The sequence below is a fragment of the Pantoea sp. SYBGC1 genome, from assembly GCF_057197005.1.
In genome coordinates this window covers 1-57671 of record NZ_JBXUNM010000003.1, presented here as the reverse complement: position 1 = coordinate 57671, position 57671 = coordinate 1, and the positions used below count along the sequence as shown (strand labels likewise).

The window sequence follows — 57671 nt, the reverse complement described above, 5'->3', positions numbered from 1 at the left end:
TGCGGTGGGTGAGGCGCAGGGCATGGCGCATGAAGCGTCCAGCCGCAGCGAACTGGCGATTCCGGCCAGCCAGCAGAAATTACTGGCGGCTCTGAAAGCCACCGGCAAGCCGCTGGTGATTGTGCTGATGAATGGCCGGCCGCTGACGCTGGTGAATGAAGACCGCATGGCGGATGCGATGCTGGAAACCTGGTTCAGCGGCACCGAAGGCGGCAATGCTATCGCGGACGTGCTGTTTGGCGATTACAACCCTTCCGGCAAGCTGCCGGTCACCTTCCCGCGTTCAGTGGGACAGATCCCGCTGTACTATAATCATCTGCCAACCGGGCGGCCTTATAATCCGGAAAAACCCAATAAATATACTTCTCACTACTACGACACCATCAACGGCCCGCTCTATCCGTTTGGTTACGGCCTGAGCTATACCCGCTTTACCGTTTCACCGGTGACGCTCTCCGCCCGCACGATGCCGCGCAGCGGCAGCATTGAAGCGAGCGTAACGGTGACCAACAGCGGTAAACGTGACGGGGCAACGGTGGTACAGATGTATCTCAACGATCCGGTGGCGAGTATCAGCCGTCCGGTTCAGGAGCTGCGCGGCTTCCGGCGCATTATGCTGAAAGCTGGTGAGTCACAAACCGTGCGCTTTACGATTGATGCTGACGCGCTGAAATTCTGGAACCAGCAGATGCAGCACGTGGCGGAACCTGGCAAATTTAACGTTATGATTGGCCTGGATTCCGTACGCACTCAGGATGCGCAGTTCGACTATCTTTAATGGATAACCGCGTCTCCCGGTCGCCAGGCCGGGAGCGCTATCCCTGACGCCTTTTTATCCGACACCACGCCACCATGACGCTTCGCAATCGCATTGAACAGCAGATCTTTCGCCTTAACGGGCTGGCACTCAACGAGTTTGACCTCTCGCAGCCGCCTGGCGATCCCGGCCTGTTTGGCCCCGACTCCACTATCTGGCGCATCCACGGAGATTTTCCGGCGATGCTCTGCGGCGGTATCAGCGCCCTGATGCTGCAGATGCTGCATCCGGCGGCGCTGGCCGGGGTCTGGGATCACTCCAGCTTCCGTCAGGATATGCTCGGCCGGCTGCGCCGCACCAGCCAGTTCATCGCCGTAACGACCTTCGGCAATAGTGCTGATGCCCGGACGCTGATTGATCGGGTGAAGCGGATCCATCTGCAGGTTAGCGGCACCGACAGCAACGGTAATCCTTACGCTGCCAGCGATCCGCATCTGCTGACCTGGGTGCACGTGGCGGAAACCAGCCGTTTTCTGGCAGCCCATCTGCGCTATAAAAACCCGACGCTCAGCCGGGCTGAGCAGGATCGCTACTATCAGGAGGCGGCGCAGGTGGCGATTGCGCTGGGCGCAGAGCAGGTGCCGTGCAGCGTGACCGACGTCGCGCACTATCTGGAGGCGATACGTCCGGAACTCTGTTTTGATGCGCGCACGCAGGAGGTGATGGCGCTGCTGATGAATGCGCCGGCACCCGGCTGGCAGGCGCGACCGGCAATGCGCACGATGCTGCAGGCGGGCATCGGTCTGCTGCCGGCGTGGGCACAGCAGCAGCTGCAGCGCCCGGTCAGCCCGCTGACGCAGTGGCGTACCGATCGGCAGATGCTGCTGCTGGCGCGCCTGCTGCGCTGGTCGATACAGCGCGGCGCCTGGTCACGGGCGATGCAGCGTATGGGGCGTGACGCCCGCTACCGCTGAAGCAAAGCCAGGCGCTCAGCGCGAGCGCAGCCGCACTTTGAGAGTTTTACCCTTGTCTCACATGGCGCGAGTGCCGATCCTGCTCTATTCTCGGGGAAAATGGATCCCTCCAGGCATTGTCGAGGCGTTATGACCAGTTACCCTCTGATTGCTGAGGTGCCGAATCAGCAACATACTTTAACCGCGATCGTCGAACAGGATGCGCGCACCGCCTATTTTTATATCTGGCCCAACGACCTGTTTCGCAGCCAGTACGCTGTTCGCGGCTGCTGGCTGCGCAACCTTCTGCCGGCACCGGCAGAGGAAGATCGTGAAGCGATGGAGCAGGGGATCGCGCCGCTGCTGAGCGCAGAGTATTGCCGCACGCTGGAGGCGGAGCCGATGCTCGATCCCGCAGGCCTGCAGGTACTGTGGGAGCCGGATGATACCGGGGCTGCCCTGTGGTACTACGGTCAGTTGCTGGCGGTGATCCCCGGCTGGAGTCTCTATCAGAGCAAACAGGTCAGCTTCTCAGCCGGCTGTATCAGGAAAAACCGCCTGACGGCGCCGCTGGGTTCCGCCTCAACCAATGAATACTATGCGCGTGCTGAGCAGCAGCGTCACTTCTGGCGCGACTGGCACGACGACCAGCAGTGGGAAAAAATCCAGCATGAAATGCTGCAGGTCTACCAGGCGCGGTGGGGTGAGTCGGTCAAATATTATGCTATCGATCAGGGCAGCTGGCCGCCGATGGCGCTTTCTCAGCACTGGCACAACGGCGTCTGGTATTTTGTCACGCTGGGAATGAGCATTCGTCCGATGCCGCAGGTCGATTATCTGTTTGAAGAGCTGGCCCCCCAGTACCGGCGGGTTGAGCTGGCGCTGGCGGTAGATGGCGAGGTGATGACCGAGGCCAACGCGGTGCAGATGGCGAGCGCGCTGGCTGAGTTTGCCCATCTGCCGTGGGCGCGGCTGACGTGGATTGGCGAAGGGCATACGCTGGCATCTGAAGTGGCACCGGTCGGCTTTGAAAGCTTTCTGCTGGCTAACGCGCTGGCACCGGAGGCGGCGTCGCTGCGATTGCCGAAGCGCGACGGCGATCGGCCGGAACTGCTCTGGGCGACGCCGATCACCGAAGCGGAACGCCACTTTGCGCAGTCGGATGAACAGGGCGGACAGCAGCTGCTTCAGCGGCTGCTGGCCGAGGGCAACAGCCATATCTTCCGCCCGCGTCAGGAGGTGGTGGCGCCGCCTCAGTAAACGCCCGCCCTTCTTCTGTGAAGAGGGGCGCGCTGTCTCCAGGCAGGCAATTCTCTGCTCTGCTGACCGCCGGTTATTCTTAACCTATAAAAATAGTCACCCGATTCAACTATTTGCTTTTTTTGTGATCCCGCGCCTCTCAAGTTCCCCATTAACACGCCGTTAACCTCGATCAGGCAACTCGCCAACCAGGGTAAGGGCATCCGAATGTTTAAAACGACACAATCCCGTTTTACCGCGACGCTGGTCGCATTTTTTGTTGTGCTGATGCTGGTCACTGTACTGGTGATCAATCAGTTTATCGCACCGCAGCTGAGTCAGAATGAGAGCCGCCTGGTGCGCTATGAAGTTGATGGTCTGGCCGGACGCATTGTTGAACAGATGAACCGGGTTCAGGCGCAGCAGCGGGCGATAACGGAAGCAGCGGGCGTGATGGAGAGCGCAACGATAGAGACGCTGCTGCCGGCGCTGGTAAACCAGTACCAGGATAGCAACGTATTTGGCGGCGGGATCTGGCCGCTGCCGAACCGGCGCGATCCGGCAAAAGAGAAAGACAGCACTTTCTTTGCGCGCAATGCCAGCAATCAGCTGCAGGTCAATACCTACTGGAACTCCGATGCGGCCGATAAGTACTGGGAGCAGCCGTGGTACAAAGCGGGTATGGCCGCAGCAAAAGGGCAGTGCGCCTGGGCTAAAGCCTATCAGGATGCGGCCAGCCCGCAACCGCGTACCAACTGTGCGATGGCTATCTATCGCGACGGCAGCGTCTGGGGCGTCGCCACAATTGACGTCACGCTGGGCTTTTTTAATCAGCTGGCGAAGCAGATGGGTGACGCCATTAAAGGCCGCGTGCTGATTGTTGAAGCGGATGGCAAAGTGGTCGGGAACGCGGCGCTACTGGACGGTGCGCCAAAGCTGGAAAACCTGAGCGATACCCGGCTGCCGATGGCCGCTGCGCTGAAGTCGCTGCTGACGCAGACGGGGAGTGAGCCGGCGCAGACCACGTTTAGCGGTGAGGATGGTGAGCATACGCTGTTCCTGCAGGCGATCCCCGGCAGCCCGTGGTATCTCGCCAGCGACGTGCCCTCCAGCCTGCTGGATGCGCAGACGCACAGTATGCTGACGCGGCTGGGGGTGGTGCAGATCCCGCTGGCTATTATTCTGCTGCTGGTATCGCTGGGCTTTGTCCGCGCAATGATGAAGCGTCTGGGCGTGCTGCATAAAAATATTGAAGCACTCTCAACCGGCGGCGCCGACCTTACACAGCGCCTGCCTGCCAGCAATAGCCCGGAATTTAACGCCGTGGCTGAGAGCTTTAACCAGTTCATCAGCTACCTGCAGGGGCTGATGCGTCAGGTGGGCGACAGCGCGCTGGCGATCACGGCGGCCTCGCGCGAAATTGCCAGCGGCAACGCCGATCTCTCGGCGCGCACCGAATCGCAGGCCAGCTCCATTGTCGAGACGGCAGCCTCAATGGAAGAGCTGACCGGCACCGTGCGCCAAAACGCTGATAACGCCACCCATGCTAATCAGCTGGCTGACGGTGCGGCCACCGTGGCGGCACGCGGCAGTGAAGTCGTGCGTCAGGTCGTGACCACCATGGGGGAGATCCACCACTCATCGCGTAAAGTCGTCGACATCATCAGCGTCATCGACAGCATCGCGTTTCAGACCAATATTCTGGCTCTGAACGCGGCGGTTGAAGCGGCGCGCGCCGGAGAGCAGGGGCGCGGTTTTGCGGTGGTAGCCTCAGAAGTACGCAACCTCGCGCAGCGCTCAGCTAACTCAGCGCGGGAGATTAAAAAGCTGATTGAAGAGTCAGTGGCAAATATTGATACCGGCAGCCAGCTGGTTGAACAGGCGGGACAGACCATGGATGAGCTGATGCAGGGCGTCAGCAGCGTCACCACCCTGATGAGCGAAATTATGTCCGCCAGCCGTGAGCAGAGCATGGGTATCGATCAGGTTAACGTCGCGATCACGCAGCTGGATGGCAGCACGCAGCAGAACGCCGCGCTGGTAGAGCAGGTCTCTTCAGCCGCGCGTGCGATGGAGGAGCAGAGCGTGCAGCTGGAACAGGTGGTGCAGAGCTTCAGACTATAACCGCACTCATCACCATTGCGGCGGCTTACATGCTGCCGCAATCTCATCATGCTTTACCTCTGCATACCTTCTTCTTCGCCGATTCAGATTATGCCTGCTAAGCTTATTTTTTACCGCGCCAGCGCACGAAACGTGCGCGTTTTTCTCCGCTGCTGCCACGGCGATTGTGTACAATAGCAGGGATTTTTCTGAAGGAGCCCTCATGCCTGCCATAGAAGTTATTCTTGTTGACCACCTCGATCGTCCCACCGGCAAGATGGAAAAGCTGGAAGTGCATGAAAAAGGCTTACTGCATCGCGCAGTAACGGTTTACGTGTTTAATTCGCGTCATGAGCTGCTGCTGCAGCGGCGTGCCAGCAGTAAATATCACTGTGGCGGACTCTGGAGTAATACCTGCTGCAGCCATCCGTTTCCGCAGGAGCCAACGCTCGATGCCGCTGAGCGCCGTCTGCGTGAAGAGATGGGACTGAACCTGGCGCTGACGCCGGTATTTGAGCTGAGCTACAACCTGCCGCTCAGCAACGGTTTGATTGAACATGAGTATGGCCACGTCTTTTTTGCCATCAGTGATGAAGAGCCGGTGCTGAACCCGGAAGAGGCGGACGCCTGGTGCTACCGTTCAGTCGGGCAGATTCAGCAGCAGATGGAGACCGAGCCGGAGCAGTTTACGCCGTGGTTTCTGCATACCTTCCCGCGCATCCCGCATACGCTGGGTGACTTTCGCCTGACCGCCTGACACGCCTATCTTCGGACACACCTCGCACCTTCTGTGCGGGGCAATTTTTGCCCGGCTTAACAAAACAGACGTAAACTCTGCGCTTTTTTCCCGTCGCCTGCTGCGCCAGGCTACGCTTGTTTATCACCAGGTGCTAAACAGGGCATAAGGAAAACATCATGATTAAACAGGGGTTACTGGGGCTGATTGCCCTGTCGCTGAGCATGGGCGCGGTGCACGCCGCCGGTGCGGTCAAGGTCGGGTCGAAGATCGATACAGAAGGTTCGCTGCTGGGCAATATTATTCTGCAGGTGCTCAATAAGCACGGGGTCAAAACCGTCAACAAAATTCAGCTCGGCAATACGCAGGTTGTTCGCGGTGCCATCATTGCGGGCGAGCTGGATATCTATCCGGAATATACCGGCAACGGCGCTTTCTTTTTTAACGATGAAAAAGCGAGCGCGTGGAAAAATGCGCAGCAGGGCTATGAGAAAGTCAGACAGCTCGATGCAGAGAAGAATCATCTTATCTGGCTGACGCCGGCACCCGCCAATAACACCTGGACCATCGCCGTGCGTGGCGACGTGGCGCAGCAGCATAAGCTGAACTCGCTTGACGATCTCAGCGCATATCTGAAACAGGGCGGCACGTTCAAACTGGCTGCCTCTGCGGAGTTTATTGAACGCGGGGATGCCCTGCCGGCGTTTGAAAAAGCGTATAACTTCAAACTCAGTCAGTCACAGCTGCTTTCGCTGGCAGGCGGCGATACGGCGGTCACTATCAAAGCCGCGGCGCAGCAAACCTCAGGCGTCAATGCGGCGATGGCGTATGGAACGGACGGCCCGGTCGCGGCGCTGGGACTGCAGACGCTGAGCGATCCAAAAGGCGTACAGCCAATCTATGCGCCGGCGCCGGTCGTGCGTGAAGCGGTACTCAAGCAGTATCCGCAGATGGCAGAGTGGCTGCAGCCGGTGTTCAGCAAGCTGGATGAAAAAACGCTGCAGCAGCTTAATGCGCAGATTGCGGTAGAAGGGCAGGACGCCAGCCAGGTCGCAACCGCGTGGCTGCAGCAGAACAAGTTGCTGTAAAAGGTGCGACAGCTGCTGTTGCGCCCCGGCCGTCAGCCGGTCACGCTGCTGCTGACAGCGCTTATCACGTTAACGCTGCTGACGCTGCCGTTTCTGCGCTTTGCGGCTAACCGGCTGGTATCGGGCGAGCCGCTGATGGTGTGGCAGGTTGCGCACGCCGGCTGGCTGGCGCTGCCGGTCGCACTGCTCTGGCTGAGCCTGTTCGGACCGCCGGACCGGCGTACGGCTCTGCTAACCCTGCTGGGCGCGCAGGGACTGTTTGCACTGCTTATTGGCCTCGGCGGCAGCGGTGCCAGCGAGCTGGCGCACAGCAGTTCACCGCTGGCGCGCACGGCGTTTGGCAGCGGTTTATGGTGTGCGGCCGGATTAACCCTGCTGCTGGCAGCAGAAGCGATCAGGGCAATAAGCCGGCAGGCTGTCTGGCGTATTCTGCTGAATCTGCAGACCGGCGTGCTGCCGCTGCTGCTTTTACTGACCGGCTGGCTGGATCAGCTTGCGCTGCTGAAAGAGTATGCCAGCCGCAGCACCACGTTTCATGCGGCCTTTAGCCAGCATCTGCTGCTGGTCTGCGGTACGCTGGTGCCGGTGCTGCTGGCGGGAGTGCCGCTGGGGCTGGCCATAGCGCGACGTCCTGGCTGGCAGCGGCCGGTATTCAGCCTGCTGAATCTTATCCAGACCATTCCCTCTGTGGCGCTTTTCGGGCTGCTTATCGCGCCGCTGGCCGGACTGGCTGCGCATTTTCCCCTGCTTGGCCGTTTTGGCATCAGCGGTATCGGTATGGCGCCGGCGCTGATTGCGCTGGTGCTCTATGCGCTACTGCCGCTGGTACGCAGCGTGGTCGCCGGGCTGGAGCAGGTGCCGCCTGAAGTACGCGAAACCGCACGCGCCATGGGCATGAGTTCCGGACAGCAGTTCTGGCAGGCAGAGCTGCCGCTGGCGCTGCCGGTCTGGCTTGCCGGTTTGCGGGTGGTAGTGGTGCAAACCGTGGGTCTGGCAGTCGTCGCGGCGCTGATTGGTGCGGGCGGCTTTGGGGCTATCGTCTTTCAGGGATTGCTGAGCAGCGCGCTGGATCTGGTTCTGCTGGGGGTGATCCCGGTAGTGGCGCTGGCGGTACTCTGTGATGCGCTGCTGCGGCTGCTGTCCGCGCTGCTGGAGAGAAAAGATGATTGAATTTCACAACGTGAGCAAACAATTTGCCGGTAAAACGGCGATTTCCGATCTCTCTTTGCAGATCGGGCAGGGGAGTTTTACGGTCCTGATCGGCACCTCCGGCTCCGGCAAATCGACCCTGCTGAAGATGATCAACCGGCTGGTGGAGCATGACAGCGGCGAGATCCGCTTTGCGGGGGAGCCTATCGGCCAGATGAACGTCCGCGCACTGCGCCGGCGCATCGGCTACGCCATTCAGTCAATCGGCTTATTCCCGCACTGGAGCGTGGCGAAAAACATCGCCACCGTGCCATCGCTGCTGGGCTGGCCCGCGCAGAAAATTGCGGCCCGGGTGGCAGAGCTGCTGGCGCTGCTGAATCTTGATCCCCGGCTGGCGACCCGCTATCCGCATCAGCTCTCCGGCGGGCAGCAGCAGCGGGTGGGGGTAGCGCGCGCGCTGGCTGCCGATCCGGAACTGCTGCTGATGGATGAGCCTTTCGGGGCGCTCGATCCGGTAAACCGTCAGGCGCTGCAGCAGGAGATGCTGCGCATTCAGCGGCTCACTGGCCGCACCATTGTGCTGGTGACGCACGACATTGATGAGGCGCTGATGCTGGCTGACCAGCTGGTATTGATGGATAACGGTAAGATTGTGCAGCAGGGCGCGCCGGTTACGCTGCTGACGCAGCCCGCCAGCGACTTTGTCCGCAACTTTTTTGGCCGCAGCGAGCTGGGCGTGCGGCTGCTGGCGCTGGGGCAGGCGGGCAGCATGGCGCGCCGCGGCGAATGGGTTGATGCCGAGCCCATTACTGCTACGCTGTCGCTGCGTGAAGCGCTGTCGCAGTTTATTGCGCGCGGGACCGATACCTTACCGGTGGTGGATCAGCAGCAGCAGCGGGTGGGTGTGCTGCATTTCAGCGATCTGCTGCGCCCGCGGGAGGCGCAATGAAGCGCCTGTTACGCGAGCCGCTTAGCTGGCTGATTACGCTGTTTTTACTGCTGCTGTGGGGATTACCGCACAGTGAAGCGCTGTTTGCCTGGTGGTTTCCCCGGCTGGAGCGTCCGCTCTATCAGCAGGAGAGCTTCTGGCGTCTGACGCTGGCCCATCTCTGGCTGGTAGCCAGCGGCACCCTGCTGGCAACGATTGTGGGCGTGGGCGGGGCAATTTTCGCCACGCGCCGCGCTGGCGAGGCGTTCCGGCCAACGCTGGAGACGCTGGCTGCGGCAGGACAGACCATTCCGCCGGTTGCGGTGTTAGCGATTGCCGTGCCGGTGATGGGATTTGGCGCAACGCCTGCGATCGTAGCGCTGTTTCTGTATGGTGTGCTGCCGGTATTGCAGGGGACGCTGGCGGGTATTGAGAGCGTGCCGGCCAGTAACCGGGAGATCGCAACCGGACTTGGCATGGGACCGTGGCGGCGCCTCTGGCAGATTGAACTGGCGCTGGCTGCGCCGGTGATGATGGCGGGTATACGCACATCGGTGATGATCAATATCGGGACTGCAGCTATCGCGTCAACGGTAGGCGCGGCCAGCCTGGGCTCGCCCGTGATTATTGGTCTGAGCGGCTTTAACACCGCCTATGTCATTCAGGGAGCCATACTGGTTGCGCTGCTGGCACTGATTTGCGACCGGCTGCTGGAGCGGGTGCAGCGCTGGTTTACCGGGTATGCAGAATAAGGCTGTAACCTACCAGCATCATGCCACCCATACCGCCTATCGCCATGATTGCGAACAGCGTGCCGATAAATATTTTATTCCAGTTCATTGCAGTACCTGATTAATGCTGTGAGTCAGGCATAATAACGCGCGCCCGGCAGAGGAAAAAGGCCTGACGTGCGGTTTTACATTAAGCCGGTTCATGCATCTGTATGGAAAAACCCTGCGCCTGCCAGTGCTCAAACTGCTCCTGCTGACGCCGCGTTGGCCGTTTTCCGGTCCAGATAAACAGATGCTGGCCCGGAAAGAGTTCAGGACGCGGCATATCCAGCGGTTCAGCCAGCACATCCATACGCCAGCCGTGCTGCGCCAGACGCCAGGCTTCCAGCCAGATGCGGGTGCGATCTTCCACTGCCCAGCCGATAATCAGCGCATCTTTACCTGGTTTTTTGCGGGCACCTGCCAGACAAAACGCGACGTAATCGATGATAGCGCCGTCCAGCAGGCTGCACATGGTGCGGGCGGTGTTTTGATCGAGGCCCAGACGCTGGCGCACCGGAACAAAAACGTGATCGATCAGTGCATCAATCGGATGCTCACGACCGATGGTGGCAATCTTGGTGCGCAGCTTTGACGCGCGAACGTGGCGCAGCACGCTCATCAGCTCTTCCTGCAGCGCCGTCCAGCCGTCGTGCACGTTGACCGTTTCACCCTCAAGCAGCGCTTTTACTTTACCAACGGGCACGCCGCTCTCTATCCAGCGTTTAATCTCTTCAATACGCTGAACATCTTCATCATCAAATTGTCGATGACCACCTTCGGTGCGCTGGGGCTTTAACAGACCGTAACGTCGCTGCCAGGCGCGAAGTGTTACCGGGTTTATTCCACAGCGCTCGGCAACATCGCCGATACTGTATAAGGCCATAATGTCCTCAAATATTGCGACCTGCATAAAAACACCTTAACCGTCGGGGCTGCCTTGTACAATCTTTATTTTATTGTACAACTTGAGTTTTTTCCCGATTTTCGGTTAATTCTCAAATAAGAGAGTAATTTCTCATATCTGAGAGGGCACTATGTCAGTAACTGAAACGGATAACCGGCTGGCGCTGCGGCTCGCTGAGCTTCGTGAACAGCAGGGCTGGTCGCTGGATGAACTCGCTCAGGCTACGGGCATCAGCCGGGCCTCATTGTCGCGCATTGAACGCGCTGAGACCAGTCCTACCGCCGCATTACTTAACCGGTTATGTCATGCCTATGGCGTGACAATGTCACGTTTGCTGCAGGAGGTCGAAGATGAGACGCTGCTGCTGATAAAAGCTGACCAGCAAACCCGCTGGCGCGATCCCGATAGCGGCTTTCAGCGTCGCACCCTTTCTCCTCCTGCAAGGCAGTTTAAAACAGAATTGATTGAAGGGGTACTCCCGCCAGGCGCACATATTTATTATGACACGCCTCCTCTTCAGGGGCTTGAGCAGCATATCTGGCTGCAGAGCGGCGGCTTAACGATCGTGATGGAGCAGCAGCGCTGGACGCTGGCTGCCGGCGATTGCCTGCGTTTTCACCTGACGGGACGCTCCGCCTTCAGCGCCGATGCGCAAGCGGGCGCCCGCTATATTCTGGCGGTATGCAAACCATGATCGCGTTTTCTCAGCTTACGGCTGCCAGCGCAGCACACGCTATCGCTCCGCTGAGCGATCTGCTGCAGGCCTGTGTTGCAGACGGTGCCAGCGTGGGGTTTACCGACGCCGGCGATCGGGAGGTTATAGAGCGCTTCTGGCAGGCGAGAGCCGCTGCGCTGGCAGATGGAAGCCATATTTTGCTGGTGGCCTGGCAGGATCAGATTCCGGTGGCGACCGTAACGCTGAGCGGCAGTCCGATGCCTAACGGTTATCACCGCGCAGAAATCAGCAAGCTGCTGGTGCACCCGCAGCAGCGACGGCAGGGCATTGCGCGTCAGCTAATGCTGCAGGCGGAAGAGCTGGCCCGGGCGCAGAAAAAAACGCTGCTGGTGCTGGATACCCGCAGCGGAGACGCGGCCAGCCGGCTCTATCTCTCTCTGGGCTGGCAGGTTGCCGGAGAGATACCGCACTATGCCTGCTCAACGGAAGGGCTCATGGAGGCGACCACCCTGATGTACAAACTGTTGTAACAGTCAGCGGGAGCGAAAAAAGATGCGCTGAGGCTGACGCTGCCAGATTACTGTGTAAAAATACAGGCCGGATTAACTCAACAGTAATAATTATGGCTCTGACAGCAGCGATTAAAAGCCAGATTGCGCAATGGTATAAGGCGCTGCAGCAGCAGGTTCCTGACTTTATCCCGCGCGCGCCGCAGCGCCAGATGATCGCCGAAGTGGCAAAAAGTCTGGCGGGCGATGAGGGGCGCCATCTGGCTATTGAAGCCCCTACCGGCGTGGGTAAAACGCTCTCTTATCTGATCCCCGGCATTGCGGTAAGCCGTGCCGATGAAAAACGGCTGGTGATCAGCACAGCTAACGTGGCGCTGCAGGATCAGATTTTTACCAAAGATCTCCCGCTGCTGAAAAAGATCATCCCCGATCTCACCTTTACGGCAGCCTTCGGCCGCGGGCGCTATGTCTGCCCGCGTAATCTGGCCGCGCTGGCCGCCAGCGACGATCAGCAGGGCGACCTGCTGTTCTATCTGGATGAAGAGGCGGTGACCGGCTCAAAAGAGGAGCAGAAAATCTGTTCCGGGCTGGAGAAAGATCTCAGCCGCCATACATGGGATGGCCTGCGCGATCACGCGGAGAAGGCGATCGATGACAGCCTGTGGCGGCGCCTCTCGACCGATAAAGCCAACTGTCTGGCTCACCACTGCCGCTGGTATCGTGAATGTCCCTTTTTTGTCGCCCGGCGCGAGATTGAGCAGGCTGACGTCGTCGTCGCTAACCATGCGCTGGTGATGGCAGCCATGGAGAATGAGTCGGTGCTGCCGCCGGCAAAGCATCTGATGCTGGTACTGGATGAGGGCCACCATCTGCCGGAAGTGGCGCGTGACGCGCTGGAGATGAGCGCCGAGATTACGCCAGGCTGGAGCGGGCTGCAGCTCGATCTCTTCATACGGCTGGTGGAGACGATCATGGCACAGTTCCGGCCCAAATCGCCCCCGCCGCTGGCCAATCCTGAACGGCTTAAACAGCACTGTGAAGAGATGCGTGAGCTACTGCAAACGCTGAGTCAGGCGCTCAATCCGCTGCTGCCGCCCGATAATCAGCCGGGTGAGTTTCGTTTTGTGCTGGGAGAGCTGCCGGAAACGCTGCTCACGCTCTGCGCGCGGCTGTTTAAGCTCAGCGACGCGCTGCGCGGTCTGAGTGAAGGGCTGCTGAATGAGCTGGGCGAGCAGACCGGTAAGGCGGATATTATGCGCCTGCATAAAGCGATTCTGCAGCTCAACCGGCACTTTGGCTGGTTTGAAGCCATCAGCAAACTCTGGCGGCTGGCCGCGATGGAAAAAGCCTCAAACGCGCCGGTCTCTAAATGGGTAACGCGTGAGCTGCGCGAGGGGCAGGCGCACCTGCTGTTTCACTGTGCCGGGATCCGCGTCAGTGACCAGCTGGAAAAGCTGCTGTGGCGTAAAATTCCGCATGTGGTCGTGACATCAGCCACGCTGCGTTCGCTCAGCAGCTTCAGCCGCCTGCAGGAGATGTCGGGACTGAGTGAGAAAGCGGGCGATCGTTTCGTGGCGCTGGACTCCCCGTTTAATCATGTCGACCAGGGCAAGCTGGTGATCCCGCAGATGCGCTATGAGCCGCTGCTGGCAAATGAAGCTGAGCACATCACCGAAATGGCGCGCTTTTTCCGCCAGCAGATGGCGGAAGGGGAACATAAAGGCGTGCTGGTGCTATTTGCCAGCGGACGGGCGATGCAGCAGTTTGTTGCGCAGCTGCCGGAGCTGCGTCTCGCAATGCTGGTGCAGGGCGATCAGCCGCGCTCCCGGCTGGTGACGCTGCATCGCGAACGGGTGGCCGCAGGAAACAGCAGCATTCTGGTAGGCCTGCAGTCGTTTGCTGAAGGGCTCGATCTTAAAGGCGATCTGCTGTCACAGGTGCATATTCACAAAATCGCTTTTCCGCCGGTAGACAGTCCGGTAATTTTGACCGAAGGCGAGTGGCTGAAAAGCCTGCGCCGCTATCCGTTTGAAGTCCAGAGCCTGCCCAGCGCCTCGTTTACGCTGATACAGCAGGTCGGGCGACTGATCCGCAGCCATCACTGTTTTGGTGAGATTGTGATTTACGATCGCCGTCTGCTCAGTAAAAGCTACGGCAGCCGGCTGCTGGCGGCGCTGCCGGTGTTTCCGATCGAGCAGCCTGCGGTGCCGGAAGAGAAAAAAAGCGCCAGGCGCAAACGAAAAGCCTGAGTAGCCGCGCTGAGCGGCTACTCGTTCCGGCCGTCGTATTACGGCGCGCCCAGAGAGCAGGAAGCGAATTTATGGAACTGAATAAAATTATTAAAGAGATTGGGCGCGGTAAAAATCATGCGCGCGATATCGATTTCGACAGTGCGGTGGCGCTTTACAGCGCCATGCTGGCAGAGGAAGTGCCGGAGCTGGAGCTGGGCGCGATCCTGATTGCGCTGCGGATTAAAGGCGAAGGCGAAGCGGAGATGCGCGGTTTCTACCACGCCATGCAGCAGCGTATGCTGCGGCTGCAGGCACCGGCTGGCCGGCCCATGCCGATTGTGATCCCCAGCTATAACGGCGCGCGCCGGCAGGGTAATCTGACGCCGCTGCTGGCGCGGCTGCTGGTAAAGCTGGGCTTTCCGGTGCTGCTGCACGGCGTCAGCGAAGACGCCACGCGTGTAACCAGTGAAGCGGTGCTTGCCGCGTCAGGCATCGCGGCGGTAACGACCGCCGCACAGGCGCAGGCGGCGCTGGATAACGGCGAGCTGGCGTTTATCACCATTGATAACCTCTGCCCGCCTGTGGCCAGACAGCTGGCGCTGCGCTGGCGGATGGGCGTGCGCAACAGTGCGCATACGCTGGCAAAGCTGGCCACCCCGTTTGCCGAACGCGCCGCGCTGCGTCTTGCCAGCGTGTCGCATCCTGAATATGTGCCGCGCGTCGGCGCATTTTTCCAGGCGATAGATGCGCCCGCTATTCTGCTCAACGGCACGGAAGGTGAGGTGTATGCCAGTCCGCTGCGCTGCCCGGCGATCAACTATATTGCTGGCGCGGCGGCTGAGGCGCAGATCTGGGTTGAGCGGCAGCCGGAACGTGTGGAAGCGCTGCCGGAAAACAAACAGGCTGAAACCACCGCGCGCTGGAGTGATGAGGTGCTGAACGGCACGCGTGCCGTGCCGCAGTCGCTGCGGCTGCAGCTCGCCTGCTGCCTGGTGGCAACGGGTGAAGCGGCAAATTTATCTGCTGCTGAGATCAGGCTGCAGCAGGCGGGCATGTAAGCGCGGTGCGCAGGGCGTGCTGCGCACCCGGTTTACCGGACGGTAGCCGCTCAGCGTTTCGCCAGTACGCTCTCCACCAGCTTCTGCCAGAAAGCGATCCCCACCGGCAGCAGCGCATCATTAAAGTCGTAGCTGGCGTTGTGCAGCGGCGCAGAAGGCACCTCGCCGTCGGCGCCCAGCCAGAAGTAGGCGCCCGGGCAGGCTTCCAGCATACAGGCGAAATCTTCTGACGCCATCGACGGGCTGCACGCCCATTTTACCTGCGCGTCACCCAGCATCTGCTCCGCCACCTCGCGCACCTGTTGTGCCGGGGCAGGGTGATTCGCGGTCACCGGATAGCCGGGATACCAGTGAATGTCACCGCTGACGCCAAACGGCCGCGGCAGTGCGGTCACAAACTCTTCAATCAGACCGCGCACCCGCTCGCGCACCTCCGGCTGCAGGCAGCGTACCGTGCCGCGCAGCGTGATCTGCTCCGGGATGACGTTAATCGCCTCGCCGCCGTGGATCTGCGTCACGCTCACCACGGCGGACGCCAGCGGTGAAAGGCGGCGTGAAGGGATGGTCTGCAGCGCCAGCACCAGCTCAGCCGCCACGACCATCGGATCGGCACCGCTTTCCGGCATGGCTGCATGACAGCTGCGGCCGGAAAGGGTGATCTCAAAGGAGTCGAGCGACGCCATCATCGCTCCCGGATTCACCGCCAGCGTGCCGAGCGGCAATCCGGGCCAGTTGTGCATCGCATAGACGGCATCCATAGGGAAGCGCGAGAAAAGACCTTCTTCTGTCATGCGGCGTGCGCCGCCGAGGTTCTCTTCGGCGGGCTGAAACAGAAAGTGGACGGTACCGCTGAAATCGCGCGTGGCAGCGAGCTGGCAGGCAGCGGCCAGCAGAATGGCGGTATGGCCGTCGTGACCGCAGGCGTGCATGACGCCGGGCCGGGTCGATTTCCACGCCGCGCTGCCTTTCTCCGTAATCGGCAGCGCATCCATATCAGCGCGCAGCCCAATCACCGGTCCCGGACCGTTCTCCAGCGTACCAATGACGCCGGTGCCCGCTATGCCGCGGAATACCTGAAGCCCTGCCTGCTCCAGTACGCGGGCGACCAGCTCGCTGGTCTGCTGTTCCTGATAGCCCAGCTCAGGCAGTTGATGTAACTGATGACGCCAGTTAAGGGCATTTTCCAGCAGGAGAGCAGGCAGACTCATAGCAGAGGGCTCCGTTTGCAACGCGCGCCAGCGCAGGGGATAAGTCATCACTGTAGTGATATGTCGCCGGAGCGTCTATCGCTAAAAGGAATAATTTGGCTATAGATTATATCCTTGTGGAATATAAAACCCCGACCGGCAGCGGCTACGCTTCCCTGCGTAACCGGCCGTTACGTCAGCATCGGCAGGTTCAGCCCGTGCCGCACGGCGCACGCCTGCGCCTGCTCGTAGCCGGCATCGGCATGGCGCATAACTCCGGTGGCGGGGTCATTCCACAAGACGCGCGCCAGGCGTGCATCCGCTTCAGGCGTACCGTCACAGACAATCACGACGCCGGCGTGCTGGGAAAAACCCATACCGACACCGCCGCCATGATGCAGGCTGACCCAGGTGGCGCCGCCAGCCGTATTCAGCAGCGCGTTAAGCAGCGGCCAGTCAGAGACCGCGTCCGAGCCATCGCGCATCGCTTCCGTTTCGCGGTTAGGCGATGCCACCGAACCGCAGTCGAGATGATCGCGGCCAATCACCACCGGCGCTCTCAGCTCGCCGCTGCGTACCATCTCGTTGAATGCCAGCGCGGCCAGATGGCGCTCGCCCAGTCCGAGCCAGCAGATACGGGCGGGCAGGCCCTGAAAAGCGATACGCGCCTGCGCCATATCGAGCCAGCGATGCAGATTGAGGTTATCCGGAAACAGCGACTTCAATTTTGCGTCCGTTTTATAAATGTCTTCCGGATCGCCCGAGAGCGCTACCCAGCGGAACGGACCTTTACCCTCGCAGAACAGCGGTCGTATATAGGCGGGAACAAAGCCTGGGAAGTCAAAAGCGTTGCTGACCCCCTCGTCCAGCGCCACCTGCCGGATATTATTGCCGTAGTCCACGGTCGGCACGCCCATATGGTGAAAATCGAGCATGGCCCGGACGTGCACTGCCATGGAGGCGCGCGCTGCCTGTTCAACGCCTTTGGGATTGCGCTGGCGCTCCGCCTGCCAGCGTGCCACCTCCCAGCCCTGCGGCAGATAGCCGTTGACTGGATCGTGCGCAGAAGTCTGATCGGTCACGATATCGGGGCGTATGCCGCCGGCGCGGGCGCGCTTTACCAGCTCCGGCAGGATCTCCGCCGCATTACCCAGCAGGCCGACAGAGATCGCCTCTTTTGCCGCCGTGGCCTGTTCAATCAGCGCCAGCGCCTCATCCAGCGTGCGCGCTTTGTGATCGAGATAGCGGGTGCGCAGGCGAAAATCGATGCGCGACTCCTGACACTCAATCGCTAATACGCAGGCACCCGCCAGCACCCCGGCCAGCGGCTGTGCGCCGCCCATGCCGCCGAGGCCCGCGGTGAGGATCCAGCGGCCGGCAAGATCGCCGTTATAGTGCTGCCGGCCCGCTTCGGCGAAGGTCTCAAACGTTCCCTGCACAATGCCCTGGGCGCCAATGTAGATCCATGAGCCGGCGGTCATCTGGCCATACATCATCAGGCCGGCGCGATCGAGCTCATGAAAGTGATCCCAGCTGGCCCAGTGCGGTACCAGGTTAGAGTTAGCCAGCAGCACGCGCGGTGCATCGGCATGGGTGCGAAACACGCCCACCGGTTTACCGGACTGGATCAGCAGCGTCTCATCCGGCTGCAGCAGGCGCAGCGAGCGCAGGATCTGCTCAAAACAGGACCAGTTACGTGCGGCTTTACCGATGCCGCCGTAGACCACCAGATCGTCCGGGCGCTCGGCGACATCGGGATCGAGGTTATTCTGGATCATGCGCCAGGCCGCTTCGATAAGCCAGTTAGCGCAGTGCAGTTCACTGCCATGCGGGGCACGGATTTCGCGGGCCACGGCCTGCGTCAGGGTTTCGCTCATGATTCACTCCTCAGTGCTGGTTCTGGCGCTGGCTCGGCAGCAACGTTATTAGCGCGTCGGGCCACTGCGTACCCGCAGCCCACAGACGCATCGCTTCAATATCGGGTGCCAGCAGGCGGTCGCTGGCAAGAAACGCCACCCTGCTGCGGATGCGCTGCATCTCCTGTTCAAGGGTGGCCGAACTCTGCAGCGGCCGGTGAAACTCAATGCCCTGGGCGGCGGCCATCGCTTCAATGCCGACCACCGCAGCGGTGTTAAAACACATCTCTCCGAGACGGCGTGCTGCATAGGTGGCCATAGAGACGTGATCTTCCTGATTCGCTGACGTAGGCAGGCTGTCTACGCTGGCAGGGTGCGCCAGCGATTTGTTTTCTGATGCCAGCGCGGCAGCGGTCACCTGGGCAATCATAAAGCCGGAGTTGACGCCGCCATCCTGCACCAGGAAAGGCGGCAGGCCGGAGAGAGTGCTGTCGAGCAGCAGCGCCAGACGGCGCTCGGAGATAGCGCCTGTTTCGGCTACGGCGAGTGCGATAATATCAGCCGCAAACGCCACCGGCTCGGCGTGGAAGTTGCCCCCGGAGATCACTTCACCGCTGTCGCTGAAAACCAGCGGGTTATCCGAGGCGGCATTGGCCTCAATCTGCAGGACGCGCGCGGCGTGGCTGAGATTATCAAGGCAGGCGCCCATGACCTGCGGCACACAGCGAACAGAGTAGGGATCCTGAACCCGTCCGCAGTGAGTGTGCGACTGCAGGATCCCGCTGCCGCTGAGCAGCGAGCTGACGGCGGCGGCGACAGCGATCTGGCCAGGCTGGCCGCGCGCCTGATGAATGCGCGCATCATAGGGTTTAACCGAGCCTTTAATCGCCTCCAGCGAGAGCGCGCCCGCCATCAGTGCGGCGGCAAAGAGATTTTCCGCTTCAAACAGGCCGCGCAGCGCCAGAGCAGTTGAGACCTGGGTCCCGTTCAGCAGCGCCAGCCCCTCTTTTGGCCCGAGCAGAACCGGCGTCAGCCCGGCGCGCGCCAGGCCTTCCGTTGCCGGCAGTCGTTCACCGGCAATGCGCACCTCGCCTTCACCCAGCAGCATCAGCGACAGGTGTGCCAGCGGAGCCAGATCGCCCGATGCGCCCACGGAGCCTTTAGCGGGGATACAGGGCATAACGCCGACGTTAAACAGCGCCAGCAGGGCGTCTACCAGCTCAATACGGACGCCGGAATGACCGCGCGCCAGACTGATAATCTTGCTGGCGACCACCAGACGCGTGACGTTATCCGGCAGCAGATCGCCGAGACCAACGCTGTGCGACAGCACCAGGTTACGCTGCAGCTCAGCCAGGCGGGCAGCGGGGATTTGCGTTTGTGCCAGCTTGCCAAAGCCGGTATTGATGCCATACACCACGCTGCCGGACGCAACGATATCGTCGACGGTCGCATGGGCGCGGTGAATAGCACTGCGCGCCGCTGGCGTCAGCTGTAACGTCACCGGCTGCTGATAGATAGTGCGCAGGGTCGCGAGATCTACCTCACCGGGTTCCAGGCAGATTTCCTGCAGTGCATGCGACATGATCTACTCCTGTATATACAAGTAAGTGGCGGGGGAACGTCATGCTTCTTGACGTCATACGTCAGGTTACTTCGCCCGCGGTAAACCGAGTGAAGCACAGGTTTGTTATTCCTGTCTATACAAGTAGCAAGCGCTATGCCAGTTTCACTGTGATTTGTGAAACATGCCGCACTGCGGGCAGGCAGGCTTATCAGCCAGTCTTTTGCACACTAAAGCAGCAGCTACTGCACCTGCAGCTGCTGCGCTGCACCACTGCATGTCTATACATCTGCCGGGCGGAACAGTAAACTTTCCTTCTCAGAGCAGAAAGGAACAGCAGATGACCGAGCAAACGGCACTGGCGCAGTTAGCCGCCGCCATGGGCGATGAACCGGCACCGATTTACCAGCGTGTTAAACAGGCGATTATCAGTCAGATCCGCGCGGGAGAGTGGAAAGCCAGGCAGCGCGTGCCCTCTGAAAGCGAGCTGGTCAGCGAGCTGGGCGTGAGCCGGATGACCATCAACCGCGCGCTGCGTGAACTCACCGCCGAGGGCTACCTGCTGCGTATGCAGGGAGTGGGCACCTTTGTCGCGGAGATGAAAGGCTACACGGCGATGCTGGAAGTGCATAATATTGCGGATGAGATTGCGCAGCGCGGTCATCAGCACCGCTGCCAGATCCTGACCCTGACGCAGGGGCGGGCGGATCCGGAGCAGGCGGCGCTGCTGGGCATGCGCACCGGTCAGCCGTTATTTCATTCGCTGATGGTGCATTACGAAAACGATCTGCCGGTACAGCTGGAAGATCGCCTGGTGAACCCGCAGATGGCGCCGGACTACCTTAAGCAGGATTATCACAGCGTTACCCCTTATACCTATCTGATGCGGGTCGCGCCGCTGACCGCCGGCGAGCATATTGTTGAGGCGGTACTGCCCGATTTGCGCCAGCGCAGGCATCTCGCGCTGGAGGAGCATGAACCCTGTTTATTGATTCGGCGGCAGACGTGGAGCGACAGTAAGATTGTGACCTATGCGCGGCTGCTCTATCCTGGCTCGCGCTATAAGCTGCTGGGTCGTTTTAAAGGACATGGCTGAGCCGGCACCAGAGCAGCCGGGCATCGCGGCTTTGCGGCGTCAGCGTCAGCGCCTCATCCAGCCACCAGATGCCCTGCGACTGGATCAGGATCTCACCGGAGGCGTACTGCCACGCACCGGCTAACACATACGCCACGCCGTGCCGGCTCTGCTGCGGTGCCTGCTGCAGGATGCTGACCTCCGCCCGCCAGCTGTCGCGGCGGGTCATGATATTGAAATCGCTGCAGCGGCCGTGCACCGTCGCCTGCACCGGAGCTTCTCCGGCAAAGCGCCACGGCTGACAGGGCTGCAGCCGGTGCGACAGCCCGCCGCTCTGCAGCAGCGGGCTGTCGCCCTGCAGCAGGGTAATCACCCGATCTACGCCAGGAAACAGCGAAAAAGGGCCGCTGGCGTCAAGCGTGGCGATGCTGGCGCGCCAGGCGAAGTCCGCCGCGCCGGGGGGAAAGCTGACGATTTCGCGCGTCTCGCCGCCGCCGTTGCGCCAGCGGCTGACCGGCAGCGCGTCGTAGCAAAAGCGGCGGATCACTGCAGCGCCCGCAGCGCGTCGGCCACGCGGATGGCCGCCTGCGCCTCTTCGGCATGCCGGCCGTCAGCGATCACCTGCCGGCCGGCGACAAACGTATCGCGGATCCCGCTGCGCGCGCCGGCAAACAGCCAGCGATTGAGCAGCGCATCGGAAGGGGTTGCGCTGAGCAGCGGGTCGTCGCGCAGTACCAGCCAGTCGGCGCGCAGGCCGGGTGCCAGTACGCCGCTGCGGATGCCGCACGCCTGAGCACCCCCGGCCGCGGCCTGCTGCCACAGCAGATCGCCCACCGACGGCTGCTGAGGCAGCGCAAGACGGTTACGCCGCCTGTCGCGCAGCCGCTGCCCGTACTCCAGCCAGCGCAGCTCCTCACGGGCGCTGACCGAGACGTGGCTGTCAGAGCCGATCCCCCAGCGTCCGCCCCGGGCAATATAGGCACTCGCCGGAAAAATACCGTCGCCGAGGTTAGCTTCAGTCGTCGGGCATAATCCCGCAACGGCACCGCTCGCGGCGAGCTGCTGCAGCTCGCTCTCATCCGGATGGGTGGCGTGGATCAGGCACCAGCGTGCATCAACGTTAAAGCGGCGCATCAGCCAGGCGATGGGACGCTCACCGCTCCACGCCAGGCTGTCGCTGACCTCTTTTTCCTGCTCGGCAATGTGGATATGGACCGGCAGATCGTCTGGCGCGGCGGTCAGCACGTCGTGCATCTGCGCTTCGCTGACCGCACGCAGCGAATGAAAGCAGACGCCGTAGTTCAGCAGCGGTTTATCTGCGCAGGCCGCGGCCACGCGCTGCAGCTGCTGCAGATAAGCGCCGGTCTGCTGGATAAAACGACGCTGTCCGGCGCTGGCGGGCTGTGCGCCAAAACCGCTGTAGCTGTAAAGCACCGGCAGCAGCGTCTGGCCGATGCCGGTGCGCTCAGCGGCCAGCATCAGCTGCTGCAGCATGGCATCATCGGGATAGGGCTGGCCCTGCGGATCGTGATGCAGATAGTGAAACTCAGCAACCTGACTGTAGCCCCCTTTCAGCAGCTCAATGTAGAGCCAGGTCGCGATGTCGCCTACCTGCTGTGGCGTCAGCCGCGCCACCATGCGATACATCAGCTCGCGCCAGGTCCAGAAGCTCTCCTGCGGATCGCCCGCCACTTCGGCCAGTCCTGCCATCGCGCGCTGAAAGGCGTGCGAGTGCAGGTTGGTCATGGCGGGAATAACAGCCCCCGCCAGCGGTATGGCAGCGCCCGGCGCGCTCTCTGGCGTAACGCGGGTGATAAAACCGGCGTCGCTGACCTCCAGCGTAACGTGGCTGTGCCAGCCATCTGCCAGCTGAGCGCACGGGGCAAAATAGGTGGTCATGGTTGATCCTTCAGGCTGGAAAGTTGTATATACATATACATACTTTAACCGGGCGTGTAAATCGCCCGCACGCAGGGAACAGGGCATGAGAGACGCGAAGCAGATCGACAGCCTGTGGCTGGGCGCAGATATCGTTACGCTGCGCGACGGGCGCTACAACATCATCACCGATGGCGCGCTGGCCGTGGATAACGGCGTGCTGATATGGGTCGGGGCGCGCAGTGAACTGCCGGCGTTTGCGCCGCGTCAGCGTCATCGGTTCAGCGGCGGCATCATTACGCCGGGGCTGGTGGATTGCCATACGCATCTGCTGTTCGCCGGCGATCGCAGTGCGGAATTTGAGCAGCGCCTGAACGGTGCCAGTTATGCAGAAATTGCTGCGCAGGGCGGCGGCATTTTCGCCACGGTACGCGCCACGCGGTCCGCCTCACAGGAGGCGCTGGTGGCGTCAGCGCGCGGGCGGCTGGCGCATCTGCTGGCAGAGGGCGTCACCACGGTAGAAATCAAATCGGGTTACGGGCTGGATGAAGAGAGCGAGCTGAAAATGCTGCGTGCCATACGCCAGCTGGCAGCCGGCGTGCCGGCTGATGTCATCGCAACCTGCCTGGCCGCACATGCGATCCCGCCGGCGTTTCAGGACAATCCGTCAGGCTGGATCGATATTATCTGCCAGCGGCTGCTGCCGCGGGTAAAAGAGGAGGGACTGGCGGATGCGGTGGATGCGTTCTGTGAACATCTGGCGCTGTCGCCTGCGCAGGTCAGCGCGGTGTTTGATGCGGCGCGCGCGCTGGATCTGCCGGTCAAACTGCACGCTGAGCAGCTCTCGGCGCAGGGCGGGGCGGCGCTGGCCGCACGCTATGGCGCGCTCTCCGCTGACCATCTGGAGTACGCCAGCGAGGAGGATGTCCGCGCGATGGCAGAGCATGGCACCGTTGCTGTGCTGTTGCCGGGCGCGTTCTACCTGCTGCGCGAAACGCAGCGGCCACCGGTCGCCCTGTTCCGCCGCTACGGCGTCCCGATGGCGCTCGCCAGCGACGCCAATCCAGGGACATCACCCGCGCTTTCACTGCGGCTGATGATGAATATGGGCTGTACGCTGTTTGGCATGACGCCGGAGGAGGCGCTGGCGGGGGTGACGCTGTGGGGCGCGAAGGCGCTGGGTCTGCAGCAGACGCACGGCTCACTGGAGGCGGGTAAAGTCGCCAGCTTTGTTCACTGGCCGCTGACGCGTCCGGGCGAGCTGGCTTACTGGCTGGGCGGCGAACTGCCGTGCCGGGTTATCTATCGTGGAGAAGCACAATGAGCTTTGATTTTACACCGGGCAGGCTGCCGCTGCTGATCTCAATACCGCATGCCGGTACGCAGCTTACGCCGGAGGTTGAGGCGGGGCTGAGCGACGCAGCGCGCCCGCTGCCAGACACCGACTGGCATCTGCCGCAGCTGTACGATTTTGCGCAGGATATCGGCGCCAGCGTGCTGACCGGGCACTATTCCCGTTTCGTTATCGATCTCAACCGGCCGCCTGACGACCGGCCGCTCTATACCACTGCCACTACCGGACTCTGGCCAGATACGCTGTTTGACGGCACGCCGGTGTTTAAACCGGGCATGACGCCGGATCGGGCGACGCGTCAGCGCTATCTGCAGACCCTCTGGCAGCCCTATCACCAGCAGCTGCAGCAGGAGCTGGCGCGCCTGAAAGCGCAATATGGCTATGCGCTGCTGTTTGATGCGCACTCTATCGCTTCACGGGTGCCCCGGCTGTTCAGCGGCGTGCTGCCCGATCTGAACCTGGGAACCAGCGATGGCGCCAGCTGCTCAGCGGCGGTGAGCGACGCGCTGGGGCAGGTGTGCAGCGCTCAGCAGCGCTATAGCTGGGTACTGAATGGCCGTTTTAAAGGCGGTTATATTACGCGCGCCTATGGTCAGCCGGCGCAGGGCGTCGAGGCGGTACAGCTGGAGCTGGCGCAGCACAACTATATGGATGAGTCGCTGCCTTTTGCCTGGCAGCCAGCGCGCGCCTCACAGCTGCAGCCGGTGCTGCAGCAGCTGATCGGCGCGCTGCTGGCGGCAGGAAAGCGTTAAACGCTTACCGCTTACGCGCGTCCGGGCGAACCAGATCAAAACGCTGCGCCTCACTGATGCCGTAATAGGCAGAAGGCCCGCCGGCGCGCAGAATCGGCTGCGCTCTGGCGGTCTGGTAAATGCCATCCTCCAGCAGGGCCTCATCAATATGAATGGCAACCGCTTCACCCAGCACCAGCCAGCTCTCCAGCTCTCCGCCCTGCGCATCCTGCAGCCGGATGAGCTGCGTCAGGCGACACTCAAAGTTAACCGGGCTCTCTGCCACCATGTTGCAGTCGATATGGGAAGCGGCAACCGGCGTCAGGCCCGCGAGCGCGAACTCATCACTGCTGACCGAAGCGGAGCTTTCGTTCATCGCTTCCGCCAGCGGACGCGTGGCCAGATTCCAGACAAACACCTTGTTTTCGCTGATGTTCTGCACGCTATCTTTCCAGCCGCTGCTGGCAAAGCCGATGATCGGAGGCTGGTAATTAAAGCAGTTAAAAAAGCTGTATGGCGCAAGATTGTCCTGACCGCTGCGGCTCCGGGAGCTGATCCAGCCAATCGGGCGCGGACCGATAATGGCGTTCAGCGGATCGTGGGGCAGGCCGTGTCCGGTCCGGGGCTGGTAGCTGTAGCGATGGCGCGTCATAAAAACTCCTGAGTCAGGGTGAAGGCACGTCGCGGCAGGCGGCGTGCGTTGCAGGAAAAAGGGTTCGCAGAGAGTCTGGTGTAAACGTAAAATTGCGGTAAGCGGATTGTGCGCTGGCGGCAGCCGGAGTATCTTACGCCCGCCTTACTTTCCGGAGAGACTATGAATAAGCCAGCCGCCAGTGCGCCCTTTCATCCGCGTAATCGCCATCAGGGGCGTTACGATTTTCCTGCGCTGATTGCCGCGCATCCGCCGCTCGCGCCGAAGGTTCGTCCTAACGGACACGGCGAGCAGTCGATCGATTTCGCCGATCCGCAGGCGGTAATGCTGCTTAATCAGGCGCTGCTGAAGCGCTTTTATAACCTTAACTGGCAGCTGCCGGAAGGGTATCTGACGCCGCCGGTACCAGGGCGTGCTGATTACGTTCATGCGCTGGCCGATCTGCTGGCGGGTGATAACGGCGGCGCGATCCCGCGCGATCTGGACATCATGGATATTGGCTGCGGTGCCAACTGCATTTATCCCCTGATTGGTCACGCCGAATATGGCTGGCGTTTTACCGGAACGGATACCAGCGCTGAGGCGATTACCGCCGCCAGCCAGATTGTGGCGGCTAACCCCGGCCTGCAGCGTGCGGTACGCCTGCGCCGCCAGAAGCAGCCGCAGGCGATTTTCAGCGGCGTGATCCATAAAAATGAGCGCTACCATGCCGTCATGTGTAATCCGCCGTTTCACGCATCGGCAGCTGATGCCGCAGCCGGCAGCCAGCGCAAAGTACGCAACCTGGGACTGAAGCAGAACGCGCCGCTCAATTTTGGCGGTCAGCAGAATGAGCTGTGGTGTGAAGGGGGCGAGCTGGCGTTTATCGGCAGTATGATCGATGAGAGCGTCGCGCAGGGCAGCAGCATTGTCTGGTTTACGTCGCTGGTTTCGCGAAAAGAGAACTTACCGGCGCTGCGCGATCGGCTTGCGGCGGAAGCCTGTGAGGTGCGCATCGTCAATATGGCGCAGGGTCAGAAACAGAGCCGCTTCCTTGCCTGGAGCTTTATGACGCCCGCCACCCGCGCGCAGCGGATGAAGCGCTAAGCGTATTATCTGATAAAAAAGGCCGCCCGGTTACCCGGTGCGGCCTTTTTCAGCGCGCGCAGCGCGTCAGGAAACGTGCTGCAGAAACTCGCGCAGGCGTTCGCTTGGCGGCGTGGTGATCAGGGTATCCGGATCGCCATCTTCTGCAATCGTACCTTTATCAATGAAGATCAGACGCGACGCGACTTTCTGTGCAAAACCCACTTCATGCGTGACGATCACCATTGTCATGCCTTCCTCGGCCAGATCCTGCATCACTTTCAGGACTTCATGACGCAGCTCCGGATCGAGCGCTGACGTCGGCTCATCAAACAGCATCATTTTTGGCTTCACGGCCAGCGCCCGCGCAATGGCCACGCGCTGCTGCTGACCGCCGGAGAGCTCAGCCGGAAAATGATGCGCCCGTTCCGCCAGGCCCACTTTGCCCAGCAGCTCGCGCGCCAGCCTGTGGGCCTCCTCTTTTTTCGCGCCGCGGACGCGAATCGGACCAAAGGCAACGTTGTCCAGCGCGCTCATCTGCGGAAACAGATGAAACTGCTGAAACACCATGCCCGCTTCCTGACGGATCAGCCGCTCATCCACTTTCGGATCGTTGACTTTCATGCCGTCCACAATCAGTTCGCCGCTGGTGATCTCTTCCAGTTTGTTGATACAGCGCAGCAGCGTTGATTTACCGGAGCCGGAAGGACCGATAATTACTACCACTTCGCCCTGATTAATTTTCAGATTGATGTCGTGCAGAACCTGCGTCTGACCGAAATTTTTAGAGACGTTTTTAAATTCAATCACAGGATTTTCACCCTTTTCTCAATACGGCGCAGCACAAAGCTCAACACCAGCGTAATAATCAGATAGATAATGGCAACCGCGCTCCAGATCTCCAGCGCACGGAAGTTACCGGCAATAATCTCCTGACCCTGTCGCGTCAGTTCCGCCACGCCGATAACAATAAACAGCGAGGTATCTTTAATACTGACAATCCACTGGTTGCCCAGCGGCGGCAGCATACGGCGCAGCGCCAGCGGCATAATCACATAGCGCAGGGTCTCGCGGCGTGACAGGCCTAACGCCAGTCCCGCTTCACGAAACCCTTTGTTGATAGAGAGTACGGCGCCGCGCGTAATCTCAGCAATATAGGCGCCTGAGTTGATCATGATGGTCACGACTGCCGCCGTGAAAGGATCGATGCGCAGATCGGGAAAAGCCATTGGCAGCGCAAAGTAGATAAACATGACCTGTACAACAATGGGCGTGCCGCGGATCAGCTCAATAAATACCAGCGCGACGTTATTGGTGATCCAGCCACCGTAGGCGCGGGCAAAGCCAGCTACCAGGCCGATAATCAGGCCGCCTATCAGACCAAGAACGGAAATCAGCAGGGTCATTTTGGCGCCTTCGATCAGAATCGGCAGGGCTGGCCAGATGACGCTCCAGTCAAACTCCATGGTGTTACTCCGGAATATGTTGCAATGGAAAAGGTAAAAGCAGGGCGCAAAGGGCGCCCTGCTGCATAAGCCCGCTTATGCAGGCATTATTTTGGCTCAGTACCGAACCATTTTTTATAGATTGTGTTGTACGTACCGTTGTCGCGCAGCGTTTTCAGCGCGCCGTTGATTTTGTCACGCAGTTCATCACTGCCTTTTGGCAGCGCCACACCATACTGCTGAGCTTCAATTGACTCGCCAACCGCTTTGAAACGGCCTTTGCCGGCGGTATTGATAAAGTAGAGAATATTTGGCGTATCGTGCAGCACGGCGTCGGCGCGATTGGTTCCCAGCTCCATATAGGCGTTATCGATATTCGGGAACTGACGTAAATCTTTGGTTTTGATATGCGCTTTAGCGTAGTCGACCGAACCGGTCCCGCTTTTCACTGCAACGGTTTTGCCGTTGAGGTCGTCAATGCCTTTGATATCGTTTTCGTTATTGCGCACCATCACCAGCAGACCGCTTTTATAGTAGCCATCAGAGAAGTCGATAGCTTTTTTGCGTTCGTCAGTAATGGTAATACCGGCCAGGGCCAGATCAACATTTTTGGTTTGCAGAGCCGGAATAATCCCGCTGAAATCCATGGGTTTCAGGGTGTAATCGAGCTTCAGCTCTTTTGCTACCGCATCCCACAGGTCGATATCAAAACCCACATATTTGTCGCCCTGCTTAAATTCAAAAGGAACAAATGCGGTGTCGGTTGCGACAATCAGTTTTTTATCTGCGGCAGTAGAAGAAAGAGAAAAGGCCAGCGCCAGCGCGGCCACAGAGACGTTAAACAAAGACTTCATCATTTTATCCTTTATTGCTCTGCAGACCTGATGGCCTGCACTACGGCTGTCATATGAAAAAACTATGCCAACTTTAATAACAGCCCGAAATTACTGATGGCAGGGCTATTAGCTGACACGATTTTGCAGAAAAATGATCATTTGCACCATTAGTGGGCACTATTATGGTGCATACGACATTTTTGGTGCGGCCACAGTGTGCATCAGGATGATGACAAGGAAAGGGTGCGATGAAAGAAGTGTTAACAGGGTCAAAAAAGCGGAGCTGAGGCAATAAAAAAGGCGGGTTAACCCCGCCTCTGATAGTTATTCGATATTGGCTTCGATAAACCACAGGAACTTGTCGAGGTCACGGGACGCTGCGGTAAAGATATCGGCAGTGTCTTCATCTTTGACTTCGGTGATCGCTTTGCGGGTATCGTTAGCCACAATGGCATAGCGATCGGCCAGCGCTTTCAGGTGATCCTGAACGCTGTGAATGTTCAGCGGATAGCTCTGCAGCGGCGTTTTATCATTCACGACCTGCGTGGTGCCCAGCGCCACACCACCCAGCTGAATAACGCGCTCGGCGATGGTGTCCTGATGTTCGGTGATTGCGGCACGGAAACCATCCAGCATTTCATGTACGCCAATGAAGTTTGCGCCACGCATGTTCCAGTGCGCCTGTTTGGTGATCAGGGACAGGTCAATGAATTCCACAACCAGACGGTTGAGCACCTCAATGGTGGCTTTCTTTTCGCTGTCAGCCACATCATTGCGGGTGTAAATCAGATCGGAAGCGTTGTTTTTAACCAGTTTTGCGGTACTCATCATTTATGTCCTCTAATTGATGTTGTCCTAATCAAGCACGGAAATAAGTATAGCAGCTGTTATAAAATATGCTGAAGCGATCTGGCCGATAGCAGAGATAGATAAAGACATCATGCAGCGCTGCGGATTAGATCATGCATTAATTCTTAATAATCATATGTTTATTATATATGACTGAAAGATGTTATCAATGTGACAAAATAATAACGGCCCGGCAATGCAATAAGGAATGATAATGATTCCGGATGCCGGCGCAGCCTGCTGAAATAACAGGCTGCGATGGACAGCGATAATTAAGCGTAATTCAGGTGACTTCTTTCAGACGGGCTTTCTGGCGCATGGTCAGCGTGGTGCCTGCCGACGCGGTGATAATCGCCAGCAGTCCTGACCACTGCGGCAGGGTGAGCTGTTCACCCAGAAACAGCATGCCGGAAAGGGCGGCTACAGCAGGTTCGAGGCTCATCAGCGTGCCAAAGATCCGTGCCGGCAGGCGGGTCATGGCAACCATCTCCAGTGAATAGGGAATGGCGCTGGAGAGCAGCGCGATCAGCAGCGCCAGCGGCAGAATCTCCCAGTGCCAGATGCCGGGCGAGGCAAACAGCAGTCCCAGCGGCACAAAGATAACGGAAGCGATAAGCGAGCCCATTGCCACGGTTGCCGGGCCGTGCTCCGCGCCGGCACGCTGTCCGGAAAGAATATAAATGGCCCAGCAGACGCCGGCGCCTACTGCCAGCAGTGCGCCGAGCGGATCAATATGGCTGATGCCGTCACCGATTGGCAGCAGAAACCAGAGTCCGGCGACCGCCAGTGCTATCCAGAGAAAATCAAGCAGCCGGCGTGCGCCTGCCAGCGCCAGCGCCAGCGGACCGAGAAACTCCAGGGCCACGCCCACACCCAGCGGGATTGTCCGCAGGGCGAGGTAAAACAGAAAGTTCATACAGCCGAGCGCCAGGCCATATATCAGCAGCGGTTTACGCTGTGCCGGAGTAAAGCGCAAACGCCAGGGTTTAAAGAAGAGACAAAGCAGCAGCGTACCGAGTCCGAGACGCAGCGCAGTGATGCCAGGCGCGCCCGCGACGTCAAACAGCGATTTTGCCAGCGAGGCGCCACCCTGCAGCGACATCATAGCGACAAGCAAAATCACAATGGGCAGCCATACGGGAAAGCTATTTTTACGGGAAAGAGGCGCAGACATCCTGTTGTCGATTCCGGAAATGAGGGGTGAGAGAAGGAGAGTAGCTTAAAGCAAATGCAGGCTGACGGGAAAAAATAAGGCCAGTTACCCTTCAGAAAATGGCTAAAAAAGAGCCGTTTACAGGGCCAATTTTGTAAAGAATTGTCAGATTACTTTAGGAATTTACTTAAAGGCATTTTTTGTTCGCAGAATTATTGAACTAATTACCGACGCATTTTATAAGTAAAATGAATGACATAGGAAACTTCATTAACTTTCTGTTACACCAAACAATCTCTTGGACAACAAAATCCGGGCAGAGTTTCTCCCTGACTTTTGTTATATTTTTAGCGTTGTCAGGAGAGAAGTATTTTCACATTTGAGGTGGTTATGAAAAAAATTGCATGTCTTTCAGCACTGGCTTGTGTACTGGCAGTTTCTGCTGGCTCAGCCATGGCACAGAGCACCGTTTCTGGCGGTTACGCACAGAGCGATTATCAGGGCGTTGCTAACAAAGCTAACGGCTTCAACCTGAAATACCGCTACGAAGACGGTTCCAACCCACTGGGCTGGATCGGTTCTTTCACCTACACCGAAAAAGATCGTACTGAAGATGGCTTTTACAACAAAGGCCAGTACTACGGCTTCACCGGCGGCCCGGCTTACCGTCTGAACGACTGGGCGAGCATCTACGGCGTTGTAGGTATCGGCTACGGTAAATTCCAGCAGAACGAATCTGCCGGTCAGTCTAAATCTGACAGCAGCGACGTAGGCATCGCTTATGGCGCAGGTCTGCAGTTCAACCCAATTGAAAACGTTGCACTGGACGTGGGCTACGAGCAGAGCCGCATCCGCAACGTTGACGTAGGCACCTGGATCGCTGGCGTCGGCTACAGCTTCTAAGTTCAGCTTAGACCAGAGTTGCACATGAAACGGTCCCGCAGGGGGCCGTTTTTTTTTGCCTGAAGAGGATGCCGGTACAGCAGGGCAGAAAAACAAAAACCCGCCATCAGGCGGGTTAAGCAGTAGCCTTGCGGGCTTTCAGCCGCGCCAGATAATCTGGTTGCACGGGCGTTCACACTTTTTGCCTGCGAGCTTTTCCAGCAGCATCAGGCGGAGCGCAAAGGGCGAGCGGCTGAACAGGCAGAGCAGCGATTTGATATCAAAAGCGGGCTTGCGCTGAGCGGCTTGCGGGCACTTGCCGCAATCAAGGCAGTTTTTCAGGGTGCTCATCTTCACCTCCCCATGAATAACAGATGATGCGTAAGCGCTGGTGCGTACCGGACATTGCTGCCTTTTCACGCTTTTCGCTTACATCATGTACAAAGATAGCATTGGCTATACTCTTTAGCCAACACTATTCATGAAAAATTTGTGCTTATTTGCGCCTGGTTTACAATGAGCGCAGCCAGTCCGCACGGCAGGTAAGGTGCGGCAGATAATAAAGAGGAAGCTTAATGAGTCGTCGTGCGAAAAGTGCCATCAATACCCCTCAGGGGCCGCTTAAGGATATTGAGGAGCATGTTGAAGGCTTTCGTCAGGTGCGCGAAGCTCATCGTCGTGAACTGATTGATGATTACGTCGAGCTGATCTCCGATCTCATTCGTGAATTTGGTGAGGCGCGTCAGGTAGATATGGCGGCGCGCCTCGGCGTATCGCAGCCTACCGTGGCAAAAATGCTGAAGCGTCTGAGCACCACCGGCCTGGTAGAGCAGGTGCCCTATCGTGGCGTATTCCTGACGCCGGAAGGTGAAAAACTCGCAGAGGCGAGCCGCGTTCGCCACCATATCGTTGAAACGTTTTTGCTGGCATTAGGCGTCAGCCCGGAGACCGCGCGCCGCGACTCTGAAGGGCTGGAGCATCACGTCAGCGACGAAACCCTGGCCGTCTTTCAGAAATTTTATGAGAACCGTTAACTTATAAGGCCTGCCGCTATCATGCCCATCGTGCTTCGATCCTTAATGCGTGACCGTATTTTGCATTTGTTGTTACTGCTGGGTGTGATACTGCTGCCGCTGGCAGAGTATCGCTGGTCGCAGCTGCCGGCTGCCGTAGACTGGCAGACCATCATGACGCTGACCGGCCTGCTGATGCTGACGAAAGGGCTGGAGAACAGCGGGTATTTTGACGTACTGGGCGCCCGCCTGATTCAGCGTTTTCAGCATGAACGTGCGCTGGCGCTGTTTATGGTCTGCGCCGCCGCGCTGCTTTCAACCTTCCTGACCAACGATGTCGCGCTATTTATTCTGGTGCCGTTGACGCTGACGCTGCGTAAATTTTCCCATCTGCCGGTCTCGCGGCTCATTATCTTTGAAGCACTGGCGGTCAACGCTGGATCGCTGCTGACCCCGGTCGGCAATCCGCAAAATATTCTGCTGTGGAGTCACGGCTCGCTGAGCGTGGGCGGATTCATCCTGCAGATGCTGCCGCTGGCGGCTGTGCTGATGATAACGCTGATCGCGCTGACCTGGTGGAGCTTCCCGGCACAGCGCATAGACAAACACAGCGACGCCGGGTCGCAGCAGTGGAGCCGGCGCCTGTTCAGCGTCAGTCTGCTGCTCTATATCGTGTTTATCGTGGCGCTGGAGCTGAAGATGACGGGCTGGGCGCTGCTGCTGGTCGCCGCCTGCTTCCTGATCATGGCGCGAGGGGTGCTGGCCGCAATCGACTGGAGCCTGCTGCTGGTTTTTGTCGCGATGTTTATCGACGTCTTTTTGCTCATGCATCTGCCTGCCCTGCAGCCGTGGTTTGCCCGTATCGGACAGCTGGGGGAGGGCGGTATCTATTTACTGGCTATCGGCCTGTCGCAGTTTATCAGTAACGTCCCGGCCACTATCCTGCTGCTGCAAAAAACCGATCCCTCTGTGGTGCTCGCCTGGGCGGTGAATATCGGCGGCTTTGGCCTGCTGCCAGGGTCGCTGGCGAACCTGATTGCACTGCGCATGGCGCAGGATAAAAAAGTGTGGTGGCGTTTTCATCTCTTCTCACTGCCGATGCTGGCGTGGTCAATGCTGTGCGGCTGGCTGCTGCTGCAGTGGCTTCACTGAGTGCGGGCGCTGGCTCTTCAGCGCCTTAGCCGCTGCTGTGGCATAACGTGCCGCCCGTCTCCACTTATGTAAAGTTACACTGGAATTTGTCAATTTATTATCTAATGTTAAGTTGACCGTTTATGCCCGGGGATCGGGCTTTCAGCCAGTGATGACAAATTATGAGCGAAAATCAGCAGCAGGACCCGCAGAAGCCGTCAGATAACGACAACGATCCGCAGAAGGATAACAGTCAGCAGCAGCAACAGGACAAAGATAATCAGGATGACGATCAGCCGCGTAAGCGGCCGGGTAAAAAGCCGCTGATTATTCTCGCGATTGTTGTGGTGATTATGCTGATAGTGGGGTTTTGGTTCTGGTTTACCACCCGCAATATTGAAACCACCGATGACGCCTTTACAGAGGGTAACGCCGTTACCGTGGCACCTAAAGCTTCAGGCTACGTGGTGCAGCTGCTGGTAAAAGATAACCAGCGGGTGAAAAAAGGCGACCTGCTGGTGGTGATTGATCCGCGCGACAGCGCTGCACAGCGCGATCAGGCGAAAGCACAGCTGGGGCTGGCTCAGGCTCAGCTGCATCAGGCGCAGGCGCAGCTGGCGCTTTCGCGCGTGCAGTATCCGGCGCAGCGCGATCAGGCGCTGGCGCAGCAGGCGAGCGCGCAGGCGAACTTACTCAATGCGCAGGCGGATTACCGCCGTCAGCGCGGCGTGGATCCCCGCGCCACGTCTCAGCGTAATATCGACACCGCCGCGGCGCAGCTGCGCTCAGCGGAAGCGCAGCTGCAGAGTGCTAAAGCGCAGGTTGAGGTCGCCTCACAGGTCAAACTGCAGATCCGGCAACAGGAAACAAATGTGGAAGCGCGCCAGCAGCAGGTGGAGCAGGCGCAGGCGCAGCTTAATACCGCAGAGCTGAATCTCTCTTACACTGAAGTACGTGCCCCTTACGACGGTTTTGTCACCAAACGCAACGTGCAGCTCGGTACGCTGGTGCAGGCGGGCTCAGCCCTCTTTTCGCTGGTGTCACCCGATATCTGGATCACCGCGAATTTCAAAGAGTCACAGCTGGCGCGCATGAATCCGGGTGACAAAGTCGAGATCAGCGTGGACGCATGGCCTGATATGAAACTGCACGGCCACGTCGACAGCATTCAGATGGGTTCAGGCTCACGTTTCTCCGCTTTCCCGTCAGAGAACGCTACCGGTAACTATGTGAAAATCGTGCAGCGCGTCCCGGTTAAAATCGTTATTGATAGCGGACTGGATCCTGCCCATCCGCTGCCGCTTGGACTCTCGGTAGAGCCTGAGGTGACGGTAGAATGAGTGCAGGCGAGAGCTGGCGCCCGGCCAGCAACCCCTGGCTGGTCGCCATTACGGTCACGCTGGCGGTGTTCATGGAGATCCTGGACACCACCATCGTTAACGTTGCGCTGCCGCATATCGCGGGTTCGCTCTCCTCCAGCTATGACGAATCCACCTGGGTACTGACCTCCTACCTGGTCGCGAATGGCATTGTGCTGCCGATCTCCGCCTTCTTCAGCCGCTTATTTGGCCGCAAGCAGTTCTTCCTGATCTGTATTGTGATGTTCACTATCTGCTCGTTTCTTTGCGGCATTGCCACCGAGCTGTGGCAAATCATTCTGTTTCGTGTGCTGCAGGGCTTTTTTGGCGGCGGCCTGCAGCCGGTTCAGCAATCGGTACTGCTCGATTACTTCAAGCCGGCCGATCGCGGTAAAGCTTTTGGTCTCTCTTCGATTGCAATTATTGTGGCACCGGTGATTGGCCCGACGCTGGGCGGCTGGATCACCGACAATTACAGCTGGCGCTGGGTCTTCTTTATTAATATTCCGGTAGGGATTTTAACCGTGCTGGCGATCTATCAGCTGCTTGAAGATCCGCCGTGGGAGCGCAAATGGGATAAAGGCCGGCTGAAAATTGACTATATCGGCATCAGCCTGATTACGCTGGGTCTTGGCTGTCTGCAGGTGTTTCTCGATCGCGGTGAGGATGAAGACTGGTTCGCTTCGCACTTTATTCGTCTGTTCGCCATGCTGGCCGCGGTGGGGCTGGTGGGCGCGGTATACTGGCTGCTCTATGCGCGTAAACCGGTCGTGGATATCCGCGTGATGAAAGATCGTAACTTCTGGGTCGCCGGTCTGCTGATGGCCGGTATGGCTATGATCCTCTACGGCAGCTCAGTGGTGCTGCCGCAGCTGGCGCAGCAGGATCTGGGGTATACCGCCACCTGGTCAGGGCTGGTGCTGTCGCCCGGTGCCGTATTGATCGTGCTGACCATTCCGCTGGTACTGAAGCTGATGCCAGTTGTGCAGACGCGCTATATTATCGCCTTCGGCTTCAGCTGCCTGGCGCTGGCCTTTTTTTACTCCAGTACGCTGACGCCGGACGTGGATTTCAAAACCCTGGTGCTGATGCGCAGCGCGCAGTCTATCGGGCTGGGCTTTCTGTTTGTTCCGCTTACCACCATTGCGTTTGTCACGATCCCGCAGAAGCTTAATGCCGATGCGTCCGCGCTGTTTACCATGTTTCGTAACGTGGCCGGATCTATCGGTATCTCACTGGCAACCGCCGGGATCACCGAGCGTGAACAGGTGCGTTCCGCGCACATGGTGCATAACATGTCGCCGCTGAATGAGCAGTTCAACCTGACACTGCAGCAGTGGGCTCAGGCGATCCGCGATTTTACCCAGGTGGCTGGCGATCCGCTGCAGCTTGCCGCGGGTCAGCTCTATCAGGAGATGATCGCTCAGGCGCGCATCCTTGCCTATATCGACGTGTTCACGGGACTGAGCATCGTCGCCATGATACTGATCCCTCTATGTTGGTTACTTTCGCCGATTAAGAGCGAAGGCAGTGCAGGAGCACACTAAAATGAGAACCTTTTCACGCGTTGCGCTGCCGCTGACGCTACTGCTGGCGGGCTGTGCCGTCGGCCCCGACTATCAGCCTCCGCGCCCGCAGACGCCCGGCAGCTTTCACGCACTGTCGTCACAGGAAACCTCTAAGCCGCTGGCTGCTGCACCCAACCCGCTCTGGTGGCGCAGCTTTAACGATCCGCAGCTTAACAGCCTGATCGATCGCGCTATCAGCGGTAACCTCTCGCTGCAGCAGGCGGTGTTACGCATCGCCGGTGCGCGGCAGCAGCTGGCGCAGGCGCGCGGGGGGCTGTTTCCCGCGCTAAATGGCTCAGCCAAAGTCACGCGGCAGCAGCTGGGTCTGAAAGGCCTGCTGAAATCCAACGGCGTATACGATCGGGTGGATGATGATATTGCCGGACAGCTGGATGGACTGAACCACTCCGTCACGCTCTATCAGGGCAGCTTCGATGCCAGCTGGGAGCTGGATATCTGGGGCAAGGTACGCCGGCAGATGGAGGCCGCCGATGCGCAGCAGCAGGCAGCTGTTGCACAGCGTGATGACGTACTGATTTCAGTAGAAGCTGAAGTGGCGCGCGCCTATCTGCAGCTGCGCGGAGCGCAGGCGGTGCTGGCTACGCTGCAGACGCAGATAAAAGTTGCGCAGGAGACCTGGGAGCTGACGCAAAGCCAGCAGCAAAACGGGCTGGCACCGGCGACAAATGTGGAAAATGCCCGGGCACAGCTCGCCTCGCTTAATGCGCAGCTGCCGCAGTATGAGGCGCAGGCGCGGCAGGCGATGAACGGTCTGGCGGTCCTGCTCGGGAAAACGCCCGGCGCGCTGGATAGTGAGCTGATGACGGCGAAAGCGCTGCCGGCTTTGCCAGGCCTGGTACCAGTGGGGATCCCGGCGACGCTGGCGCGCCGGCGGCCCGATATTCGCCAGGCTGAAGCCACGCTTCATGCGCAGACCGCCAATATTGGCGTTTCGGTTGCCAGCCTCTTTCCGGATCTCTCTCTGACGGGGCAGCTCGGGGTTCGCAATACCGACGCCAGCTACCTTGATGACTGGAGCAGCCACTTTTTCAGCATCGGTCCGTCACTCTCTATTCCAATCTTTCAGGGCGGACGGCTGGTTTCCAGCGTGAAGCTGGCGCGGGCACAGCAGGCCAGCGCCGCACTGGATTACCGGCAGACAGTGCTGACGGCGCTGCAGGATGTGGAGAATGCGCTGGTCAGCTACCGGGCGGATCAGCAGCAGGTTACCGCGCTGGATGAAACCACCGGTGCACTGCAGCGAACATTCGATCTGGCCAGTGACAGCTACCGACAGGGCCTGACAACCTTTCTTGACGTGCTGGATGCGCAGCGACAGCTGGCGCAGGCAAAAGCACAGTCGGTACAGGCGCGTACGCAAAGCGCGCTCGATCTGGTCGCGCTCTATAAAGCGCTGGGCGGCGGCTGGGAAAATTATCAGCAGGTGACTCTGCCAGACTACGCAGTATTTGGTCCGGCCACGCAGGTCAACTGACGTTCAGGTCGTCCCGATAAAAGGACGACCTGATAATTGAAATAAATGTTCCTTTTTATGTAAGGATTAAATTTTGAGCGTATTGTCGCTGACATAAAAAGAGATTCACGCTGAGTTTATGTGATCGGCATCTAATTTCCTGGCATCAGTTATGATGAACACGGCAAAACTAAAATTTCATATTTAATTTTTATGGCAAAAATACTCTATTTTTGATGCATCTTTCAGAAATGGAGTTAGCAATGCCTCGTGAAACCTGGCTTACCCTCAATAAAGCCTCAGGACCGAACAGTAATACGCGTACTGAACCCTTCGTTAAAGTGATAGCGGCCGTTGCCACTCTCGGCGGGCTGCTGTTCGGCTATGACACCGGCGTCATCTCCGGCGCACTGCTCTTCATGGGGGATGATATACATCTGACGCCATTAACCACCGGCCTTGTCACCAGCAGTCTGCTGTTTGGTGCGGCATTTGGTGCGCTGATATCAGGGCATTTTGCCGCAGCGGTCGGGCGGAGAAAAATCATTCTGGTACTGGCAACCATTTTTGCGGCCGGCGCGCTGGGCACGGCGCTGGCGCCGGATGCTGAATGGATGATTTTCTTCCGCCTGGTCCTCGGGGTCGCCGTCGGCGGCGCCTCTGCCACCGTTCCGGTTTACATTGCGGAGATGGCACCTGCCAATAAACGTGGTCAGCTGGTCACAATGCAGGAGCTGATGATCGTCTCCGGCCAGATGCTGGCTTATATCTCCAATGCCGGGTTTCATGCCGCCTGGGGCGGTGAGAGTACCTGGCGCTGGATGCTGGCGGTGGCGACGCTGCCCGCAGTGCTGCTCTGGTTTGGCATGATGTTTATGCCGGATACGCCGCGCTGGTATGCCATGAAAGGGCGTCTGGCTGAAGCCCGCAGAGTCCTGGAGCGGACCCGCGCACGTGAGGACGTGGAGTGGGAGATGATCGAGATCACTGAGACGCTGGAAGAGGAGCAGCAGCAGCGTCCGCGCCTGCGCGAGTTACGCCAGCCCTGGCTGCTGAAACTCTTTTTCATCGGCACAGGCATAGCTGCTATTCAGCAGCTCACCGGCGTCAACACCATCATGTACTATGCGCCGGTAATGCTGAAAGCCGTAGGTATGGATGATAATGCGGCGCTGGTTGCCACCATCGCCAATGGCGTTATCTCAGTGCTGATGACCTTTGCGGGGATCTGGCTGCTGGGGCGTATCGGACGCCGTCCCCTTGCGCTTATCGGACAGATAGGGTGTACCGCCTGCCTGGTTTTTATCGGGGCCGTCAGCTACTTCATGCCGGAAACGGTAAATGGTCAGCCTGATATGCTGCGCAGCTATATGGTCCTGCTGGGCATGCTGCTGTTTTTAAGTTTTCAGCAGGGAGCATTATCACCGGTTACCTGGCTGCTCTTATCCGAAATCTTTCCGACGCGGCTGCGCGGTATATTTATGGGCGGGGCGGTATTTGCCATGTGGCTGACTAATTTTACTATCTCATTACTGTTTCCGCTGCTGCTTGCATGGGTGGGGCTGTCAGGGGCCTTTTTTATTTTTGCCGCAGCCGGCCTGTTCGGAACGCTGTTTGTTTTCTGCTGCGTACCGGAAACCCGTAATCGTTCGCTGGAGCAGATTGAGCATTATCTGCGCGACTGGCTGACGGAAACATCGCCGCGTCAGGTAATGAGGCCATCGGCCCAGAAGGGGAGTTGAAAATAGATTTCTCTGATAAAACCGGCGCAGGCCGGTTTTTCTTTTTAGTCTGTCAGTCAGGCTGAGAGCCACATCAATAAAACGCGCATTAAAAGTGAATAACGGATACATGATTAATTATTTTTACGCTTCGCCTGCAGGATGTCACAAACTAAAATTTCGCTAACTACTTGTTTCGCTCGCGGGATTAGCAAATGAAATCGATATCAATGCAACAGCTGCCCGGAAACCTTATCAGTTTATTAACGCTTAATGTTAACCGGTAAGGCTTATCCTTACTGAACAATAACAATAAGCGAACCTGTTAAGAATAATCCGGTCTGCAAAATTAATTTATTTTTTTATTTGAATTGGGTAATCTTGCCGCTACAGTTTATTTATACCCCTTAACAAGGACATTGTGATGAGTGACGCATTTAAAGTACTGAACAACATTCGCACATTACGTGCGCAGGCGCGTGAACTGCCACTGAGCGATCTGGAAGAGATTCTGGAAAAATTAACTGTCGTTGTGACTGAGCGTCGTGAAGAAGTTGAAGCCGAAGAAGCGCAAAACCGCGAAAAAGAAGAGAAGCTGTCTAAATATCGCGAAATGCTGCTGGCTGATGGCATCGATCCTAACGAATTACTGGGCGCACTTGAAACCGGTAAAAAACGCGCCAAGCGCGCACCGCGTCCGGCTAAATATACTTATACCGACGAAAACGGTGATGAAAAATCCTGGACCGGTCAGGGCCGCACGCCAGCAGCGATTAAAAAAGCGCTGGATGCCGGCAAGAGCCTGGACAGTTTCCTGATTAAATAAGCGACGCAATCCTTGTATATGGGAGCCGGGGGCATATTGCCTCCGGCTTTTTTATTGGCTGACGTTTTAATTTATGTAACAAACTGCGCTAACTGATAACGATGACGTAACGTCGGCAGGCGAGAAGCGTCTGCTACCGGATGCCGGCAACGCTATTTTGCGTCTGCTAACAATCCCTTTGCGTAAAAGCTGCGCCATTGCCAGGCGCAGACTGGCTCATATAGCCCATCTCTGGCATAATGCCCGCTGTTTTTTCATCCACCGTGTAACAAAGGTCAATGCCGTGTTAGTTTCCAGCAATATCACTATGCAGTTCGGCAGCAAGCCGCTGTTTGAGAATATCTCCGTTAAGTTTGGCGGAGGTAACCGTTACGGTTTAATCGGTGCAAACGGCAGCGGTAAATCGACCTTTATGAAAATACTGGGCGGCGATCTGGTGCCTACCAACGGCAATGTCTCACTCGATCCCAACGAGCGTATTGGTAAGCTTCGTCAGGATCAGTTTGCCTTTGAACAATATAGTGTGCTGGATACGGTCATAATGGGGCATCAGGAACTCTGGGCCGTAAAAGAAGAGCGCGATCGTATTTACGCACTGCCAGAAATGAGTGAAGCAGAAGGCTACAAAGTTGCCGATCTCGAAGTCGCTTACGGTGAAATGGATGGATATAGCGCGGAATCCAGAGCCGGTGAGTTATTGCTGGGCGTCGGTATTCCGGTGGAGCAGCATTACGGGCCGATGAGCGAAATCGCACCGGGCTGGAAACTGCGTGTGCTGCTGGCGCAGGCGCTGTTCTCTAATCCCGATATTCTGCTGCTTGATGAGCCGACGAACAACCTGGATATTGATACTATCCGCTGGCTTGAGCAGGTGCTGAACGATCGTAACAGTACCATGATCATCATTTCGCATGACCGTCACTTTTTAAATATGGTCTGCACCCATATGGCGGATCTTGATTATGGTGAGCTGCGCGTCTATCCCGGTAATTATGATGAATATATGACCGCGGCGACGCAGGCGCGCGAACGTCTGCTGGCCGATAACGCGAAAAAGAAAGCGCAGATTGCTGACCTGCAATCTTTTGTCAGCCGCTTCAGTGCTAACGCCTCTAAATCCCGTCAGGCAACATCGCGCGCAAAACAGATTGATAAAATCAAACTGGATGAAGTCAAAGCCTCCAGTCGTCAGAACCCTTATATTCGCTTTGAGCAGGATAAGAAATTATTCCGTAATGCGCTGGAAGTTGAAGCGCTGACGAAAGGATTTGATAACGGCCCGCTCTTTAATAAGCTGAACCTGATGCTGGAAGTGGGCGAGAAGCTGGCAATTCTGGGTGCCAACGGTATTGGTAAATCCACGCTGCTGAAAACGCTGGTGGGCGAATTAACGCCGGACAGCGGCAGCGTTAAATGGTCTGAAAATGCGCGCATCGGCTATTACGCGCAGGATCATGCCGAAGATTTTGCCGAAGACCTTAGCGTGTTCGACTGGATGAGCCAGTGGAAGCAGGATGGCGATGATGAACAGGCCGTGCGCAGCGTACTGGGCCGCTTACTGTTCAGCCATGACGACATCAAAAAACCAGCTAAAGTGCTGTCGGGCGGTGAGAAAGGACGGATGCTGTTTGGCAAGCTGATGATGCAGAAGCCAAACATTCTGATCATGGATGAGCCGACCAACCACCTGGATATGGAATCGATCGAATCACTGAACATGGCGCTGGAGATGTATGAAGGCACGCTGATCTTTGTTTCACATGACCGTGAATTTGTCAGCTCGCTGGCGACGCGCGTGATGGAGATGAAAGGTGAGCGCATCGTTGACTTCACCGGTAACTATGAAGATTACCTGCGCAGTCAGGGCATTTCATAAACCCTGCTCTTTCTGTCTGCTTAACAGGCCGCCCGACCGGGCGGCCTGTTTGCATTTCAGGGGACGCCACACACGTCACAGTGTGCGTCCTGCATCACCTTCATAGTGCGAAATTCAGCGCGCATTGCGTCATACATCAGCAGGCGTGAGCGGGCGGGTTCACCAAACGCGGTAAGCAGTTTCAGCGTCTCCATCGCCTGCATCGCGCCGATTACGCCCACCAGCGGGGCCATGACGCCAGCTTCCACGCAGCTCAGCGTCTGTTCGCCAAACAGGCGGCTGATGCAGCGGTAACAGGGCTCGCCAGGCTGCCAGGTAAAAACGCTCAGCTGACCTTCCATGCGGATCGCCGCACCGGAAATCAGCGGGACTTTTTGCCGGAAACAGAGGCGGTTCAGCTGCTCACGCGTAGCCACATTATCCGTGCAGTCCAGCACCGCGTCATGCCGCGCAATCAGTGCGCTTAGCGTCGCATCGTCGGCCTGCACGTCACAGGTTTCAATAATGCAGTGCGGATTGATTGCCGCCAGCTGCGCGCGCGCTGATTCTACTTTGGGCTGGCCAATCGTCTCATCACGATGCAGGATCTGCCGCTGCAGATTGCTCAGGCTGACGGTATCAAAGTCGAGCAGCGTCAGATGCCCCACGCCGGCGGAGGCGAGCCAGGGCGCAGCCGCGCATCCCAGCCCCCCCAGGCCGACGATCAGCACGCGTGACTCAGCGAGCTGCTCCTGTGCGGCAAAGTCGAAGCCGCGCAGGACAATCTGCCGGTTGTAGCGCAGCATCTCTTCATGCGTCAGTTCACGCGACATTACCCCTCCAGCAGGCTGTTAAAGGGCTCAACCTCAACCCATTCACCCGCTTCTGCCGTACCGCGTTCGCGCTCCAGCACAATAAAGCAGTCGGCCAGCGCAAATGAACTGAAAACATGAGAGCCCTGCGCACCGGTGGAGCGCACCTCCAGCACGCCTTCGCTGCTGCGGCTGAGTACGCCACGCTGAAAATCGAGGCGCCCCGGCGATTTTTTCAGACGATCCAGCGTCCGCGCACGCTGGCGCAGCGGCATTGCCGGCGTTGTCTGGCCGCTCAGCCTGACCAGCAGCGGCTGCACCAGCTGATAAAAGGTCACGGCGGCGGAGACCGGATTGCCCGGCAGCCCGCAGAACAGGCTATTCGCCAGCTGGCCGAAAGCGAACGGCTTACCTGGCTTAATCGCCAGCTTCCAGAAGCTGACAGATCCGAGTTCGTCGAGGATCTCGCGGGTAAAATCAGCTTCACCTACGGAGACACCGCCGGTGCTGATGACCACATCGGCCTGGCTGTCTGCTGCCGTGAAGGCGTGACGCAGCGCGGCCGGGTCGTCCGCGATAACGCCGAGGTCAATAACCTCGCAGCCCAGTTTGCTGAGCATCAGAGAGACGGTAAGGCGATTGGTATCATAAATCTGGCCCTCTGCCAGCGGTTCACCCACCGCCTGCAGCTCATCTCCGGTAGAGAATATCGCTACGCGCAGCCTGCGCCGTACCGTTACCCGGGCAATGCCCAGCGAGGCGAGCAGCGGCAGCTCAGCGGCACCCAGCCGCACACCCGCTGCCAGAACCTGATGACCGGCGCGAATATCTTCACCAATACGGCGGATATTCTGGCCTGCGCTGACCGGCGCAGTGATCACAATACCCTCCGCGTGCTGTTCCGTTTGCTCCTGCATGACCACCGCGTCGCAGCCTGCCGGTATCGGGGCGCCGGTCATGATACGGATCGCGCTGCCTGCCGGCCATTCACCGTGCCAGGGGGCGCCGGCAAAGGCTTTGCCCGCCACCGCGAGCGGTGCGCCAGCGCGGAGATCGCTCAGCCGCACCGCGTAGCCATCCATTGCGGAGTTATCAAATGAGGGGACATCCAGCGGTGAAACCACCGCCTCTGCGGTAATACGCCCGGCAGCATTAGCCAGGCTAACCTGTTCGGTCCCGCTGACCGGTTGCAGCGGTTGCAGCATCATGTGCTGCGCCTCTTCCAGTGAAATTAAGCCTGCGGTGTTAGGTTCCATATCGCTCCCTGGCGGATAAATGTCAGATGTCATCTATTATGGGTTAAGGCGCTGGCGTAAGGCCAGACCCGTTTGGCGCGGCCGCACAGATCGCGCGGTGAGCCGTAAACGGGGTCTGCCGGGAAAGGAAAAAGATATAAAGCCTGAAAAAAGGTTATGAGGGCTGATGCACTTTCTGCTTTACAAGCTGCCGGGTGCTTCCTATAGTCGAAAATTGTCTGAAAATGATGAAAACCATTCTAAATCAGTGTTTTTTCTGCTGATAATCCTGACAGGTGCAGCTAATGACCAGGGCAGTAATCGCTATCCACGGCGGCGCGGGTGCGCTTTCCCGCAGTACCATGAGCGCGGCGCGCGAGCAGCAATACCGGCAGCAGCTGCACGACATTGTCGCAGCAGGACAGCAGCTCCTGGCCGCGGGCGGCAGCGCGCTGGATGCGGTGACTGACGCGGTGCGGCGGCTGGAGGCGTGCCCGCTGTTTAATGCCGGGCGGGGCGCGGTGTTCACCCATCAGGGCACACACGAGCTGGATGCCAGCATCATGGATGGCCGCACGCTGCAGGCGGGCGCAGTAGCGGGCGTCAGCCATATTGAACATCCGATCCTCGCCGCGCGTAAAGTGCTGGAGGCGAGTCCCCATGTGCTGCTGATCGGCGCCGGCGCAGAAGCCTTTGCCGTGGCGCAGGGGCTGGAACCCGTTGCCGCTGACTTTTTCTCAACGCCAGAACGCCTGGCGCAGCTGCTGCGCGTGCGCGACAGCAACACCACGCAGCTCGATCACGACGCGGCTGCCACGCCGCTGGATGAGGATCGCAAACTCGGCACCGTAGGTGCGGTGGCGCTGGATCTGCACGGCAATCTTGCCGCGGCGACCTCAACCGGGGGCATGACCAATAAGCAGGCTGGCCGCGTGGGCGACTCGCCGCTGATTGGCGCCGGCTGCTATGCCAGCAACGACAGCGCGGCTGTCTCCTGTACCGGTACCGGCGAAGTCTTTATGCGAACGCTGGCCGCTTATGATGTTGCGGCACAGATGAAATATGCAGGACGCTCGCTGCAGCAGGCGACCGCCAGCGTCATCCACGACACCATTACGGAGCTGGAAGGCAGCGGCGGGCTGATTGCGGTTGATGTACAGGGCAACCTTGCTCTGCCGTTTAACAGCGAAGGCATGTACCGCGGTTTTGCTTACGTTGAGGGTACAGTCGAGGTGGCCATTTACCGCGACAGCTAAGGAGCAGGCAGAATGGAACAGCAACAGGTGCTGGCGGTACGCGATCTGTGCGTCACTTTTCAGCATGAAGAGAGTAAAACTGAAGCGGTGCGTCATCTTTCGCTCGATCTGCTGCGGGGAGAAACCCTGGCGCTGGTCGGTGAGTCTGGCTCAGGGAAATCCGTGACGTCACTGGCACTGATGCGCCTGATTCAGCAGGCGGGCAGCGAGATAAGCGGTGAGATAAAGCTGCGCCGCCGAAACGGGGAGATCCTGGACGTCATGCGCGCGTCGGCCGGTCAGATGCGGCAGGTGCGCGGCGCTGACATGGCGATGATCTTTCAGGAGCCGATGACCTCGCTGAATCCGGTATTTACCGTGGGCGAACAGATTGCTGAGTCAGTACGATTACATCAGAAGATGAGCCATCAGCAGGCGCTCGCTGAAGCGCGGCGCATGCTGGATCTGGTACGCATTCCGGATGCGCACGCTATCCTGTCGCGCTACCCGCATCAGCTCTCTGGCGGGATGCGCCAGCGCGTCATGATTGCGATGGCGCTCTCCTGCCGGCCTGCATTGCTGATTGCCGATGAGCCGACGACGGCGCTGGATGTCACTATTCAGGCGCAGATCCTGCAGCTTATCCGCGTGCTGCAAAAAGAGATGCAGATGGGCGTGATTTTTATCACGCACGACATGGGCGTCGTCGCTGAAATGGCCGATCGGGTACAGGTCATGTATCGCGGCGATGTTATCGAACAGGCGCCGGTGCAGCAGCTGTTCAACGCACCGGCTCAGCCCTACACCCGCGCGCTGCTGGCGGCCGTGCCCCGGCTCGGTGCGATGAGCGGGCAGCCACTGCCGGCAAAATTTCCTCTGCTGAACGCCGCCGGACAGGAGGCGCCGGCTCTGCCGCAGGATACCGTGCGTCGCGATCGCCCGCCGGTGCTGCAGGTGCGTGACCTGACAACCCGCTTCGACCTGCGTAGCGGTCTCTTTAACCGGGTTACGCGCCGGGTACACGCGGTAGAGAAAGTGAGCTTTGATCTCTATGCCGGTGAGACGCTGGCGCTGGTCGGTGAGTCGGGATGCGGTAAGTCAACCACCGGTCGTTCACTGCTGCGGCTGGTCGCCAGTCAGGGCGGCAGCATCACCTTTAACGGTCAGCGTATCGACGCGCTGCAGGGAAGCGCGCTGGCGGCGCTGCGGCGCGATATTCAGTTTATTTTTCAGGACCCCTACGCCTCGCTCGATCCGCGCCTCACCGTGGGTTTTTCTGTGATGGAGCCGCTGCTGGTCCATCGCGTGATGAGTCGCGCGCAGGCGGAGAAGCGCGTTGCCTGGCTGCTGGAGCGGGTAGGGCTGCAGCCGGAGCATGCGCAGCGCTATCCGCATGAGTTTTCAGGCGGCCAGCGTCAGCGCATCTGTATTGCGCGAGCGCTGGCGCTGAATCCCAAAGTGGTCATCGCGGATGAGTCAGTGTCAGCGCTGGATGTCTCGGTTCAGGCACAGATCATCAATCTGATGCTGGATCTGCAGCGGGAAACCGGCATCGCTTTTCTGTTCATTTCGCACGATATGGCGGTAGTGGAGCGTATCAGCCACCGTGTAGCGGTGATGTATCTGGGGCAGATCGTTGAGACAGGACCGCGCCAGGCGGTGTTTGAGCAGCCGCGTCATCCCTACACCCGCAAACTGATGGCGGCCGTACCGGTGGCGGATCCGGCACACCGGCATCGCGAACGGGCGTTAATGGTTGATGAGATCCCCAGCGCCGTACGTCCGCTGGGGGATGAGCCGGAAGTCGCGCCGCTGCTGGAGGTGGCGCCAGGACACTTTGTGGCACGCCATGCGATCGGTGGCGCCTGACGAATAACAGAGCGTCCTGAACCCAGGACGCAGCACAAGGGACTACAGGAGAAGCACCATCATGCACCAGATTATGCGTAACGGGATTATCACCGCTGGCGTGCTGAGCGCTGCGCTGTCGCTGCCCGCCTGGGCGGCAAAAGATGCAGTCATTGCCGTGAGCTCAACCTTTACCACGCTGGATCCTTATGACGCCAACGACACATTGTCGCAGGCGGTTGCCAAATCCTTCTATCAGGGGCTGTTCAGCTTTGATAAAGAGATGAAGCTGGTAAACGTGCTGGCCAAAAGCTCTCAGGCCAGCGCTGACGGGCTCACTTACACCATCAAACTGCGTTCCGGCATCAAATTTCAGGATGGTACCGATTTCAACGCTGAGGCGGTGAAGGTTAACCTCGATCGCGCCAGTAACCCCGACAACCATCTTAAACGCTATAACCTGTTCAAATATATTGCGACCACGGAAGTGGTCGATCCGCTCACGGTAAAAATCACGCTGAAGCAGCCATTTTCAGCGTTTATCAACAATCTGGCGCATCCGGCGGCGGCGATGATTTCACCCACCGCGCTGAAAAAATATGGCAAAGAGATTGGCTTCCATCCGGTCGGCACCGGACCTTATGAGTTTGAAACCTGGAATCAGACCGATTTTGTCAAAGTGAAAAAGTGGGCGGGATACTGGAAGCCGGGCTATCCGAAACTCGATACCATTACCTGGCGGCCAGTCGTGGATAACAACACCCGCGCGGCCATGCTGCAGACCGGCGAGGCGACGTTTGCTTTTCCGGTGCCTTTTGAGCAGGCCAAACGCCTTGAAAGCAACGATAAGCTGAACGTCATTACCACGCCTTCAATCATGCAGCGTTATATCAGCCTGAACGTGACGCAAAAGCCGTTTGATAACCCGAAAGTGCGTGAAGCGCTGGAATATGCCATTAACCGCGAGGCGCTGGCAAAAGTGGCGTTTGCCGGTTATGCCACGCCCGCTACCGGTATCGTGCCGCCCTCTATCGATTTCGCTCAGCGTTATCCGGCTATCAAATACGATCCGGCTAAAGCGCGGGCGCTGCTGAAAGAAGCGGGCTACGGCAACGGCTTTGAGACCACGCTCTGGTCTTCGCATAACCACAGCACGGCGCAGAAAGTGCTGCAGTTTACCCAGCAGCAGCTGGCGCAGGTGGGCGTGAAGGTGAAAGTCACCGCTATGGATGCCGGACAGCGCGCTGCGGAAGTGGAAAGCAAAGGGCAAAAAGAGAGTGGTGTACGCATGTTCTATACCGGCTGGTCCGCCTCGACTGGTGAGGCCGACTGGGCGCTGACGCCGCTGTTCGCCACGACCTCCTGGCCGCCAGCGATCTTCAATACCGCGTTTTACAGTAATCCGCAGGTGGATAAAGATCTGGCTGATGCATTAAAGACCACCGATCGTGAACGCAAAGCGCAGCTCTACAAAGATGCGCAGGATCGCATCTGGAATGACCATCCGTGGATCCCGCTGGTTGTCGAGCAGCTGCTCTCGGCCAGCAACAAAAACCTGACCGGGTTCTACGTCATGCCGGATACCTCGTTTAATTTCGACGAAGCGGATCTGAAGTAACCAGACTGGCCAGCCGCTCCGGCTGGCCGCTGCTGCGCAGGATGTTGCATGCTCAACTACTTTTTAAAACGCTTGCTGGGACTGATCCCCACGCTGCTGATTGTTGCCGTACTGGTGTTTCTGTTCGTGCATCTGCTGCCTGGCGATCCGGCACGTCTGATTGCCGGTCCCGAAGCGGATGCTTCCGTTGTTGCGCTGGTACGCAGCGAGCTCGGACTGGATCAGCCGCTGATCCAGCAGTTCTGGCATTTTATTTTCAACGCGCTGCAGGGGGAGTTCGGCCAGTCGCTGGTCTCTAAACGCCCGGTAGCGGACGAAATCGCGATGCGCTTCTACCCGACGCTGTGGCTGACGCTGACCAGTATGGCGTGGTCAGTGCTGCTGGGTATGGCGCTGGGTATTATCTCTGCCGTGTGGCGCAACCGCTGGCCCGATCGCATCGGCATGACGCTGGCGGTTTCCGGCATCTCGTTCCCGGCCTTTGCGCTGGGGATGCTGCTGATGCAGATTTTTTCGGTGGAGCTGGGCTGGCTGCCCACCGTGGGCGCGGATAGCTGGCAGCACTATATTCTGCCCTCTCTCACGCTGGGCGCGGCCGTTGCCGCGATCATGGCGCGCTTTACCCGCGCCTCATTTATTGAGGTTTTGCAGGAAGATTACATGCGCACCGCGCGGGCCAAAGGCGTGCGCGAATCGCTGGTGGTGGTAAAACATGGGCTGCGCAACGCCCTGATCCCGGTGGTCACGATGATGGGCCTGCAGTTCGGTTTTTTGCTGGGCGGATCCATTGTGGTGGAGGTGGTGTTTAACTGGCCTGGCCTCGGTCGCCTGCTGGTGGACTCCGTTGAGATGCGGGATTACCCGGTGATCCAGGCGGAAGTGCTGCTGTTTTCACTGGAATTTATCCTGATCAATCTGATTGTCGATATGCTTTACGCGGCAATCAATCCGGCTATTCGCTACAAATAAGGAGTCGCAATTGAAAAACTGGCGACGTGATGCGGCAGTGAAACAGCTGCCGCACCTGACGGAAAACCGGGTGCGTACCCCGTGGCGTGAGTTCTGGCGCCGTTTTCGCCAGCAGCATGTGGCGCTGCTGGCAGGCAGCTTTGTCCTGCTGCTGATTGTGCTGGCCTTTGCTGCGCCGTGGATCGCCCCTTTCGATGCGGAAAACTATTTTGACTACGATCGTCTGAATGAAGGGCCGTCGTGGCTGCACCTGTTTGGCGTGGACTCGCTGGGGCGTGATATTTTCAGCCGGGTGCTGGCAGGTACCCGTATTTCGCTGATGGCGGGGTTCTTCTCTGTGATCATCGGTGCGCTTATTGGTACGCTGCTGGGTCTGCTGGCGGGGTACTATGAGGGCTGGTGGGATCGACTGATTATGCGCATCTGCGACGTGCTGTTTGCGTTTCCCGGTATTCTGCTGGCGATAGCGGTCGTCGCCATTATGGGCAGCGGAATGAGCAACGTTATTGTGGCGGTGGCGATTTTCAGCATACCTGCGTTCGCCCGGCTGGTGCGCGGTAACACGCTGGTGCTCAAGCAGCAGACCTATATCGAGTCGGCGCGCAGCATTGGCGCGTCAGATCGCACGATTATCTTTCGGCATATTCTGCCCGGCACGATCTCCTCCATCATGGTCTATTTCACCATGCGTATTGGCACCTCAATTATTACCGCCGCCAGCCTCTCTTTTCTGGGGCTCGGCGCACAGCCGCCCACGCCGGAGTGGGGAGCGATGCTGAATGAAGCGCGGGCAGATATGGTCATGTCGCCTCACGTCGCCATTTTCCCCAGCCTGGCGATTTTCCTGACCGTTCTGGCGTTTAACCTGCTGGGTGACGGCCTGCGCGATGCGCTGGATCCGAAACTGAAAAGCTGAGCAGCAAACCGGCCCGGGCCACTAAATGTGTCTAATATTGAAGGAGCAGCGATAACGCTTTCACAGATTTTCCCCGGGCCGTTGCGCAGGACGTTACTCCGCCGGTAAAGATGCTGCCGGCGCAAAGCAGTTCCGGTGACAGCTCAGGGCGTAAAGGAGAAAAGAGATGGAACCGTTTGATTATCAGCAGGATTATAAAAATCTTGATTTACGACAGCACCCCGAGCTTTATCGCGTAGGGCGGGGCGAGCAGGGCGTACTGATGGTAGAGCCTTACAAAAGTGAAATTTTGCCCTGGTGGCGTTTTCGTACCGTAGAGGTAGCGAAAGAGTCTTCTGAAAAAATTATGCAGCTGTTTGAAGAGTATCGCGAAAAAGATGATTTTGTCGGTATGGATATGGCGCGCAAATTTATTCAGATGGGGTATACGCGCGCCCGGCGCTACAGCAATCATCAGGGTGGACGTAAATATGATGCGGATGGCAAAGAGCTGCCGCGAACGGTAGAAAAAGAGAAGGCCGCAGCGGCGGCCATCTTTAAAGCGTGCTGGGATAAATTACGCGCCGACGAAGATTATCTGAAGCGTAAAAAAGCGCACCAGCAGAAATATGGTTAGACGCGGCTGCCCCACAGATCGTATTCGTCCGCGTGCTCTACTTTCACCCGCACCACATCACCTGCTTTTACCTGCCGGTCGCCGTTGAGATAGACGGCACCGTCGATTTCCGGTGCGTCTGCCATGCTGCGTCCGACGGCACCCTCTTCATCCACTTCATCGATGATGACCAGAATTTCGCGGCCCACTTTCTCCTGCAGGCGTTCGCTGGAGATCTGCTGCTGCAGCTGCATAAAGCGGTCAAAACGCGCCTGTTTTACCTCATCAGGAACCTGATCCGGCAGCTGATTGGCGGTGGCGCCTTCTACCGGGCTGTACTGGAAGCAGCCTACGCGATCGAGACGCGCCTCTTTGAGAAAATCGAGCAGCATCTGGAAATCTTCTTCGGTTTCACCCGGGAAGCCCACGATAAACGTAGAGCGCAGCGTCAGCTCCGGACAGATCTCGCGCCAGCGCTTGATGCGCTCCAGCGTACGCTCCACGGCGCCCGGACGCTTCATCAGCTTCAGAATGCGCGGGCTGGCGTGCTGCAGCGGAATGTCGAGATAGGGCAAAATTTTGCCTTCGGCCATGAGCGGAATGACATCATCCACGTGCGGATAGGGATAAACATAGTGCAGACGTACCCAGACGCCGAGTTTCGCCAGCTGTTCACACAGGCTCACCATGCTGGTTTTTACCGGCGCGCCGTTCCAGAAACCGGTACGATGTTTTACATCCACGCCGTAAGCAGACGTATCCTGCGAAATCACCAGCAGCTCTTTCACCCCTGACTCAACCAGACGCTTCGCCTCATCCAGCACGCTGCCAATCGGACGGCTGTCGAGATCGCCACGCATGGATGGAATAATACAGAACGTACAGCGGTGGTTGCAGCCTTCCGAGATTTTCAGATAGGCGTAGTGGCGCGGCGTCAGTTTCACGCCCTGCTCAGGCACCAGGCTCAGAAACGGGTTATGAACAGGTTTAGGTACGTAGGTATGCACGTGCTCAAGCACCTGCTCATAGCTGTGCGGACCGGTGATCTCCAGCACTTTCGGATGCACTTCGCGGATCTGATCCACTTTGGCGCCCAGACAGCCGGTGACGATCACTTTGCCGTTTTCATTCAGCGCTTCACCAATCGCTTCCAGAGATTCCTGAACCGCGCTGTCAATAAATCCGCAGGTATTAACGATAACGATCTCCGCGTCATCGTAGCGTGGCACCACGTCATAGCCTTCAGTACGCAGTTCCGTCAGGATACGTTCTGAGTCAACGAGGTTTTTAGGACAACCGAGTGAGACGAAGCCCACGCGTGGCGGATTAGTGACATGGCTCATAAGGATAAAAATTCATCATAATTAGTATGGACAGGAGCGCGATTGTACAGAGGTTGCAGCGGAAAATGTATAGCTTAAGCAACAATCTGCCTGCCTGCAGAATATGAATGCATGGCTATGCTTAGAGTGCATGGCGCAGCCTGACGCCGGGTATTTCAGCCCGCAGCGGGTTGTGCGGTTGCTGCGATTTTGCTTAAATGATGGGTTGTTGAAGGTAACTTATTCTCAACGCTGAAGAATTTAAACGCATGCGCTGGCAGGCTACGAGATGACAGCGCAGCAGTGCATAGAGTGAGAGCAGACAAATGCAAGAGATCGTCAAAGGTTTTCTGAATTTTCAACAGAACGTATTCCCTGAAAGGAAGGATCTTTTCAAGAGTCTGGCTTCCAACCAGAATCCTAAAGCGCTGTTTATCTCCTGTTCAGACAGCCGTCTGGTGCCGGAGCTGGTCACGCAGCAGGAGCCAGGACAGCTGTTTGTGATCCGTAACGCCGGCAACATTGTGCCGCCATTTGGCCCGGAGCCAGGCGGCGTCTCTGCCACCATCGAGTATGCGGTACTGGCGCTGGGCGTAACGGAAATTATCATTTGCGGACACTCTAACTGTGGCGCAATGAACGCGATCGCCTCCAATGCCGACCTGAAAAACATGCCGGCGGTCGATCACTGGCTGCACTACGCTAACGCCGCAAAATCTGTGGTTGACGAGCGCAACTACGATTCTGTTGAGGTGCGCCTTAATGAGATGGTGAAAGAGAACGTTATAGCGCAGCTGAACAATATCAAAACGCATCCTTCCGTCTCGGTTGCTTTGCGTAAAGGCAAGCTGCGTCTGCACGGCTGGGTTTACGATATCGAAACGGGGAAAATCAACGCCCTGACTAAAGGCGGCGCGGAGTTTATCTGCCTGTCTGACAACCCGGAAACCTGCTTCGAGTAATCCCCTTCAGCCCGGCCTGCGCCGGGCTTAATGTTTTGTAAATTTCCCCCGCTGCTGCGTATGCGCTGTCTACCCTTAACGGCAGAGCGAATACAGGAGCAACCTATGCATATCTGGCGAGCAGCGCTGATTTCCGGCGCACTAAGCTGTTCTTCTCTGGCGCTGGCCGCGGATGTAGCGGTAGAGGTGCTGCAGGACAACCTCTCTCATCCCTGGTCGGTGGCCTTTTTGCCGGATAATCGCACGCTGCTTATCACCGAGCGCACCGGTCAGCTGCGCAGCTGGCAGCCTGAAGGCGGCCTGTCGAAGCCGATACAGGGCGTGCCGCAGGTCTGGGCTGAGCGGCAGGGCGGATTACTGGATGTGGTTCCGGCACCTGATTTCGCGCAAAGCCGCCGCGTATGGCTGAGTTACACCACGGCCGATAGCCGCGGGCGTGCCGGCGGCGTCGTGGGTTACGGTCAGCTGAGCGAGGATATGCAGAAGCTTAACGGGTTTCGCGTGGTGCTGGAGCAGACGCCTAAACTCTCCGGTGGTGCGAATATCGGTACGCGGCTGGCCTTTGACCGGCAGGGCTTTCTCTATGTGGCTTTCGGCGACAATTTTGTCAGCAGTAGCGCCCAGCAGCTGGATAAGCTGTCAGGAAAAATTGTTCGCCTGACGCAGGAGGGCGGCGTACCGCAGGATAATCCGTTTGTTCACACGCAGGGCGCTCGTCCGGAGATCTGGAGCTATGGCGTGCGTAATCCTCAGGGGCTGGCGCTGAATCCCTGGACGGGGCAGATGTGGGAGAGTGAGCACGGGCCGCGCGGCGGCGATGAGGTAAACCGGCTGGAGAAAGGTCACAACTATGGCTGGCCGCTTGCCACTTACGGCATCGATTACAGCGGGCAGCCGGTGCCGGAAGCGAAGGGCACGCAGGTAGCAGGAACTGACCAGCCGCTGTTCTGGTGGAAAGTGTCACCGGCTCTCAGCGGCATGGCGTTCTACACCAGTACGCGCTTTCCGCAGTGGAAAAACGCGCTGTTTATCGGTGCACTGAAAGATAAAAGCCTGATCCGACTGCGCGTTGAGGGCGATCGGGTCACGGAGGAGGAGCGGCTGCTGAGCGATCGTAATGAACGTATCCGGGATGTGCGTCAGGGACCGGATGGCTGGCTCTACGTACTCACCGATGAAGCCAGCGGTAAATTGCTCCGGGCAGGCGTGCAGCCGGAGCAGGCTGAAACAGGTAACTAATCAGCGCGCCCAGCGGCAAATCTGCCAGCCGCGCTGCTCCGCCTCGTGCTGCAGGCGCGCATCCGGATTGACTGCCCAGGCGTGGTCAGCCCAGGCCAGCAGCGGCAGGTCATTAAATGAGTCGCTATAGGCCCAGGTACGTGTGAAACTGAGCGCCTGCTGACGGGCCTGCCAGTCGCGCAGGCGAACTACTTTACCTTCGCGATAGGTTGCGGTACCGAGAATAGCACCGCTGTAGCGCGCATTAACCACTTCAGCATGGATGGCCAGCGCGCCGTCCACGCCCAGACGTTCAGCGATAGGAATGGCAAGGTGGTCGCCGCTGGCGGTAATGATCAGTATCTTATCACCGCGCTGCTGATGCCACTGAATGCGCTCCCGCGCGGCAGGAAACACACGCGGCAGGATGTCGCGGTGGATAAAGCGTCTTATCCAGCCAGCCACGGTCGGCGTGGCCATGCCAGCCAGCGGTGCCAGTGTGGTGTGCATATACTCTTCAATGGGCAGCTCGCCAGCGTGATAACGCTGCATCAGCCTGCGATCCTCATCAATCACTGTTTCAGGCGCAAATCCCTGTGACACCAGCCAGCGCAACCAGAGGCTGGTGCTGTCATCACATATCAGGGTTTCATCGAGATCGAACACGGCAAGATCCATAACGCTCTCCTCAGGCTGACTGATTCCAGCGTAGCGGAATTTTGTGACAGGCTTAGCTTTTCCGGACAAATTCAGAATTGTGCGCAGTTTTTTACTTCGGGTGACGGCATACACTGGACCAGACAGGATGTTGACCTGGATTAATATAAGAAAACTTAATTAACTTTACGATTCAACGGTTTTTTTCGCCAGCGCGAACCGTTAGCGTTTTACACGAGATCTTCCCCGCCCGCGAAAGCCCCGATTTTACAAGGACAATCTGGTTACGCCCATGAAACTACACCTTTGCGCATCGTTATTACGGCCTCTGGCTGCCACCTCGCTGTTGTTTATTTTCCCGGCTGTTTCTCAGGCCGTTGACGCTCCGGCTGCTCCGCAAATCGAGGCCAAGGCCTGGGTTCTGATGGACTATAACAGCGGCAAAGTCCTGGCTGAATCGAATGCCGATCAGCGGCTCGATCCCGCCAGTCTGACCAAGATGATGACCAGCTATGTGGTAGGGCAGGCGCTGAAATCAGGAAAGATCAATAACGGTGATATGGTGACAATTGGCCAGGATGCCTGGGCAACCGGTAATCCAAAACTGCGCGGCTCATCGCTGATGTTCCTCAAGCCCGGTGACCGTATTCCGGTATCAGAATTAAATAAAGGCATTGTTATTCAGTCCGGCAACGATGCCTGTATTGCGCTGGCAGATTATGTTGCCGGCAGTCAGGATGCCTTTATCGGGCTGATGAACAACTACGTTAAAGCCTTCGGTCTGCAAAATACGCATTTTATGACGGTGCATGGTCTGGACGCGGAAGGGCAGTACAGCACCGCCCGCGATATGGCGATTATCGGCCAGCGGCTGATAATCGATGTGCCGGATGAGTATGCGCTCAACAGCGAGAAAGAGTTTACGTTTAACAATATCAAACAGCGCAACCGCAACCGGCTGCTCTGGAGCTCCAACCTGAAAGTGGACGGCATTAAAACCGGGCATACCTCAGGCGCAGGCAACAATCTGGTGGCGTCTGCCGTTGATGGCGATATGCGTCTGATCTCGGTAGTGCTGGGCGCACAAACCGACGCCATTCGTTTTCGCGAAAGTGAAAAGCTGCTGACCTGGGGATTCCGTTTTTATGAAACGGTAACGCCTATCAAGGCAGATAAGCCGTTTGCCCGTCAGCGCGTCTGGTTTGGTGATAAGGGAGAAGTGGATCTCGGCGTGGCGAAAGATGCGGCGATTACCGTACCTAAAGGCCAGATGAAAAATCTGAAAGCGAGCTTTACCCTGAATACGCCGCAGCTGGAAGCCCCCATCGCCAAAAATCAGGTTGTCGGCACTATCGATTTCCAGCTGGATGGAAAAACCATCGAGCAGCGCCCGCTGGTGGCGATGGAAGCCGTACCGGAAGGCGGCTTTGTCGGGCGTATCTGGGATTTTATTATGATGAAATTCCACGGCTGGTTCGGGAAGTGGTTTAGTTAGGAAGCGGGGGCAGGCGCTGGTTCCGGGCCGGTTCCGTTCGCCACGGGGCATGGGGCCGGTTCCGTTCGCCGTCAGCTGCGGGGCGCAGATTAAGCGCCGGTTCCGTTCGCCGTCAGCGGCAGCAGCAGCCTGTGCCCCGGCGCGGCGACCGGGCAGAGGACGCCTGGCCGCGCCCTCTGCACTCCCCGGCCCTGCGCCAGCCCCGTCCGCCG

52 protein-coding genes (1 of these 52 running past the window's edge) are annotated in these 57671 nt (G+C 58.4%); 35 read left to right on the top strand and 17 right to left on the bottom strand.

Annotation, left to right across the window (positions count from 1 at the left end; all coding sequences use genetic code 11):
• The 9 genes from bglX to AC2CF9_RS07480 all read left to right on the top strand — a co-directional run.
• Positions 1-778 carry the final stretch of a beta-glucosidase BglX gene (bglX, locus tag AC2CF9_RS07520; protein WP_150018315.1) on the top strand. The gene continues 1520 nt to the left of window position 1, outside the view, so only the last 778 of its 2298 coding nucleotides appear in the window; its start codon lies beyond the left edge, outside the window; it ends in the stop codon at positions 776-778.
• A gap of 74 nt (positions 779-852) precedes the next feature.
• Positions 853-1731, top strand: coding sequence for an oxygenase MpaB family protein (locus AC2CF9_RS07515; RefSeq protein WP_150018316.1), 879 nt, complete (start codon positions 853-855; stop codon positions 1729-1731).
• A gap of 129 nt (positions 1732-1860) precedes the next feature.
• The gene (locus AC2CF9_RS07510; protein WP_484556677.1) at positions 1861-2970 is read left to right on the top strand and encodes a suppressor of fused domain protein; all 1110 of its coding nucleotides are present in this window, start codon (positions 1861-1863) and stop codon (positions 2968-2970) included.
• Between the two features lie 207 nt (positions 2971-3177).
• On the top strand, positions 3178-5073 hold the full coding sequence (locus tag AC2CF9_RS07505) for a methyl-accepting chemotaxis protein (RefSeq protein WP_484556676.1): 1896 nt from the start codon (positions 3178-3180) through the stop codon (positions 5071-5073).
• Between the two features lie 202 nt (positions 5074-5275).
• Positions 5276-5809 carry an isopentenyl-diphosphate Delta-isomerase gene (gene idi / locus AC2CF9_RS07500; protein WP_039383369.1) on the top strand — a complete coding sequence of 178 codons (534 nt, stop codon included), beginning with the start codon at positions 5276-5278 and terminating at the stop codon, positions 5807-5809.
• A 158-nt stretch (positions 5810-5967) separates the two neighbouring features.
• On the top strand, positions 5968-6876 hold the full coding sequence (gene osmF, locus AC2CF9_RS07495) for a glycine betaine ABC transporter substrate-binding protein OsmF (RefSeq protein WP_484556675.1): 909 nt from the start codon (positions 5968-5970) through the stop codon (positions 6874-6876).
• Positions 6877-6879: 3 nt separating this feature from the next.
• A complete protein-coding gene (locus tag AC2CF9_RS07490; RefSeq protein WP_484556674.1) occupies positions 6880-8046 on the top strand; it encodes an ABC transporter permease in 1167 nt (388 codons plus the stop codon).
• Entirely contained in the window at positions 8039-8974 is a 936-nt protein-coding gene (locus AC2CF9_RS07485; RefSeq protein WP_484556673.1) for an ABC transporter ATP-binding protein, read from the top strand. Before AC2CF9_RS07490 ends, AC2CF9_RS07485 begins: the two co-directional genes overlap by 8 nt.
• The gene (locus AC2CF9_RS07480; RefSeq protein WP_484556672.1) at positions 8971-9705 is read left to right on the top strand and encodes an ABC transporter permease; all 735 of its coding nucleotides are present in this window, start codon (positions 8971-8973) and stop codon (positions 9703-9705) included. The genes AC2CF9_RS07485 and AC2CF9_RS07480 overlap by 4 nt, the downstream gene beginning before the upstream one ends.
• A 169-nt stretch (positions 9706-9874) precedes the next feature.
• Here AC2CF9_RS07480 and AC2CF9_RS07475 read toward each other — a convergent pair whose 3' ends face one another.
• Positions 9875-10609 carry a MerR family transcriptional regulator gene (locus AC2CF9_RS07475; RefSeq protein WP_039385767.1) on the bottom strand — a complete coding sequence of 245 codons (735 nt, stop codon included), beginning with the start codon at positions 10607-10609 and terminating at the stop codon, positions 9875-9877.
• A gap of 151 nt (positions 10610-10760) precedes the next feature.
• Here AC2CF9_RS07475 and AC2CF9_RS07470 point away from each other — a divergent pair, with 151 nt between their 5' ends.
• The 4 genes from AC2CF9_RS07470 to ybiB all read left to right on the top strand — a co-directional run bounded on the left by AC2CF9_RS07470 (position 10761) and on the right by ybiB (position 15104).
• The gene (locus tag AC2CF9_RS07470) at positions 10761-11324 is read left to right on the top strand and encodes a helix-turn-helix domain-containing protein (protein ID WP_484556671.1); all 564 of its coding nucleotides are present in this window, start codon (positions 10761-10763) and stop codon (positions 11322-11324) included.
• Positions 11321-11836, top strand: a complete 516-nt coding sequence (locus AC2CF9_RS07465) for a GNAT family N-acetyltransferase (RefSeq protein WP_150018325.1) — start codon at positions 11321-11323, stop codon at positions 11834-11836. Before AC2CF9_RS07470 ends, AC2CF9_RS07465 begins: the two co-directional genes overlap by 4 nt.
• Before the next feature lie 92 nt (positions 11837-11928).
• Positions 11929-14064, top strand: a complete 2136-nt coding sequence (gene dinG / locus AC2CF9_RS07460; protein ID WP_484556670.1) for an ATP-dependent DNA helicase DinG — start codon at positions 11929-11931, stop codon at positions 14062-14064.
• Positions 14065-14135: 71 nt separating this feature from the next.
• The gene (ybiB, locus tag AC2CF9_RS07455; RefSeq protein ID WP_150018327.1) at positions 14136-15104 is read left to right on the top strand and encodes a DNA-binding protein YbiB; all 969 of its coding nucleotides are present in this window, start codon (positions 14136-14138) and stop codon (positions 15102-15104) included.
• A 50-nt stretch (positions 15105-15154) separates the two neighbouring features.
• Here ybiB and AC2CF9_RS07450 read toward each other — a convergent pair whose 3' ends face one another.
• The 3 genes from AC2CF9_RS07450 to hutH all read right to left on the bottom strand — a co-directional run bounded on the left by AC2CF9_RS07450 (position 15155) and on the right by hutH (position 19732).
• Positions 15155-16312, bottom strand: a complete 1158-nt coding sequence (locus AC2CF9_RS07450) for a M20 aminoacylase family protein (RefSeq protein ID WP_484556669.1) — start codon at positions 16310-16312, stop codon at positions 15155-15157.
• Between the two features lie 170 nt (positions 16313-16482).
• The gene (hutU, locus tag AC2CF9_RS07445; protein WP_484556668.1) at positions 16483-18168 is read right to left on the bottom strand and encodes a urocanate hydratase; all 1686 of its coding nucleotides are present in this window, start codon (positions 18166-18168) and stop codon (positions 16483-16485) included.
• A 10-nt stretch (positions 18169-18178) separates the two neighbouring features.
• Positions 18179-19732: a histidine ammonia-lyase gene (hutH, locus tag AC2CF9_RS07440; protein WP_484556667.1), complete on the bottom strand. Its 1554-nt coding sequence runs from the start codon at positions 19730-19732 to the stop codon at positions 18179-18181.
• A gap of 319 nt (positions 19733-20051) precedes the next feature.
• On the opposite strand from hutH, the gene hutC reads away from it, so the two are divergent.
• The gene (hutC, locus tag AC2CF9_RS07435; RefSeq protein WP_039383392.1) at positions 20052-20807 is read left to right on the top strand and encodes a histidine utilization transcriptional repressor HutC; all 756 of its coding nucleotides are present in this window, start codon (positions 20052-20054) and stop codon (positions 20805-20807) included.
• On the opposite strand, the gene AC2CF9_RS07430 is transcribed toward hutC, so the two are convergent.
• Both AC2CF9_RS07430 and AC2CF9_RS07425 read right to left on the bottom strand, forming a co-directional pair.
• Positions 20791-21333 carry a HutD/Ves family protein gene (locus AC2CF9_RS07430; RefSeq protein ID WP_484556666.1) on the bottom strand — a complete coding sequence of 181 codons (543 nt, stop codon included), beginning with the start codon at positions 21331-21333 and terminating at the stop codon, positions 20791-20793. The two genes, hutC and AC2CF9_RS07430, sit on opposite strands and share 17 nt — an antisense overlap.
• A complete protein-coding gene (locus tag AC2CF9_RS07425; protein WP_484556665.1) occupies positions 21330-22685 on the bottom strand; it encodes a formimidoylglutamate deiminase in 1356 nt (451 codons plus the stop codon). Before AC2CF9_RS07425 ends, AC2CF9_RS07430 begins: the two co-directional genes overlap by 4 nt.
• 85 nt (positions 22686-22770) lie before the next feature.
• On the opposite strand from AC2CF9_RS07425, the gene hutI reads away from it, so the two are divergent.
• Positions 22771-23988, top strand: a complete 1218-nt coding sequence (hutI, locus tag AC2CF9_RS07420) for an imidazolonepropionase (RefSeq protein WP_484556664.1) — start codon at positions 22771-22773, stop codon at positions 23986-23988.
• Positions 23985-24770: an N-formylglutamate deformylase gene (gene hutG / locus AC2CF9_RS07415; protein WP_484556663.1), complete on the top strand. Its 786-nt coding sequence runs from the start codon at positions 23985-23987 to the stop codon at positions 24768-24770. Before hutI ends, hutG begins: the two co-directional genes overlap by 4 nt.
• 4 nt (positions 24771-24774) lie before the next feature.
• Here the strand turns inward: hutG and AC2CF9_RS07410 are convergent, their stop codons facing one another.
• The gene (locus AC2CF9_RS07410) at positions 24775-25401 is read right to left on the bottom strand and encodes a flavin reductase family protein (RefSeq protein ID WP_484556662.1); all 627 of its coding nucleotides are present in this window, start codon (positions 25399-25401) and stop codon (positions 24775-24777) included.
• A 162-nt stretch (positions 25402-25563) separates the two neighbouring features.
• Between AC2CF9_RS07410 and rlmF the strand changes: the two genes are divergently transcribed.
• The gene (gene rlmF, locus AC2CF9_RS07405) at positions 25564-26487 is read left to right on the top strand and encodes a 23S rRNA (adenine(1618)-N(6))-methyltransferase RlmF (protein WP_150018336.1); all 924 of its coding nucleotides are present in this window, start codon (positions 25564-25566) and stop codon (positions 26485-26487) included.
• Between the two features lie 66 nt (positions 26488-26553).
• On the opposite strand, the gene glnQ is transcribed toward rlmF, so the two are convergent.
• From glnQ to rhtA, 5 genes are all read right to left on the bottom strand, one after another.
• Positions 26554-27276 (bottom strand): glutamine ABC transporter ATP-binding protein GlnQ, encoded by a 723-nt coding sequence (glnQ, locus tag AC2CF9_RS07400; protein ID WP_150018337.1) that lies wholly within the window; start codon positions 27274-27276, stop codon positions 26554-26556.
• Positions 27273-27932 carry a glutamine ABC transporter permease GlnP gene (gene glnP, locus AC2CF9_RS07395; protein ID WP_039383407.1) on the bottom strand — a complete coding sequence of 220 codons (660 nt, stop codon included), beginning with the start codon at positions 27930-27932 and terminating at the stop codon, positions 27273-27275. Before glnP ends, glnQ begins: the two co-directional genes overlap by 4 nt.
• Before the next feature lie 86 nt (positions 27933-28018).
• Positions 28019-28765: a glutamine ABC transporter substrate-binding protein GlnH gene (gene glnH / locus AC2CF9_RS07390; protein ID WP_094111980.1), complete on the bottom strand. Its 747-nt coding sequence runs from the start codon at positions 28763-28765 to the stop codon at positions 28019-28021.
• Between the two features lie 306 nt (positions 28766-29071).
• Positions 29072-29575: a DNA starvation/stationary phase protection protein Dps gene (gene dps / locus AC2CF9_RS07385; protein WP_039383410.1), complete on the bottom strand. Its 504-nt coding sequence runs from the start codon at positions 29573-29575 to the stop codon at positions 29072-29074.
• Positions 29576-29879: 304 nt separating this feature from the next.
• Complete coding sequence (rhtA, locus tag AC2CF9_RS07380) at positions 29880-30770, bottom strand: threonine/homoserine exporter RhtA (RefSeq protein WP_150018338.1); 891 nt, start codon at positions 30768-30770, stop codon at positions 29880-29882.
• Between the two features lie 369 nt (positions 30771-31139).
• Between rhtA and ompX the strand changes: the two genes are divergently transcribed.
• Positions 31140-31652: an outer membrane protein OmpX gene (gene ompX / locus AC2CF9_RS07375; protein ID WP_150018339.1), complete on the top strand. Its 513-nt coding sequence runs from the start codon at positions 31140-31142 to the stop codon at positions 31650-31652.
• Between the two features lie 138 nt (positions 31653-31790).
• Here ompX and AC2CF9_RS07370 read toward each other — a convergent pair whose 3' ends face one another.
• On the bottom strand, positions 31791-31982 hold the full coding sequence (locus AC2CF9_RS07370) for a hypothetical protein (RefSeq protein ID WP_071669023.1): 192 nt from the start codon (positions 31980-31982) through the stop codon (positions 31791-31793).
• Between the two features lie 224 nt (positions 31983-32206).
• On the opposite strand from AC2CF9_RS07370, the gene mntR reads away from it, so the two are divergent.
• The 8 genes from mntR (at position 32207) to AC2CF9_RS07330 (ending at position 42598) form a co-directional block, all read left to right on the top strand.
• Entirely contained in the window at positions 32207-32665 is a 459-nt protein-coding gene (gene mntR / locus AC2CF9_RS07365) for a manganese-binding transcriptional regulator MntR (RefSeq protein WP_150018340.1), read from the top strand.
• Between the two features lie 21 nt (positions 32666-32686).
• Positions 32687-33796 (top strand): SLC13 family permease, encoded by a 1110-nt coding sequence (locus AC2CF9_RS07360; RefSeq protein WP_150018341.1) that lies wholly within the window; start codon positions 32687-32689, stop codon positions 33794-33796.
• A 161-nt stretch (positions 33797-33957) separates the two neighbouring features.
• Positions 33958-35115 carry an HlyD family secretion protein gene (locus AC2CF9_RS07355; protein WP_484556661.1) on the top strand — a complete coding sequence of 386 codons (1158 nt, stop codon included), beginning with the start codon at positions 33958-33960 and terminating at the stop codon, positions 35113-35115.
• On the top strand, positions 35112-36680 hold the full coding sequence (locus tag AC2CF9_RS07350; RefSeq protein ID WP_150018343.1) for a DHA2 family efflux MFS transporter permease subunit: 1569 nt from the start codon (positions 35112-35114) through the stop codon (positions 36678-36680). The genes AC2CF9_RS07355 and AC2CF9_RS07350 overlap by 4 nt, the downstream gene beginning before the upstream one ends.
• Position 36681: 1 nt before the next feature.
• Positions 36682-38196 (top strand): efflux transporter outer membrane subunit, encoded by a 1515-nt coding sequence (locus tag AC2CF9_RS07345; protein WP_484556660.1) that lies wholly within the window; start codon positions 36682-36684, stop codon positions 38194-38196.
• A gap of 242 nt (positions 38197-38438) precedes the next feature.
• Positions 38439-39917, top strand: a complete 1479-nt coding sequence (locus AC2CF9_RS07340; protein ID WP_150018344.1) for a sugar porter family MFS transporter — start codon at positions 38439-38441, stop codon at positions 39915-39917.
• Positions 39918-40320: 403 nt separating this feature from the next.
• Positions 40321-40722: an H-NS family histone-like protein gene (locus AC2CF9_RS07335; RefSeq protein WP_039383432.1), complete on the top strand. Its 402-nt coding sequence runs from the start codon at positions 40321-40323 to the stop codon at positions 40720-40722.
• Between the two features lie 283 nt (positions 40723-41005).
• Positions 41006-42598, top strand: coding sequence for an ABC-F family ATPase (locus AC2CF9_RS07330; RefSeq protein ID WP_039383434.1), 1593 nt, complete (start codon positions 41006-41008; stop codon positions 42596-42598).
• Positions 42599-42654: 56 nt separating this feature from the next.
• Here AC2CF9_RS07330 and moeB read toward each other — a convergent pair whose 3' ends face one another.
• Both moeB and moeA read right to left on the bottom strand, forming a co-directional pair.
• Positions 42655-43410 (bottom strand): molybdopterin-synthase adenylyltransferase MoeB, encoded by a 756-nt coding sequence (gene moeB / locus AC2CF9_RS07325; RefSeq protein WP_484556659.1) that lies wholly within the window; start codon positions 43408-43410, stop codon positions 42655-42657.
• Entirely contained in the window at positions 43410-44645 is a 1236-nt protein-coding gene (gene moeA / locus AC2CF9_RS07320; RefSeq protein WP_150018346.1) for a molybdopterin molybdotransferase MoeA, read from the bottom strand. The genes moeB and moeA overlap by 1 nt, the downstream gene beginning before the upstream one ends.
• 284 nt (positions 44646-44929) lie before the next feature.
• Between moeA and AC2CF9_RS07315 the strand changes: the two genes are divergently transcribed.
• The 6 genes from AC2CF9_RS07315 to AC2CF9_RS07290 all read left to right on the top strand — a co-directional run bounded on the left by AC2CF9_RS07315 (position 44930) and on the right by AC2CF9_RS07290 (position 51826).
• Positions 44930-45880 carry an isoaspartyl peptidase/L-asparaginase family protein gene (locus tag AC2CF9_RS07315; RefSeq protein WP_484556658.1) on the top strand — a complete coding sequence of 317 codons (951 nt, stop codon included), beginning with the start codon at positions 44930-44932 and terminating at the stop codon, positions 45878-45880.
• A gap of 12 nt (positions 45881-45892) precedes the next feature.
• Positions 45893-47728, top strand: coding sequence for a glutathione ABC transporter ATP-binding protein GsiA (gene gsiA, locus AC2CF9_RS07310; protein ID WP_484556657.1), 1836 nt, complete (start codon positions 45893-45895; stop codon positions 47726-47728).
• Between the two features lie 61 nt (positions 47729-47789).
• Positions 47790-49325 (top strand): glutathione ABC transporter substrate-binding protein GsiB, encoded by a 1536-nt coding sequence (gene gsiB, locus AC2CF9_RS07305; RefSeq protein ID WP_484556656.1) that lies wholly within the window; start codon positions 47790-47792, stop codon positions 49323-49325.
• Between the two features lie 48 nt (positions 49326-49373).
• Complete coding sequence (gene gsiC / locus AC2CF9_RS07300) at positions 49374-50294, top strand: glutathione ABC transporter permease GsiC (protein WP_150018350.1); 921 nt, start codon at positions 49374-49376, stop codon at positions 50292-50294.
• Positions 50295-50304: 10 nt separating this feature from the next.
• Positions 50305-51210, top strand: a complete 906-nt coding sequence (gene gsiD / locus AC2CF9_RS07295) for a glutathione ABC transporter permease GsiD (protein ID WP_484556655.1) — start codon at positions 50305-50307, stop codon at positions 51208-51210.
• A gap of 166 nt (positions 51211-51376) precedes the next feature.
• Positions 51377-51826, top strand: a complete 450-nt coding sequence (locus tag AC2CF9_RS07290; RefSeq protein ID WP_150018352.1) for a DUF4385 domain-containing protein — start codon at positions 51377-51379, stop codon at positions 51824-51826.
• Here the strand turns inward: AC2CF9_RS07290 and rimO are convergent.
• Positions 51823-53148 carry a 30S ribosomal protein S12 methylthiotransferase RimO gene (gene rimO, locus AC2CF9_RS07285; RefSeq protein WP_150018353.1) on the bottom strand — a complete coding sequence of 442 codons (1326 nt, stop codon included), beginning with the start codon at positions 53146-53148 and terminating at the stop codon, positions 51823-51825. The genes AC2CF9_RS07290 and rimO overlap by 4 nt on opposite strands.
• Positions 53149-53453: 305 nt before the next feature.
• Here rimO and AC2CF9_RS07280 point away from each other — a divergent pair, with 305 nt between their 5' ends.
• Positions 53454-54089: a carbonic anhydrase gene (locus AC2CF9_RS07280; RefSeq protein ID WP_150018354.1), complete on the top strand. Its 636-nt coding sequence runs from the start codon at positions 53454-53456 to the stop codon at positions 54087-54089.
• Between the two features lie 105 nt (positions 54090-54194).
• Positions 54195-55328: a PQQ-dependent sugar dehydrogenase gene (locus tag AC2CF9_RS07275; RefSeq protein ID WP_484556654.1), complete on the top strand. Its 1134-nt coding sequence runs from the start codon at positions 54195-54197 to the stop codon at positions 55326-55328.
• Here AC2CF9_RS07275 and AC2CF9_RS07270 read toward each other — a convergent pair whose 3' ends face one another.
• Positions 55329-55985 carry an HAD family hydrolase gene (locus AC2CF9_RS07270; protein ID WP_484556653.1) on the bottom strand — a complete coding sequence of 219 codons (657 nt, stop codon included), beginning with the start codon at positions 55983-55985 and terminating at the stop codon, positions 55329-55331.
• A 271-nt stretch (positions 55986-56256) separates the two neighbouring features.
• On the opposite strand from AC2CF9_RS07270, the gene AC2CF9_RS07265 reads away from it, so the two are divergent.
• Positions 56257-57459: a serine hydrolase gene (locus AC2CF9_RS07265; RefSeq protein ID WP_484556652.1), complete on the top strand. Its 1203-nt coding sequence runs from the start codon at positions 56257-56259 to the stop codon at positions 57457-57459.
• Positions 57460-57671 lie beyond the last annotated feature (212 nt).

Coding starts and splice junctions, on each gene's coding strand:
- AC2CF9_RS07515 (WP_150018316.1), top strand. CDS start 853: ATGACGCTTCGCAATCGCATTGAACAGCAGATCTTTCGCCTTAACGGG.
- AC2CF9_RS07510 (WP_484556677.1), top strand. CDS start 1,861: ATGACCAGTTACCCTCTGATTGCTGAGGTGCCGAATCAGCAACATACT.
- AC2CF9_RS07505 (WP_484556676.1), top strand. CDS start 3,178: ATGTTTAAAACGACACAATCCCGTTTTACCGCGACGCTGGTCGCATTT.
- idi (WP_039383369.1), top strand. CDS start 5,276: ATGCCTGCCATAGAAGTTATTCTTGTTGACCACCTCGATCGTCCCACC.
- osmF (WP_484556675.1), top strand. CDS start 5,968: ATGATTAAACAGGGGTTACTGGGGCTGATTGCCCTGTCGCTGAGCATG.
- AC2CF9_RS07485 (WP_484556673.1), top strand. CDS start 8,039: ATGATTGAATTTCACAACGTGAGCAAACAATTTGCCGGTAAAACGGCG.
- AC2CF9_RS07480 (WP_484556672.1), top strand. CDS start 8,971: ATGAAGCGCCTGTTACGCGAGCCGCTTAGCTGGCTGATTACGCTGTTT.
- AC2CF9_RS07475 (WP_039385767.1), bottom strand. CDS start 10,609: ATGGCCTTATACAGTATCGGCGATGTTGCCGAGCGCTGTGGAATAAAC.
- AC2CF9_RS07470 (WP_484556671.1), top strand. CDS start 10,761: ATGTCAGTAACTGAAACGGATAACCGGCTGGCGCTGCGGCTCGCTGAG.
- AC2CF9_RS07465 (WP_150018325.1), top strand. CDS start 11,321: ATGATCGCGTTTTCTCAGCTTACGGCTGCCAGCGCAGCACACGCTATC.
- dinG (WP_484556670.1), top strand. CDS start 11,929: ATGGCTCTGACAGCAGCGATTAAAAGCCAGATTGCGCAATGGTATAAG.
- ybiB (WP_150018327.1), top strand. CDS start 14,136: ATGGAACTGAATAAAATTATTAAAGAGATTGGGCGCGGTAAAAATCAT.
- AC2CF9_RS07450 (WP_484556669.1), bottom strand. CDS start 16,312: ATGAGTCTGCCTGCTCTCCTGCTGGAAAATGCCCTTAACTGGCGTCAT.
- hutU (WP_484556668.1), bottom strand. CDS start 18,168: ATGAGCGAAACCCTGACGCAGGCCGTGGCCCGCGAAATCCGTGCCCCG.
- hutH (WP_484556667.1), bottom strand. CDS start 19,732: ATGTCGCATGCACTGCAGGAAATCTGCCTGGAACCCGGTGAGGTAGAT.
- hutC (WP_039383392.1), top strand. CDS start 20,052: ATGACCGAGCAAACGGCACTGGCGCAGTTAGCCGCCGCCATGGGCGAT.
- AC2CF9_RS07425 (WP_484556665.1), bottom strand. CDS start 22,685: ATGACCACCTATTTTGCCCCGTGCGCTCAGCTGGCAGATGGCTGGCAC.
- hutI (WP_484556664.1), top strand. CDS start 22,771: ATGAGAGACGCGAAGCAGATCGACAGCCTGTGGCTGGGCGCAGATATC.
- hutG (WP_484556663.1), top strand. CDS start 23,985: ATGAGCTTTGATTTTACACCGGGCAGGCTGCCGCTGCTGATCTCAATA.
- AC2CF9_RS07410 (WP_484556662.1), bottom strand. CDS start 25,401: ATGACGCGCCATCGCTACAGCTACCAGCCCCGGACCGGACACGGCCTG.
- rlmF (WP_150018336.1), top strand. CDS start 25,564: ATGAATAAGCCAGCCGCCAGTGCGCCCTTTCATCCGCGTAATCGCCAT.
- glnP (WP_039383407.1), bottom strand. CDS start 27,932: ATGGAGTTTGACTGGAGCGTCATCTGGCCAGCCCTGCCGATTCTGATC.
- glnH (WP_094111980.1), bottom strand. CDS start 28,765: ATGAAGTCTTTGTTTAACGTCTCTGTGGCCGCGCTGGCGCTGGCCTTT.
- dps (WP_039383410.1), bottom strand. CDS start 29,575: ATGAGTACCGCAAAACTGGTTAAAAACAACGCTTCCGATCTGATTTAC.
- rhtA (WP_150018338.1), bottom strand. CDS start 30,770: ATGTCTGCGCCTCTTTCCCGTAAAAATAGCTTTCCCGTATGGCTGCCC.
- ompX (WP_150018339.1), top strand. CDS start 31,140: ATGAAAAAAATTGCATGTCTTTCAGCACTGGCTTGTGTACTGGCAGTT.
- AC2CF9_RS07370 (WP_071669023.1), bottom strand. CDS start 31,982: ATGAGCACCCTGAAAAACTGCCTTGATTGCGGCAAGTGCCCGCAAGCC.
- mntR (WP_150018340.1), top strand. CDS start 32,207: ATGAGTCGTCGTGCGAAAAGTGCCATCAATACCCCTCAGGGGCCGCTT.
- AC2CF9_RS07360 (WP_150018341.1), top strand. CDS start 32,687: ATGCCCATCGTGCTTCGATCCTTAATGCGTGACCGTATTTTGCATTTG.
- AC2CF9_RS07355 (WP_484556661.1), top strand. CDS start 33,958: ATGAGCGAAAATCAGCAGCAGGACCCGCAGAAGCCGTCAGATAACGAC.
- AC2CF9_RS07350 (WP_150018343.1), top strand. CDS start 35,112: ATGAGTGCAGGCGAGAGCTGGCGCCCGGCCAGCAACCCCTGGCTGGTC.
- AC2CF9_RS07345 (WP_484556660.1), top strand. CDS start 36,682: ATGAGAACCTTTTCACGCGTTGCGCTGCCGCTGACGCTACTGCTGGCG.
- AC2CF9_RS07340 (WP_150018344.1), top strand. CDS start 38,439: ATGCCTCGTGAAACCTGGCTTACCCTCAATAAAGCCTCAGGACCGAAC.
- AC2CF9_RS07335 (WP_039383432.1), top strand. CDS start 40,321: ATGAGTGACGCATTTAAAGTACTGAACAACATTCGCACATTACGTGCG.
- moeB (WP_484556659.1), bottom strand. CDS start 43,410: ATGTCGCGTGAACTGACGCATGAAGAGATGCTGCGCTACAACCGGCAG.
- moeA (WP_150018346.1), bottom strand. CDS start 44,645: ATGGAACCTAACACCGCAGGCTTAATTTCACTGGAAGAGGCGCAGCAC.
- AC2CF9_RS07315 (WP_484556658.1), top strand. CDS start 44,930: ATGACCAGGGCAGTAATCGCTATCCACGGCGGCGCGGGTGCGCTTTCC.
- gsiA (WP_484556657.1), top strand. CDS start 45,893: ATGGAACAGCAACAGGTGCTGGCGGTACGCGATCTGTGCGTCACTTTT.
- gsiB (WP_484556656.1), top strand. CDS start 47,790: ATGCACCAGATTATGCGTAACGGGATTATCACCGCTGGCGTGCTGAGC.
- gsiC (WP_150018350.1), top strand. CDS start 49,374: ATGCTCAACTACTTTTTAAAACGCTTGCTGGGACTGATCCCCACGCTG.
- AC2CF9_RS07290 (WP_150018352.1), top strand. CDS start 51,377: ATGGAACCGTTTGATTATCAGCAGGATTATAAAAATCTTGATTTACGA.
- rimO (WP_150018353.1), bottom strand. CDS start 53,148: ATGAGCCATGTCACTAATCCGCCACGCGTGGGCTTCGTCTCACTCGGT.
- AC2CF9_RS07280 (WP_150018354.1), top strand. CDS start 53,454: ATGCAAGAGATCGTCAAAGGTTTTCTGAATTTTCAACAGAACGTATTC.
- AC2CF9_RS07275 (WP_484556654.1), top strand. CDS start 54,195: ATGCATATCTGGCGAGCAGCGCTGATTTCCGGCGCACTAAGCTGTTCT.
- AC2CF9_RS07270 (WP_484556653.1), bottom strand. CDS start 55,985: ATGGATCTTGCCGTGTTCGATCTCGATGAAACCCTGATATGTGATGAC.
- AC2CF9_RS07265 (WP_484556652.1), top strand. CDS start 56,257: ATGAAACTACACCTTTGCGCATCGTTATTACGGCCTCTGGCTGCCACC.